Annotated in this window: 44 protein-coding genes and 2 pseudogenes (2 of these 46 only partly in view); 17 read left to right on the top strand and 29 right to left on the bottom strand. The window is 72.1% G+C overall.

Going from position 1 to position 57,671, the window contains the following annotated elements; translation table 11 throughout:
• The 3 genes from ACK8N7_RS36100 to ACK8N7_RS36110 form a co-directional block, all read left to right on the top strand.
• Positions 1–519 carry the final stretch of an IS630 family transposase gene (locus ACK8N7_RS36100; RefSeq protein WP_500445315.1) on the top strand. 576 nt of this gene lie to the left of the window's left edge, so the window shows 519 of its 1,095 coding nt (coding positions 577–1,095); its start codon lies beyond the left edge, outside the window; it ends in the stop codon at positions 517–519.
• A 24-nt stretch (positions 520–543) separates the two neighbouring features.
• Positions 544–876, top strand: coding sequence for a hypothetical protein (locus tag ACK8N7_RS36105; protein WP_403218114.1), 333 nt, complete (start codon positions 544–546; stop codon positions 874–876).
• Between the two features lie 124 nt (positions 877–1,000).
• Positions 1,001–2,260 carry a DUF6357 family protein gene (locus ACK8N7_RS36110; RefSeq protein WP_500445929.1) on the top strand — a complete coding sequence of 420 codons (1,260 nt, stop codon included), beginning with the start codon at positions 1,001–1,003 and terminating at the stop codon, positions 2,258–2,260.
• 107 nt (positions 2,261–2,367) lie between these two features.
• Here the strand turns inward: ACK8N7_RS36110 and ACK8N7_RS36115 are convergent, their stop codons facing one another.
• From ACK8N7_RS36115 to ACK8N7_RS36135, 5 genes are all read right to left on the bottom strand, one after another.
• Positions 2,368–4,377, bottom strand: coding sequence for an ABC transporter ATP-binding protein (locus tag ACK8N7_RS36115; RefSeq protein ID WP_500445317.1), 2,010 nt, complete (start codon positions 4,375–4,377; stop codon positions 2,368–2,370).
• Positions 4,374–4,628, bottom strand: coding sequence for a hypothetical protein (locus tag ACK8N7_RS36120; RefSeq protein ID WP_500445319.1), 255 nt, complete (start codon positions 4,626–4,628; stop codon positions 4,374–4,376). The genes ACK8N7_RS36115 and ACK8N7_RS36120 overlap by 4 nt, the downstream gene beginning before the upstream one ends.
• Before the next feature lie 544 nt (positions 4,629–5,172).
• Entirely contained in the window at positions 5,173–5,607 is a 435-nt protein-coding gene (locus ACK8N7_RS36125; protein WP_500445321.1) for a DUF2267 domain-containing protein, read from the bottom strand.
• Positions 5,608–5,807: 200 nt separating this feature from the next.
• Complete coding sequence (locus ACK8N7_RS36130; RefSeq protein WP_500445322.1) at positions 5,808–6,530, bottom strand: VOC family protein; 723 nt, start codon at positions 6,528–6,530, stop codon at positions 5,808–5,810.
• A 307-nt stretch (positions 6,531–6,837) separates the two neighbouring features.
• The gene (locus ACK8N7_RS36135; RefSeq protein WP_403218110.1) at positions 6,838–7,278 is read right to left on the bottom strand and encodes a hypothetical protein; all 441 of its coding nucleotides are present in this window, start codon (positions 7,276–7,278) and stop codon (positions 6,838–6,840) included.
• A gap of 348 nt (positions 7,279–7,626) precedes the next feature.
• Here ACK8N7_RS36135 and ACK8N7_RS36140 point away from each other — a divergent pair, with 348 nt between their 5' ends.
• On the top strand, positions 7,627–7,845 hold the full coding sequence (locus ACK8N7_RS36140; protein WP_403218109.1) for a hypothetical protein: 219 nt from the start codon (positions 7,627–7,629) through the stop codon (positions 7,843–7,845).
• A 73-nt stretch (positions 7,846–7,918) separates the two neighbouring features.
• Positions 7,919–8,068 (top strand): annotated as a pseudogene (locus ACK8N7_RS36145) (transposase); the annotation flags it as partial.
• On the opposite strand, the gene ACK8N7_RS36150 reads toward ACK8N7_RS36145, so the two are convergent.
• Positions 8,025–8,486: a DUF6896 domain-containing protein gene (locus tag ACK8N7_RS36150; RefSeq protein ID WP_500445324.1), complete on the bottom strand. Its 462-nt coding sequence runs from the start codon at positions 8,484–8,486 to the stop codon at positions 8,025–8,027. The pseudogene ACK8N7_RS36145 and the gene ACK8N7_RS36150 overlap by 44 nt on opposite strands.
• 467 nt (positions 8,487–8,953) lie before the next feature.
• On the opposite strand from ACK8N7_RS36150, the gene ACK8N7_RS36155 reads away from it, so the two are divergent.
• Both ACK8N7_RS36155 and ACK8N7_RS36160 read left to right on the top strand, forming a co-directional pair.
• A complete protein-coding gene (locus ACK8N7_RS36155; protein WP_500445326.1) occupies positions 8,954–9,556 on the top strand; it encodes a S1 RNA-binding domain-containing protein in 603 nt (200 codons plus the stop codon).
• Positions 9,557–9,931: 375 nt separating this feature from the next.
• Entirely contained in the window at positions 9,932–10,156 is a 225-nt protein-coding gene (locus tag ACK8N7_RS36160) for a DinB family protein (RefSeq protein WP_403218106.1), read from the top strand.
• 174 nt (positions 10,157–10,330) lie between these two features.
• On the opposite strand, the gene ACK8N7_RS36165 is transcribed toward ACK8N7_RS36160, so the two are convergent.
• Entirely contained in the window at positions 10,331–10,840 is a 510-nt protein-coding gene (locus ACK8N7_RS36165) for a DinB family protein (protein ID WP_403218105.1), read from the bottom strand.
• Positions 10,841–10,905: 65 nt separating this feature from the next.
• A complete protein-coding gene (locus tag ACK8N7_RS36170) occupies positions 10,906–13,314 on the bottom strand; it encodes a polysaccharide lyase 8 family protein (protein ID WP_500445328.1) in 2,409 nt (802 codons plus the stop codon).
• A 357-nt stretch (positions 13,315–13,671) separates the two neighbouring features.
• On the opposite strand from ACK8N7_RS36170, the gene ACK8N7_RS36175 reads away from it, so the two are divergent.
• From ACK8N7_RS36175 to ACK8N7_RS36200, 6 genes are all read left to right on the top strand, one after another.
• Positions 13,672–14,775: a substrate-binding domain-containing protein gene (locus ACK8N7_RS36175; protein ID WP_500445330.1), complete on the top strand. Its 1,104-nt coding sequence runs from the start codon at positions 13,672–13,674 to the stop codon at positions 14,773–14,775.
• Positions 14,776–14,991: 216 nt separating this feature from the next.
• Positions 14,992–16,299, top strand: a complete 1,308-nt coding sequence (locus tag ACK8N7_RS36180; protein WP_403218102.1) for an ABC transporter substrate-binding protein — start codon at positions 14,992–14,994, stop codon at positions 16,297–16,299.
• Positions 16,300–16,410: 111 nt separating this feature from the next.
• Positions 16,411–17,394 carry a carbohydrate ABC transporter permease gene (locus ACK8N7_RS36185; protein WP_403218101.1) on the top strand — a complete coding sequence of 328 codons (984 nt, stop codon included), beginning with the start codon at positions 16,411–16,413 and terminating at the stop codon, positions 17,392–17,394.
• Positions 17,391–18,323, top strand: coding sequence for a carbohydrate ABC transporter permease (locus ACK8N7_RS36190; protein ID WP_500445333.1), 933 nt, complete (start codon positions 17,391–17,393; stop codon positions 18,321–18,323). The genes ACK8N7_RS36185 and ACK8N7_RS36190 overlap by 4 nt, the downstream gene beginning before the upstream one ends.
• Before the next feature lie 11 nt (positions 18,324–18,334).
• Positions 18,335–19,372 (top strand): hydroxyacid dehydrogenase, encoded by a 1,038-nt coding sequence (locus ACK8N7_RS36195; protein WP_500445931.1) that lies wholly within the window; start codon positions 18,335–18,337, stop codon positions 19,370–19,372.
• Positions 19,373–19,418: 46 nt separating this feature from the next.
• The gene (locus ACK8N7_RS36200; RefSeq protein WP_500445334.1) at positions 19,419–20,906 is read left to right on the top strand and encodes an HAD-IA family hydrolase; all 1,488 of its coding nucleotides are present in this window, start codon (positions 19,419–19,421) and stop codon (positions 20,904–20,906) included.
• Positions 20,907–20,941: 35 nt separating this feature from the next.
• On the opposite strand, the gene ACK8N7_RS36205 is transcribed toward ACK8N7_RS36200, so the two are convergent.
• The 3 genes from ACK8N7_RS36205 to ACK8N7_RS36215 all read right to left on the bottom strand — a co-directional run bounded on the left by ACK8N7_RS36205 (position 20,942) and on the right by ACK8N7_RS36215 (position 25,111).
• Entirely contained in the window at positions 20,942–21,811 is an 870-nt protein-coding gene (locus tag ACK8N7_RS36205; protein WP_403218098.1) for a class II fructose-bisphosphate aldolase, read from the bottom strand.
• Between the two features lie 44 nt (positions 21,812–21,855).
• Positions 21,856–22,740, bottom strand: a complete 885-nt coding sequence (locus ACK8N7_RS36210; protein WP_403218097.1) for an SIS domain-containing protein — start codon at positions 22,738–22,740, stop codon at positions 21,856–21,858.
• A gap of 160 nt (positions 22,741–22,900) precedes the next feature.
• Entirely contained in the window at positions 22,901–25,111 is a 2,211-nt protein-coding gene (locus ACK8N7_RS36215) for a HelD family protein (RefSeq protein WP_500445933.1), read from the bottom strand.
• A gap of 314 nt (positions 25,112–25,425) precedes the next feature.
• On the opposite strand from ACK8N7_RS36215, the gene ACK8N7_RS36220 reads away from it, so the two are divergent.
• A complete protein-coding gene (locus tag ACK8N7_RS36220) occupies positions 25,426–25,680 on the top strand; it encodes a hypothetical protein (RefSeq protein ID WP_403218096.1) in 255 nt (84 codons plus the stop codon).
• 75 nt (positions 25,681–25,755) lie between these two features.
• Here ACK8N7_RS36220 and ACK8N7_RS36225 read toward each other — a convergent pair whose 3' ends face one another.
• The 3 genes from ACK8N7_RS36225 to ACK8N7_RS36235 all read right to left on the bottom strand — a co-directional run bounded on the left by ACK8N7_RS36225 (position 25,756) and on the right by ACK8N7_RS36235 (position 28,079).
• On the bottom strand, positions 25,756–26,184 hold the full coding sequence (locus ACK8N7_RS36225; RefSeq protein ID WP_403218095.1) for a pyridoxamine 5'-phosphate oxidase family protein: 429 nt from the start codon (positions 26,182–26,184) through the stop codon (positions 25,756–25,758).
• A gap of 111 nt (positions 26,185–26,295) precedes the next feature.
• Positions 26,296–27,210 (bottom strand): serine hydrolase, encoded by a 915-nt coding sequence (locus ACK8N7_RS36230; protein WP_500445337.1) that lies wholly within the window; start codon positions 27,208–27,210, stop codon positions 26,296–26,298.
• Entirely contained in the window at positions 27,207–28,079 is an 873-nt protein-coding gene (locus ACK8N7_RS36235) for a LysR family transcriptional regulator (protein WP_500445338.1), read from the bottom strand. The genes ACK8N7_RS36230 and ACK8N7_RS36235 overlap by 4 nt, the downstream gene beginning before the upstream one ends.
• A 188-nt stretch (positions 28,080–28,267) precedes the next feature.
• Between ACK8N7_RS36235 and bla the strand changes: the two genes are divergently transcribed.
• The gene (bla, locus tag ACK8N7_RS36240; RefSeq protein WP_500445340.1) at positions 28,268–29,257 is read left to right on the top strand and encodes a class A beta-lactamase; all 990 of its coding nucleotides are present in this window, start codon (positions 28,268–28,270) and stop codon (positions 29,255–29,257) included.
• Here bla and ACK8N7_RS36245 read toward each other — a convergent pair.
• The 11 genes from ACK8N7_RS36245 to ACK8N7_RS36295 all read right to left on the bottom strand — a co-directional run bounded on the left by ACK8N7_RS36245 (position 29,254) and on the right by ACK8N7_RS36295 (position 54,682).
• Positions 29,254–31,005, bottom strand: coding sequence for a thiopeptide-type bacteriocin biosynthesis protein (locus tag ACK8N7_RS36245; protein ID WP_500445341.1), 1,752 nt, complete (start codon positions 31,003–31,005; stop codon positions 29,254–29,256). The two genes, bla and ACK8N7_RS36245, sit on opposite strands and share 4 nt — an antisense overlap.
• A gap of 61 nt (positions 31,006–31,066) precedes the next feature.
• On the bottom strand, positions 31,067–32,977 hold the full coding sequence (locus ACK8N7_RS36250) for a TOMM precursor leader peptide-binding protein (RefSeq protein WP_500445343.1): 1,911 nt from the start codon (positions 32,975–32,977) through the stop codon (positions 31,067–31,069).
• On the bottom strand, positions 32,974–34,920 hold the full coding sequence (locus ACK8N7_RS36255) for a hypothetical protein (protein ID WP_500445346.1): 1,947 nt from the start codon (positions 34,918–34,920) through the stop codon (positions 32,974–32,976). Before ACK8N7_RS36255 ends, ACK8N7_RS36250 begins: the two co-directional genes overlap by 4 nt.
• Positions 34,917–37,673, bottom strand: coding sequence for a lantibiotic dehydratase (locus tag ACK8N7_RS36260; protein ID WP_500445348.1), 2,757 nt, complete (start codon positions 37,671–37,673; stop codon positions 34,917–34,919). The genes ACK8N7_RS36255 and ACK8N7_RS36260 overlap by 4 nt, the downstream gene beginning before the upstream one ends.
• 165 nt (positions 37,674–37,838) lie before the next feature.
• A complete protein-coding gene (locus ACK8N7_RS36265) occupies positions 37,839–38,015 on the bottom strand; it encodes a thiazolylpeptide-type bacteriocin (protein ID WP_500445350.1) in 177 nt (58 codons plus the stop codon).
• Between the two features lie 349 nt (positions 38,016–38,364).
• Positions 38,365–50,844, bottom strand: coding sequence for an amino acid adenylation domain-containing protein (locus tag ACK8N7_RS36270; protein WP_500445352.1), 12,480 nt, complete (start codon positions 50,842–50,844; stop codon positions 38,365–38,367).
• Between the two features lie 248 nt (positions 50,845–51,092).
• On the bottom strand, positions 51,093–51,584 hold the full coding sequence (locus ACK8N7_RS36275) for a hypothetical protein (protein WP_500445353.1): 492 nt from the start codon (positions 51,582–51,584) through the stop codon (positions 51,093–51,095).
• A 276-nt stretch (positions 51,585–51,860) separates the two neighbouring features.
• Positions 51,861–52,193: an antibiotic biosynthesis monooxygenase family protein gene (locus ACK8N7_RS36280; protein ID WP_403218084.1), complete on the bottom strand. Its 333-nt coding sequence runs from the start codon at positions 52,191–52,193 to the stop codon at positions 51,861–51,863.
• A 170-nt stretch (positions 52,194–52,363) separates the two neighbouring features.
• Positions 52,364–52,756 (bottom strand): hypothetical protein, encoded by a 393-nt coding sequence (locus ACK8N7_RS36285; protein ID WP_500445354.1) that lies wholly within the window; start codon positions 52,754–52,756, stop codon positions 52,364–52,366.
• A 197-nt stretch (positions 52,757–52,953) separates the two neighbouring features.
• The gene (locus tag ACK8N7_RS36290) at positions 52,954–53,604 is read right to left on the bottom strand and encodes a DUF6461 domain-containing protein (protein ID WP_403218082.1); all 651 of its coding nucleotides are present in this window, start codon (positions 53,602–53,604) and stop codon (positions 52,954–52,956) included.
• Between the two features lie 88 nt (positions 53,605–53,692).
• A complete protein-coding gene (locus ACK8N7_RS36295; protein WP_500445355.1) occupies positions 53,693–54,682 on the bottom strand; it encodes a hypothetical protein in 990 nt (329 codons plus the stop codon).
• Positions 54,683–54,914: 232 nt separating this feature from the next.
• On the opposite strand from ACK8N7_RS36295, the pseudogene ACK8N7_RS36300 reads away from it, so the two are divergent.
• Positions 54,915–55,205, top strand: a pseudogene (locus ACK8N7_RS36300) (ABC transporter substrate-binding protein); the annotation flags it as partial.
• Between the two features lie 131 nt (positions 55,206–55,336).
• On the opposite strand, the gene ACK8N7_RS36305 reads toward ACK8N7_RS36300, so the two are convergent.
• Entirely contained in the window at positions 55,337–55,900 is a 564-nt protein-coding gene (locus ACK8N7_RS36305; protein WP_403218080.1) for a TetR/AcrR family transcriptional regulator, read from the bottom strand.
• 116 nt (positions 55,901–56,016) lie between these two features.
• Between ACK8N7_RS36305 and ACK8N7_RS36310 the strand changes: the two genes are divergently transcribed.
• Positions 56,017–56,703: an SDR family oxidoreductase gene (locus ACK8N7_RS36310; RefSeq protein WP_500445356.1), complete on the top strand. Its 687-nt coding sequence runs from the start codon at positions 56,017–56,019 to the stop codon at positions 56,701–56,703.
• Between the two features lie 119 nt (positions 56,704–56,822).
• On the opposite strand, the gene ACK8N7_RS36315 is transcribed toward ACK8N7_RS36310, so the two are convergent.
• The 3 genes from ACK8N7_RS36315 to ACK8N7_RS36325 all read right to left on the bottom strand — a co-directional run.
• Entirely contained in the window at positions 56,823–57,116 is a 294-nt protein-coding gene (locus tag ACK8N7_RS36315) for a hypothetical protein (protein ID WP_500445357.1), read from the bottom strand.
• 24 nt (positions 57,117–57,140) lie between these two features.
• Complete coding sequence (locus ACK8N7_RS36320) at positions 57,141–57,281, bottom strand: hypothetical protein (protein ID WP_403218077.1); 141 nt, start codon at positions 57,279–57,281, stop codon at positions 57,141–57,143.
• Between the two features lie 123 nt (positions 57,282–57,404).
• On the bottom strand, positions 57,405–57,671 hold the 3' end of the coding sequence (locus tag ACK8N7_RS36325; RefSeq protein ID WP_403218076.1) for an aldo/keto reductase. Its footprint extends 561 nt past the window's final position; the window shows 267 of its 828 coding nt (coding positions 562–828); its start codon lies off the right edge, out of view; its stop codon occupies positions 57,405–57,407.

Genomic DNA, 57,671 nt, shown 5'->3' on the forward strand with positions numbered 1-57,671 from the left:
CCGGTCGCCTTCGAGGCGAGCGAGAAACGCACCGCCGACTACGTCCGGCACGGCACCACGAACCTGTTCGCCGCCCTGAACGTGACCACCGGCGAAGTGCTCGGCGAGTGCAGGCCGACCCGGAACGGCCAGGACTTCCTGGCCTTCTTGAAGAAGGCCGTCAGACCACACGCCGGGAAGGACATCCATGTCGTCCTGGACAACCTCTCGACGCACACCACTCCGGAGGTCAAGGAGTGGCTGGCCACGAACCCGCACGTCCACTTCCATTTCACTCCCGTCGGCTCCTCGTGGCTGAACCAGATCGAGATCTGGTTCGGAATCCTGACCCGGCAGTCCATCCGCCGCGGCACCTTCTCCAGCGTCAACGTCCTGATCAAACAGATCCGCGACTACATCAACTCCTGGAACGAAAGCGCGAAACCGTTCACCTGGACCGCGACCGCCGGCGAGGTCCTCGCGAAGGTCAGACTCGTCGCGACCAACGTGAAGAAACTCGTCAATAACAACTCGAACTGACATGAACAGAATCACGAGACACTAGTGCCGCATCAGGCGACGTTCGCGACGTTCGCGCCTGTCGCGCTGCCCCACGAGGTGGTGGTCGAGGTGCTGGAGCGGGCCCTGCGTAACCGCTCGGCAGAGGTCGAGGCGGCGAGCGTCCTGGTCCTCACCAACGGATGCTCCACCACACGCTGCGCACCCCGAGCGACGCAGTTGCACATGGACATGCACATGCACATGGACGACATCGAGACCGCGGCCCCGTACCGCCCGGGCGGCATGGACAACCTCCAGTGGTTCCGCGGCCGCAGGAGTTGTCCGCCCCAGCACCATCTCGCCCGACGCCTACGAGTAGGCCTGCACAACGTCTGACTCGACCATGACGAGCCTGCTCGCTCCGGGCGGCAGGGGTGTACACGAAAGCGGCCGGTCAGATCAGGTGCAGGTCGGTGCAGGCAGGACCCACCGGTGTCGTCCGATGGGGGAGACTGAGTCCATGAGAGACATCGTTTTCACGCGCCAGAGCGGCTGGATCCCCAACGTGATCCGCGAGGACGGTGAGCTGAAACTGACGCTCGGTGCCGGGGCCGACGCCAACCATGATCCTCGCACGTTCACGTTCCCGATCGGGGAAGCCCATCTGGCGGTGATCCGGGAGGATCTGGCGAGGCACCTGCTGCTGTGGAGTGCGGTCCTTCCGCTGTGCGACGCCGCCGGAACCAGGGGCAGCCTCGACGAGACCGCTGCCGTCGCGCTCCTGGACCCGATCCTCCTCTCCGCGCCCGCGGACGTCGACGCGTTCTTCCGAAGCATCCGGTGGGACAGGGGCCGGCTCATCGCCCATGGGGCTGACATCGATCTGCTCGAGCGCGGTGAGGTCTGCGCGGCGATGCGCGCGGCGACAGAGACGTCCAACGGGAAACGAGCTCAGGAGTACCACGCGAACCGCCGTCGCGCCGAGCGCGGAACGGTACTCGGTCCGCTCGACGCCGCGATTCTGAAGTACACAGGCCAGTACCTGCACGGCGCGACGGTTCCGAGGCGGATGCCCGGTGCTGTCGACCCCGCGCTGCTGCCCGAGGTCATGTGTGTGATCGCCGCCGCGGAGCAGGCGTGCGCCGGGATGCGGATCGGCCGCGATCCGCGACGGGGAAAGCGCGCCACTGACAAGCGCGACTGGGATCTGATGGCGACGGCGGTCGACGGGGCCGTGCGCCGTGCACACCCTGGGCTCGTCGATGACGCGGTACGTACCGTGAGCATCCTGATGTGCTCGGAGGCCGCGGACCGCTCCAAGAGCACGCCCATGGAGGACGACGAGGAGGCTGCCGGCGACCACGCCGAATTCGGCGAGAGCGCGAGGAAGACGATTCTGTCGTTCACCGACGACAAGGGCGTCGAGAAGAAGTGGCTCAAGGGCGGTCCCCGCACTGCCACCGTGGAGTTCTGGGAGTTCGTCGGCGATCGCTCTGCCGGGGACAACGAAGTGTTCACCATCGAGGACGAGGAGATGGGTGAGGGGATCCAGCTCCACTTCTACGCGGACTCCATCGCCCGGGTCACGACGGTGCGTGAGGGCCGAGGCGGGTCGGATCCGGAGTACCGGGTCGAGTACAGCCTGGTCGATGGGATCGGCGGGTACCGGAAGCTGGTGAGCGTCTTCGTCCGCGGAGGCTGCGCCGCCCTCGAACAGCACGGCTCCTGGATATCGGACGCCGCTGAGTTCGAGCGCGCGCGTCGGGCTCGAGGACGATGACGACGCTGCGGCCGACGACAGCGGCAGCGGCAGCGAAACAGGTGAAGTCGCGGTGGCCACGCAGTGACACGGCCTTCCCGGCGGATGAGCTTGGCTCGGGGTCTGGCTCAAGAGGCCGCCGTCCCCTCCGCCCGGACGCTGGTGCTGTTGGGGCCGGTCTGTCCCGGCACCGACGGAGTGCGGAACTGGCGGGCCTGCAGCTCGTACGCGTCCCGGAACGCACCGGCCCCGGTCGCCGGGTCCATGAGCTCAGCGAAGGTGCCGTGCTCGACGACCCGGCCCTCGTCCAGGACGTAGATGCAGTCGGCGTCACGGACGCTGTGCAGGCGGTGGGTGATCAGGACGGTGGTCTGCCCGGCTTCGGACAGCCGGTGGATCTGGTCGAAGACCCGCTGCTCAGCGGCCGGGTCAAGGGCGCTGGTCGGCTCGTCGACGATCAGCACCTGACCCTGGCGGTGCCGCGCACGGGCCAGACCCACTTTCTGCCACTGCCCGCCGGAGATCTCCTGCCCGCCCTTGTATCCGCGCGCGAGCAGCGTGTCCAGGCCCCGGGGCAGGCCCTTGACGACCTCGTCGGCACCGGCGTAGACAGCGGCCGGTCCGATGGCCGCGTCGTCCATCGGCGCGGCGGGCCGCCCGGCCCCGATGTTCACCCGGGCGGTGAAGGGCCACCGGTAGAAGTCCTGGGCGACCATCGCCACGCGGTCGAAGACCTGGGCGCGATCGGCCTCGGCCGTGCCCACCCCACCCCACAGAATCTGGCCGCTGTCCGGGAGCCGCAGCCCGCACAACAGCTTGACCAGGGTCGACTTGCCCGAACCGTTGCGACCCACCAGGGCCACCGTCCGGCCGCGCGGGATGACCAGATCCACCTCGTGCAGCGAGGGGACTTCGGCACCCGGATAGGTGAAGGTGACCTTCTCGAAGCGGATCTCCTCCACCGTCTCCGGAAGGTCCCGCCCGCCTGTCGGGATAGCGCGCCGCGCAGCCTCGTCGCACAGCGTCTCCAGGTCGGCGACGAACAAGGCCTCGCCCTGGACGTCGGTGACGCGCACCACGAGATCCGTGATGCTCGCCGAGCCCGTACGGATCGCCAGCACGGCCGTGCCGGCGACGGCGAGCGCCATCTGTCCCTGCCACAGCAGCAGCCCCAGCACCGTGTACGTCGTCAGCGTCGCCAGCCCGGCGGCGGCGTCGGCGCCGAGGGTGATACGTACCCCGATCTTCGCCAGCCGGGTCTGCTCCCGCTCGCTGGTCTGAGCCATACCCCGGAAGTGCTTCAGCAGGAACGGCCCGACGTCGTGGACACGGACCTCACCGGCGGCCTGCTGGTCGATCAGCAGGCGGCTGATCAGCTGCGAGGCGCGCACATGCTGCACGAACCGGTGCCAGCTCACATACCGGTGCCGCGCCATCGACAGCGCGCTCCACGCCCGGGGCGCCGCCATCGCGGCCAGCAGCGGCAGCAACGCCCAGTGCAGCACGGCCAGCACACCACCCGCGGCGACCAGCGAGATCGCGGCGGTGACGACCGCCGCGCAGTACACCAGCATCCGCCGGGCCGAGTCCGCACCGTACTGCGCGGAGTCCATCAGCCGGTGGAAGGCGTCGTCCTCGACCGCCTCCATCTCCACCCGCGCCACCAGGGCCAGGTACCGCTCGGTCGCCACCCTCTGCGTCTTCGGCTCCAGGATCCCGGTGGCTGCGGCCGACACCGAGGCCAGCACCGCCCCGACCACCGCGAGCAGCCCCACCGCGACCATCGAAGGCAGGGCCGAGCGCAGCCGCTCCTCGATGGCCCCAGGGGCGAGAAGCTCTATGAGCAAGGCGTTCACCGTCACCAGGGAAGCCGCCTGCCCGAGACCACGCCCGACCTCGCTGGCCGCGACCGTGTACAGAGCCCGCCGATCGGCCTGGTGCGCGAGCCGGATGGCGACTGCGACCTGCCGGGGCAGGGAAAGGGCCATCGTCTTCAGGCTGAGCTTCAACCAGGAGTCGTGATGCTGGCTCCAGCCCGTGTCGTAGGCCAGCTCGCCGCCGAACAGCAGGGTCTCGGAAGCAGAGACGTGGGAATCGTGGGAATTGGATGGTGTGCCATCGAGAGGGGAGTCGCTCATGAGAGCCCCACCCCCGGGCCGAGCTGCACGGCGGCCGCACCGGCCTCCATTCGCCCATCGGCCCGCCGGCCGGTGGACAGGGCGAGAGCGTCCACGCTCGGCAGGGTGACGGCGAGGAAGGTGGAGCGGAGCAGGGTGCGACGGCCTTCATGGCGCACATGAGCCTGGTCCCGGCTCAGCCCGCCTCCTTGCCGCGTCGGTGTGTCCTTCGTGCTCGGGCAGTTGCTGCGGCGTGAGCCGGTGAGCCTCAACGTCGCTCCTTCCGGACGGTGGAGGATTGCCGTGTTCAACGAGCCCACCGGCTCCGCGACAGCGCGCTTTTCGGCCGAATCTCGAACCCTTGTTCTGTGCGGCTACCGGGTGCTGAGCGATACAACGACCCTTGCCGCACAACACCGTCCGGTGGGCGGGTACTTGGCCGAAACGCCGTCGGTCGTATCCCCGCAGCCGCCCGTCGCCCTCCACGCCAGGGGAGTCTTCGGGCCGTCCGGGCGCGGCGATGCCGTCCCAGGCGAGCAGAGGCTGATTCCTCGCCGGCGAGGTGGGCGGTACCGAGCGTGCCGGGCACTTACGACGCTGACGCGCCGAGGCCGGGTTCAACGATCACTGCGGCTGCGAGTAAACCGGCACCTCAGGGGCAACGGCCGTCCAGTGCGGGGCCGATTGCCTGCGAACCGGGGGAGGGGCATCGTGATGCGTTTATTTCCCGTTCACCGAGCGCGGCGGCGGTCCCATGCACGCCAACGACCCGAGGCCGCGGTGGTCACATGATCCGCCGGGCAGTGCCTGGTGCGCTCAGGCTGCCGCGGTGAGCTGCGCACGGCCGAACAGCAGGGCGTAGCCGGTCGGGAGGCGGTCGACGATGCGGGCTACGAGGGCCGGGTCCATCAGTGAGCCGACCGCGGCCAGCACCGTGCCTGCGTCCCACCGGGCGGTGGCAGCTGTGCCGCCGGTCCGTGCTGCCAGAACGTCCACGAAGCCGGCCGCGGGGACGGGGGCGCCGCCGGGGGCCCCACGGGTGAACGCCTTGGCGGCTTCGCGGGGGAGCGCGGCAGCGAACGCGACCCGCTCTTCGCCGGTGATCAGTGCCCCGAGTCCGCCCAGGACGGCGCTCAGGGCCTCCTCGGCGCGTTCCCGGGTCGGGTAGGCGCCCTCGTACCTGATCTTCTCCAGGAGCCCGATGAACGTCATGGCCTTCGGGGTGGCGATGGTCCGAAGCTCAGGAATCATGGAGGCGGCGGCCCTTCTCGTCGTACTGCGGTGATGGTTTCCGCTTGCTTGTGCTCCAAGAACGCCGCCTTACACCCCCCGGCGGCTATCGGCGGTTCTGGGCGGTGCCGGTCGGATCACCGCGAGGGACAGCTTGACTCCACGGCGCGGAGACGATTCCTGGGACCTCCGCCGCAGGCAACCACCCGACGACAGCGCCGTTATCGGAGAACCTGTACGGCGAACTCGTTGCCGTCGGGGTCGAGCATCATCGCCCGGCTGCCGTTGCCCTCGCCGGTGTCGGTGCGCGTGGCGCCGAGCGAGATGAGACGGTCCACCTCGGCCTTCCAGTCGGCGCCGGTGGGCAGCGCCAGCTCGAAGCACAGCCTGTTCGTGCCAACTTTGGGCGCCACCGGAGGACCACCCCACGTGACCTTCGTGCCGCCGTCCGGTGACTGGATCGCGGTCTCCTGGTCCTGGTCCCAGACCAGCGGCCACCGCAGCACCTCGCTCCAGAAGTAACCGACCTCCTGGGTACCGTCGCAGGCCAGTGCTCCGATGAAGCCGGTCTCGGCGAGGAACTTGTTCCCCGCCTCGATGACGCAGAATTCGTTGCCGTCCGGATCGGCGAGCACCACATGCCCCTCTTCCGGGAGCTGTCCCACGTCGATGTGTTTCCCGCCGAGTTTCAGCGCCCTGGCCACGGTCTGCTGCTGATGCTCCGCGGAGTTGCTCGTCAGGTCGAAGTGGGCCCGGTTCCGACCGATCTTCGGCTCTTGGCTCGGCAGGAAGTGGATGCGGAACCCGGCGGTGCCAGGGGGCATGATCGCGATGCCGTCGCCCGGACCGTCGGCCAACTCCCAGTCCAGGAGCCCGGACCAGAACCGCGCCAGGACCGACGGCCGGGTCGCATTGAAGCAGATCGCGGATAGTTGACTGGTCATACCCCGGTGCATCTCCGATCCGCTGACGGTCCAGGCGGCGCCTGGTCCTCCCCGCGGGCGCAGCCTAGGGCCGCTGTGCGGCACCCGCATCCGAGTTTCCGTCACGGGGGGAGCCCGGGGCCCATCCAGAACAGCGGTGACAGTGCCCTCCGTCCGGGGCGGAGGGTGTCTGGCCACTGCGGAGTTGCGCCGCGCTCTGCCGGGAGCGGGGTCGCCCGTGCACATGGACGACCTCGATGTCCCGTGGGACGAGGACGAAGGCTACGCCTTGCCAGGCATGCGCGCTCTGGGCTTCCAGGCGACCGAGTCAGCGGCGGCCGGTGGCAAGGATGACGAGGAACTGGCCGCCGCCCGGCTCGATGTCGGCGGTCACCGGCAGCCCCGGTACCAGTCGGGAGAACCGGTCCACCAGCCAATTCGCCGCTTCTTGGGCGTCCTGCCTTGTCGGGCAGCGGCCCACCATCTCACGGCCCCCCTTGCGCTCCAGTCGGGCGGCGACAGTGATCAGCGGCGCGGGTTCGACCACGTACGGGCGGTCCGGCCAGGCGATGACCACCTTGACCGCACCCTTGCGGGTGTTGCACCCGCGGTGCGCGAGCCGCTCGGCAACCTTGGCTTTCCGGTCGGCGGTCCGGCTGTCCACACTTGGCCCCTGCGGGTCGTTCACCGACTTGTCGGGGTCGACCGGTTCGTCGCACACCCAGCATCGCCAGCCATCGCGCTCGGCCACATCATCGAGAAGGCTCATCCGAGCAAACTAGCCTCTTCGGCCGCCGCCCCGCGCACCAGGTCCACGGCTGACCGTCCTCCGGTACGCATAGCGGCGTAGAGCACCGGACACAGCCCTTCTTCCGCTGCGACGACCAGAGACTCTCGGCCGGAAGTACGGAAGCCGGGGATCAATCGGTGCACTCGGCCTCGAAGCAGACCGAGGCACAGAGTTTCCCGTTCAATCTCCCGTCCGTGCATCCACGGACGTCTCCTTCTTCTATGCTCTACATGTTTGTAGATTACGCCCTGGCGGGGCAGAAGTCCGCCCTGCCCTGGCGGACATTCGCGCGCTCCGCGGGAGCGCGGCATGAGGAGGGGAACAACCGTGGCTTCGATCGACCTGGACAAGGTGTTGGACAAGGCGTGGGCGGACAAGAGCCTGCCCGAGGTGCTGTCGGCGCCGGTGTCTGCTCTCAAGGGGGTCTCGGACCGGCAGGGCGACCTGCTCAAGGAGGCGTTCGGCATCAAGACCGTCGCCGACCTCGCCGGGCTGAAGTATGTCGGGTGGGCGCAGGCCCTGGCCGCTCTGGACGCGGCTAAGTAACCTTCCCGCCCCGCCCCGCCCGGTCCGCGGTGCCGCAGGCCAAGCTTCTCCGCGGCACCGCGCACCTACGGATCCCACACCCGTCGACCGCGCCCGTCCTGGCTCCAAGCACCACCTGATCGTCGACCGTCACGGAACCTCGCTCGCCGTCACGCTCACCGGCGGGAACCGGCACGAGATCACCCGGCTCCTGCCTCTGACCGACGCGGTCCCGCAGATTCGGGCCCCGACCTGAGCGATTGGGCGGCTACGCTGAACCACCCCGGTCGCACCTCAGTCAGAGGCGGTTGCAGCGACCGCACCGCGGACCGAATGTCCTCATCCGTGACGTCAAGAGGCGTCGGCAGGCTCAGCCCGTACCGGCGCAGCCGCCAGAGGTCGAAGACTTCGCTCCCGTCGGCTGCGAAGTCCACATCGACCTCGGTGCCGTTGTCTCTCTCGAAGAGGCACCCTGCCCCATGAACCTTGTAGGAGTAGGTGCCGACGTGCCCACTCCGGCTGATCCTGCGCGAACGGGCCGGTCCGAGGAAAACTGCCAATCGCTCGAGCGAGGGGATCGCCACCCTCATAGCGTCGTCAATCGCGTTCAGGGCGTGGACGTAACCGAGCACGAGGTCTCGTGCGGCCCCAACCCCTTCCATAGCGCGTCCCCCTGAGTCCGTGGCTGAAGGGATTGTTCCATGGGCCGCCGGCGTTTCCGCAGGACGGCATTCTGAAACGATCAGCAAGTGGGTCCTTGGTGTGCTCGGCACTGCCCTGGGTATCCGGACGCGTATGTTCAAGCATCGGCGGTTCAGGGTGGCGTGTGTACTGCTGGTGGCCTGGGCTGTGCTGGCGGTCGTGGAGTGGTGGCACAGAGGGACGCCGTGGCCGGCGGCTGCGCTGAGTGCCCTGCTATGGGCGTGCGTAGTAGCCGCAACCTGGTGGTTCGTCGAGATGGCGCAGGGGCGGTCAGCGCGGATGGATCGTGGTCGATCCGAACATGACCTTGCCGGCCGTCTGTCCCCGGAGCCCCGTACTGCGCAAGCTCCGGGGGCAATTGAGGGTGGGCATGACCCTGTAGAAGCTCAGGGGCGCTGAGGAGCTTCGTATCGCAGTGGCGCGTCGGGTGCGCAGCTCCATGTGCAAGGCTGGGAGCACGATCGGCGGACCATCCGAGAACCCAGAACTCTGGACGTTCCTGGAATCACTGCACTACGGGGAGACCCTTTCCGGCACCGTCGCCGCGATCGAACGGTTCGGCGTGTTCGTGGCGCTTGACGACGGCCCCGACCACCTGGTCTTCCCTGGCGTCGGATTCATCACGATCCCCGAACTCTCATGGCGGCGCATCGAATCCGCCTTCGACGTTGCGCAGCTCGGACAGCGCGTCTCAGCCGAGTTCCTCCAGTTCGACACATGGAACCTGGAGGCCAGACTGTTCTTGCGGGCGATGCAGCCGGACCCCTTCCAAGCATTCGCCGACCGCACTGCCGTGGGGCAGAAACTGCACGGACGGGTCACCAAGCTGTTCCCGTTCGGCGCCTTCGTCCAGGTCACCGACCGGATCGAGGGACTGGTCCACCTGCGAGAACTCACATCGACGCTCGTGGAAAGGCCGTCAGATGTCGTCCAGGCCGGCGACGAGGTCACGGTCGTCGTCACTGAGACCGACCGGGAGCGACGAAGGCTGGTTCTCTCCCGACGACAAAGATCATCCGATCACCGATAACTCCTCCGGCTCCCGCGACGACTCCCTCGCCTGGTCCTACGACGAGATCGGCGACGAGACCGCCCGAAGCGGTACGCGCGGTGCGTACCTTGCGGGGGATGGCAGACATCGGCCCGGGAGAGGTCGACTTCGAAGCCGTGATCAGGTCGCCCGACGTCTTGGCGCAAGTACGTCACTTACTGCCCGGCCTCGAATGAGACGCGCCGCGGCAAGCTCGTTGCGGGAGTGCCCGTCGGATTGGCCGGCGACCGGGCCGAGATGGTCTTTCCCGCGCTGGGTATCAGTTGCTGAGGTCGAACACGCCCCACGCGGTGAACGGCTCTGCCTGGACGTAGATCCTGCTTCCCCGGCTGACGACCCGCCCCCGGCCGTCGCGTGGTCGAGCAACTCCTTGTCGAACTGCTCGTGCACGGCTGGGACCTCGCGACCGCCCTCGGCCACGACAGCAACCTGGAGCCCGACATCGCGAGAGCAGCCCTGCCGGTCGTCCGGGAGATATACGGCGACCTGCCCCGCACGGCCGACGGACCCAGGCCGCCCCGCCGGAGGTATCTGGCCATCGTGGGGCAGCGCTCATCCTGCCTGTGGCATCTGCGATGACGGTATGTGCGGCATGGCGTCGTCCTTCGTGGTCGCCGACGGAGGCACGAACCACCACATGGCGGCGGTCGGCATCGGCAGTTTCGCCAAGCGGAACTCTCCCGTGCGCCGCCTCCCGGCGTCGACGGGGCTCCGGAACCCTGCCGACCTGGCCCGCAACCGCACTGCGCAGGGTCAGGCGCCCACCGTCCCGTCCACCCCTTCACGCAGCAGGTCCGCGTGCCCGTTGTGCCGGCCGTACTCCAGAAGGACATGCGCCATGACCATCCGCAGCGAGACCTCCTCGCCCCACCGGGGCTGGTAGCCCGCCAGGTCCAGGGAGCCGGCCTCCCGCTCGATGCGCCGCGAGGTCGCGACCTCCGCCTCCCATGCGGTGAACGCCTCCGCCCGGGTCGACGCGCTCGCGTCGTACGCCGCCTGGAAGTCGGCCTTCTCCGACCAGACCATCGGGGCGTCGCCGTCCTCGAAGGTCCGGCGGAACCAGGCCCGTTCCACCTCCGCCATGTGCCGGACCAGGGCGAGCAGCGACAGGGCCGACGGCTCCATCGACTTCTCGCGCAGTTGCTCGTCCGTCAGCCCCTCGCACTTCATGGCCAGGGTCGCCCGGTGGTAGTCGAGGAACGCCCGCAGGGTCTCGCGCTCGCTCCCGAAGGAAGGGGGCCCCACCCGGTGGTCATCTGTCATGGCTGCTTCCCTCGTTCCGTCCGTCCTGTCGGCGGTCAGTATCCCCGGCCTCCCCGGCCCGGCGCTCAGGCCAGGCGCACCTTCACGGTCTGCGTCGCCCCGCGCGTACCGGAGAGATCGCCGAACACCAGGCGCAGGGAGGCCCCCGTGGTCGCCGATGTCACGGTCGACGGCTTCGAGGCGACGGAGGCGACGGCCCTGTTCCAGGTGAGGGTCAGGCTCGTCCGCATCCGCATGGGGTCGCTGACGCAGAGGGTGGCCGTGCCGTCGGCGTGCTCGGTGACCATGACGGAACAGGGGGCGTCCGCGTCGAGCGGCCCGACGCTCCCGCCGAACCAGAAGTTGACGGCGGTCAGCCCGAGCGAGGGGACCGACACCCCTTGCTGGTCATCGGTGTTGGCGAGCACGCGCAGCCAGCCGGTGTCGGCGGCCCGGGCGGCGGTCCGCTGCTCGGAGGCTCCGGGCAGCAGCTGGTAGTCGTACGAGGCATCCGCCGGGTTCTGTCCGTGGTCGACCCAGAGGGTGAGATAGGTGCGCGTCACCGTGTCCGTGGAGCCTCCGGTGTTGATGTCGCGCCACCGCCCGGACCGGTTCTCGCGCAGCGCCTTGACCGTCGCCCCGCCCGGGAAGACATAGCCGCCGTGCCCGCCCAGGTAGGCCCAGGAGGCGTCCGTGAGGGTCGCCGACCACGGGCGGGTGACGGGCTTCACCGAGCCGTCGACGGTGAAGGGCGTGTTGCCGACCGGCCCCAGGTTGCGGTTGTCGACCGTGGTCTCCACCGCCACCCCGTCCTGGCAGCGGATACCGGCGCCCAGACAGACCACGGTGTCGTCGAGGAAGAACCACGACTTCTTCGCCAGCAGCGTGCTGGACAGCCCCTTGAGGTACTGCCCCACGGCTGCCCGCTTCTTGTCCGTGACCCCGCCGACCCAGTTCACATCGGGCAGCGCCGCGCCCCAGTCGCCGCCCGCCCCGTCGGCCAGCGGCTTGCGTGAGGCCGTGGTGCCGGGGAGCCGGTACGGGTCGACGGTGGGCCAGAACGCGTCGCTGTACTGGCCGTTGGCGAAGGTGTCGCCCCACCAGTAGAGCATCCCCGACCCGGTGTGCCAGCCGCGCAGGTTCTCGCCGTTGCCGGTCTCGTAGTACGTGATCCGCCGGTCGGCCATGCTCAGGGCGGCGGCCCAGCCGGGGCGGCGGTGGGTGGCCCGTGCCATGTCGGGGAAGAGGCGGTGGCCCTCCGGTTCGGGGACCGGGGTGAGCGAGGTGTCGTCCAGTACGGACTTGAGGCGGGCCAGGGCCGTGAGGCCGAGGGAGGGGTTGCTCAGCGGCGGGCTGTAGTAGTCGCGCTGGGCCCAGCCCTTCACGAGCGCCCGCCACCGGGCGTTCTCGGCGGCGGACGCGCCCCGGCCGAGCAAGGCGATGGAGGCCAGGATGGGATGGCCACGCCGGTGGTCGTCGACCTCGCCGCGGCTGATGGCGCGGCCCGCGACGGAGTCCATGACGAGCCCGTTGTAGAGGAAGGGCGCCCAGGCGTTCTCCACCGCGTCGAACACCACCTGCCGCTTCGGGTCGGTCACCTCCCACGTGGTGCCCTTGAGCAGCGCGAACAGCAGCCCGAGCCCGCCGAGCATCACCGAGCCGTAGCTGCCGGTGTAGGGCACGGTGGTGTGCTGGATGAACGAGCCGTCGGCGTAGAGGCCGTCGCCCTTGGTGACCAGCGGGAAGACGGGGGAGAGGGCGTCCCGGGCCAGCGCGACCTTGGCTGCCGTCCCTCCGACGACCCCGCGCAGGGCCAGCACCCGGCACAGGTCGACCCGGTTCGCCCCGGTGCTCGTGCCGGTGTACGAGGCGACGGCGGAGTCGGGGACGAAGTGGTCGACGGCGGCGCAGTAGCGCCCGAGCTGTGCCGGGGTCAGGGCGTCGAACATCAGCACGCACACGTCCAGCAGGGCCTGGGGCGCGCCGATCTGCCAGCTGTACCAGTTCCCGTACCGTGTCTGACCGGCCTTGTAGACCTGGCTGTTGAGGTGTTCGAGGCCGGTGACGATCGCGTCGCGCAGTCCGGTGTTCCCGGTCAGCCCGGTGCCCTGCTGCCGGTAGGCCTGGGCCATCGTGTTCAGCCGGATGAAGCTGTCGGCCATCTTCGCGGAGAAGCCGTACGACTCGGTATCGGTGTCCGGGTCGGGGTCCGCGTACACGGCATCCGGCCACAGCGCCCCGTTCGCCGGAGCCATGGTGTCCAGCCACTGCCGGGCCTGGGCCCCGAGCGTCGCCAGCCGGCTCTTGAAGGGTTCGGCGGTCGGACTGAACCCCTCGCCGAGGATCAGGGCGCTCCACGTGGCACGCAGAGCGGCGTACGGATCGTCGTCGGCAGCGGTGGCGCGGGGCGCGGCCAGGACGAGTGCGCTGCCGCCTGCGGCGGTGAGCACGGCGGAGGTGGCGAGGAACGTGCGGCGGGACCAGGCAGATGTCATGGGTGAGCTCCGGGTCGGGTGTCTCGTTTCCGGCGGAACCGGCGGAACCGGCGCGCCGGGCGCTGACCGGAGCCCTGGATCCGACTGTTCTGAGCGGGCAGGCACTTTCTAACAGCCGTCCGGCGACCCGCTCAATAACTTTGGCCGTATTGATCGTATTGATCGGTTCAGCGGGGGTGTATGTCGCTTCCTCGGGCTAATCGGCACGGTTCCCCACGGCAGAGGCAAAGCTGCCGGTGGGATCGTTTCGAGCGGATGTGATCGATATGGTTGAGGGGTGCCGACGGATCCATCACGGGCACCCGCCCCGTGCCGCCCGCCCCACAGCCACAGCCGTCTCCGAGACCAGGGGGATCCATGCGACTCCACGTCGACCAGCGCCACGAGCGGGTGCTCCAGCTCGTCCGCGAGCGAGGCAGCCTCCGCGTCGCCGAACTCGCCGAGGAGCTCGGCATGTCCGCGGTCACCCTGCGCAGGGACGTCGAGACGCTCGCGGCCCAGGGGCTGGTGGAGCGGCTGCACGGGGCGGTCGTCTGGCCCTCCGGCGCCTCCCGCCCGGCGCCCGCCGCCGTACCCTCCGCCGAGGGGCTGGTGGTGGGCATGGTCGTCCCGACCACGGAGTACTACTACGCGGACGTGGTGCGCGGCGCCCGGGAGACGGTCGAGGCCGCCGGTGCGCGCCTGACCATCGGGCTCTCCCGGTACCTCCCCGACGAGGACGCGGCCCAGGCCCGCCGCCTGCTCTCCACCGGCGCCGACGGCCTCCTCCTGACCCCCAGCTGGGAGCGCGGCCACCCGGAGCAGGGCGAGGGGCTGTGGGCGGCCGAGCAGAAGACCCCGGTCGTCCTGGTGGAGCGCTGGGCCCCGCTCGGCCACCCGGCGGCGGGCCTGGACCGGGTCCGCTCCGACCACGCCCACGGCGCCGCGGAGGCGGTCGCGCACCTGGCCGGCCTCGGCCACCGGTCCATCGCGCTCGCCGTGCAGGAGAGCCCCACCGCCCCCCGGCTCAAGGCCGGTTACGCGGCCGCCGTCGCGGCGCTGGGGTTGAGCCCGGTCGCCGCCTCCCCCCTGGAGGGCGCGCCGTCCCGCTCGGAGACCGATCGTTTCGAGCGGACGCTGGAGTACCTCTGCGAGGGGGTGGCGAGCGGCAACGTCACCGCCGCGATCGTGCACAGCGACGCGGACGCGATCGTGCTCATCCCGCGCCTCCAGGCCCGGGGCGTGCGGGTGCCGGAGGACCTCGCGGTGATCGCGTACGACGACGAGGTCGCGAGCCTGGCCGACATGCCGCTCACCGCCGTCGCGCCCGACAAGCACGCGGTCGGCGCGGCGGCCGCGAGGCTGCTGCTCGCCCGGCTGGGCGTGCCCGACGAGGGGCCCGCCGCCCGCCGCCATCTCGACATCCTGCCCGCGTTGCGGGTCCGGGTCTCCTGCGGGGCCGCTGCCGTCGCCGACGCCTGACCTGACGCGCCCCAGCCGTACCCCGGGTCAACAGGCCCTGTGGGTACGGCTTTTCGCATGCCTCGACGCGTCGCGCGGGCGACCCGTCCGCATACCGGTCTTGTGATCGATTCGATTGAATTGGTCATTTGCTCTTGACTGTGATCGGTTCTGCGCAAAATGATGTGTGCCGTTCGCCTCATCTCCCGCAGTTCGAGGTCCCGTAGGAGCCGGCCCATGCCTTGTACGAACCGCACCACCCGCCTCGCCCTCGCAGCCTCCGCCGCCTCACTGGCCCTGCTCACCGCCGCCTGCGGTGGCGGCTCGGGCCCGGAAGCGTCGGGCCCCGGCGACGGCAAGCCCGTCACGCTCACCTTCTGGTCGGCCACCGCGGGCGCCAAGGAGACGGCCGAGGCCTTCAACAGGACCCACCCCGACATCAAGGTGAAGTTCTCGCTCGTCCCGGCGGGCCCCGAAGGCGTCACCAAGCTCTCCAACGCCGTCAAGGGCGGCAACGCCCCCGACGTCGCCACCATGGACTACTCCGCCCTCCCCGAGTACGCCAGCGAGGGCAACCTGGAGGACCTCACCGCCGGCTCCGGCGAGCTGGTGAAGAAGGAGTTCCCCGAGGCCGTGCAGTCCCTGGTCAACCTCGGCGGCTCCACCTGGGCCGTCCCCTTCGACGTGACGCCCATCCAGCTCTACTACCGCAAGGACCTCTTCCAGAAGTACGACGTCGAGGTCCCCAAGACCTGGGCGGATTACCGGAAGGCCGCGGAGAAGATCCACCGGGGCGACCCGGACCTCACCATCACCAACTTCGGCGGCGGCGACCCGGCCCTGCTGTCCGGTCTCGCCTGGCAAGCGGGTGCCCAGTGGTACGGCACGAGGGACGACGCCTGGAAGGTGAACATCGACGAACCGGCGTCGCAGAAGGTCGCCGCGTACTGGGACGGCCTCCTCAAGGACGGCCTCGCCTCCAAGACCCCGCTCTGGGGAGAGGGCGAGACCAAGGAGCGCGCCACCGGCAAGGTCGCCACCATCATCGGCGCCGCCTGGAGCGCGGGAAACTTCCCCGTCAGCTACCCCGACAGCAAGGGCAAGTGGGGCATAGCCCCGCTCCCGACCTGGGACGGCAAGCCGAGCACCGGCATGTACGGCGGCACCTCCTACATCGTCCCCAAGGGCAGCGAGCACACCGGAGCGGCCGCCGAGTTCATCAAGTGGGTCACCACCGACCCCCAGGCCATGAAGGCCCGCCTCAGCTCCCTCAAGACCCCCAGCAGCGCCCTGCCCGCCAACGAGGGAATGCGGGCCGCGGCCGCCAAGGAGTTCGACAGCTCCTACTTCGGCGACCAGGACGTCTACAAGCTCGCCGGTGAGGCGGCCGGCACCATCGTGCCCGGCTGGACCTGGGGCCCGGTCCAGCAGCAGGTCACCTCGGCGCAGATGGCCGCAGGGGGAGACCACACCAAGATGCTGAGCGCCGGACAGACGAAGGGCGAGAGCGCGGTCACGGACCGCGGCCTGAAGCTCGCCCAGTAGTCCGCCGCCCGACCGGCGGGGCGCGCAACGGAGTCCACGAGACGAACGGACCCCACCGCCCCGCCCCGGCGCCCCCTCCCCTCCCGCCCAATCCTGCCGAAGGAGCACCAGGTGGCAGCCCCACTCACCCGGCCGGCCAAGACCCCACCACCCCGGGCCGCATCGCCCTCGGACGGCCCCGCCGCACCGAAGAGCCCCGGCGGCCCGGGCGCGCGGCGCGGACAGCGCCGGGCTGTGACCCTGTTCATGGTGCCGTTCTTCGCCCTCTTCACCGCCGTCACCGTCCTGCCGATGTTCTACGCCGCCTGGATGAGCCTCTTCCGCGAGGAGTCCTCCGGCCTCGGCTTCGGCGGCACCGAGCGCGTCTTCGCCGGATCCGGCAACTTCACCGAGGCCCTCACCAACGAGGCGTTCCTCCGCTCGTTCGGGCACATCGCGTTCTACTGCGTGCTCTACATCCCCGCCATGGTCGGCGGCGCGCTCGTCCTCGCCCTGCTCGTCGACTCGGCCATGGCCCGGGCCCGCCGCTTCTTCCAGATCGCCTACTTCCTGCCGCACGCGGTGCCGGGCCTGATCGCCTCGCTCATCTGGCTCTACCTGTACACACCGGGCCTCAGCCCGATCACCGACGTACTCGACGCGCTAGGCGCGAACTGGAACTTCTTCGGCCAGGACGAGGCGATCTACTCGGTCGTCAACATCTCCGCCTGGCAGTGGACCGGCTACAACATGATCATCTTCTACGCGGGGCTCCAGGCGGTCCCGCGCGAGGTCCTGGAGGCCGCCACCGTCGACGGATCGGGCGCCCTGCGCACCGCCCTCCAGGTCAAGGTCCCCATGATCCGGCCGACCGTCGTCCTGACCCTCCTCTTCACCTGCGTCGGCGCCATCCAGCTCTTCGACGCCCCCAAGCTCGTGCAGCTCCGCGCCAACACCATGGGCGAGGACTGGTCGCCGACCATGTTCATCTACACCGCGGCCTTCAAGGGCCACGACTACGGCCTGGCCGCCGCGAGCTCCCTGCTGCTCGCCCTCGTCGCCGGCCTGCTGTCCTTCGTCGTCACCAAGCTCGGCAACCGGTGGAAGGCCTCATGAGCACCCAGACAGCCACCCCCGACGCACCGCCCGCCCCCGAGCCCCGCACCAGGACCCGACGCCGGCCGTCACCGAGCCCGCGCCCCCGGCGTACCCAGGGGCTCACCTCGAAGGTCGCGGTCAACGCCGTACTCGCCGTCGTCGCCGTCTACACCCTCATGCCGCTGACCTGGCTGCTCATCGCGGCAACCAAGAACTACCGGGACCTGTTCGCCACCAACCCCTTCAGCCTCGGCGACTTCCACCTCCTGTCCAACCTGGACGCCCTGTTCGCGTACAACGACGGGCTGTACGGCCGCTGGCTGCTCAACAGCCTCCTCTACACCCTGGTCGCGGCCGTCCTCTCCACCCTGGTCTCCGTCGCCTGCGGCTACGCCTTCGACAAGTACGCCTTCCGGGGCAAGGAGAAGCTGTTCGGCGTCGTCCTCGTCGGCGTCCTGATCCCCTCCACCGTCGTCCAGCTCCCGCTGTACCTGATGGCCTCGCAGCTCGGCCTCGTCGACACCTACTGGGCCGTGCTGATCCCCAGCCTCGTCAACCCGTTCGGCGTCTACCTGGCCCGCGTCTTCTCCGAGGGGTACGTACCGGGCGAGGTCCTGGAAGCGGCCCGGGTCGACGGGGCGGGGGAGCTCAGGACCTTCACCAAGGTGGCCCTGCCGATGCTCGCCCCCGGCTTCGTGACCATCTTCCTGTTCTCCTTCACCGCCAACTGGAACAACTTCTACGGCGCGCTGATGATGCTCAACGACGAGCGGCTCTACCCCGTCAACCTGGGCCTGTTCATGTGGAACCAGAACGTCTACCAGCAGCCGGAGCTCTACCCCCTGGTCATCATCGGCTCCCTGGTGGCCGTCGTCCCGCTGATCGTCGCCTTCCTCTGCCTGCAGCGCTTCTGGCGCTCGGGCCTCACCGCAGGAGCCGTCAAGTGAGCCGCCCCGCCATGTCGTCCAGCCGGCCCCGCACCCGCACCCGCCCCCGTACCGTCCTGGCGATGAGCGGGGAGACCCGCGACGCGATCCTCCTCCCGGCGGCCCTGGAGCGTCTCGCCCGGGTCGCGGACGTGCAACCCGCCCTGCTCGTCACCGATTTCGGCGCCGACGACCCCGCCCAGCGCGCCGCACTGCGGGACACCGAGGCCCTCTTCACCGGCTGGGGCTGCCCGCCCCTGGACGCGGCCGCCCTGAGCGCCATGCCCCGGCTGCGGACCGTCGTGCACGCGGCGGGCTCCGTCAAGCACCACATCACCCAGGAGGTCTGGGACCGTGGCATCACCGTCTCCACGGCTGCCACGGCAAACGCCCTCCCGGTCGCCGAGTACACGGTCGCGGCGATCCTCTTCGCCAACAAGCACGTCCTGGGGAGCGCCCGCGTCTACCGGGAGACACGGACCCGGGTCAACCTGCTCGCGGAGTTCCCGGGTATCGGCAACTACCACCGCACGGTCGGCCTCGTCGGCGCCTCCCGCATCGGCCGCCGCGTCGCCGAACTGCTGCGCCCCTTCGACCTGCGCGTCCTCGTACACGACCCGTACCTGGACGAGGAGAGCGCACAGGCCCTCGGCGCGGAGCTGACCCCGCTGGACGCGCTCGTCGCGCAGAGCGACGTGGTCTCCATCCATGCCCCCGAACTCCCGCAGACGCGCCACCTGTTCGACGCCGGACGCCTCGCCCTCATGCGGGACGGCGCGACGCTCGTCAACACGGCACGCGGTTCGCTGGTCGACACCGACGCGCTGGTCGAGGAGCTGGTCAGCGGCCGGATCGACGCCGTACTCGACCATACGGAACCCGAAGTGCTGCCCGCCGACTCGCCGTTGTACGACCTGCCGAACGTCCTGCTCACCCCGCACATCGCCGGCTCCCAGGGCGGCGAGCTCCACCGGCTGGCCGACGCCGCGGTCGACGAGCTCGAACGGTACGCCCACGGGCTGCCGTTCGCCCACGCCGTGGACCCCCGCACCCTGCACCAGCAGGCGTGACCCCGTACCCCTGCCACCATCCCCAGCACCGCCCCGGGAGACCACCATGCCCCGCGCCCGCCGCGTGCTCGTCGTCGGCATCGACGGAGTACGCCTCGACACGCTCGCCCGTGTCCCCACCCCGCACCTCGACACGGTCGCCGACGCCGGATTCCTGGCCCCCGTGACGGTCGCGGAGTCCACCCCCACCATGTCCGGCCCGTGCTGGGCGACGATCGTCACCGGTGCGCGCGTCACCAAGCACGCCGTGTGGAGCAACGACTTCAGTGGCCACCGCCTCGGCGTCTTCCCGGACTTCACCACCCGGCTGGCCCGCCAGGACGGCCGCCGCACCTATGTGGCGGCGGCCTGGGAACCCCTGGTCACCGTGGCCGACGGCGGACCGATGTTCCGCCGCCCCACCCGGCTCACCCATCACGCACCGGCCGCCGACACCCCGCAGGCCTGGGAGGACGCCGACGAGGCGACCGTCCGCGACGCCGTCACCGTCCTGACCCACGAGGACCCCGAGGCCTCCTTCGTCTACCTCGGCGCCCCCGACGAGACCGCCCACCACCTCGGCTGCGGCTCCGCGTACGAGCAGTCCATCGCCTCGGCCGACCGCCGCCTGGGCCGCCTCCTCACCGCCCTGCGCACCCGCCCGACGTACGGGAAGGAGGCCTGGACCGTCCTCGTCGTCACGGACCACGGGCACCGGGACGAGGGCGGCCACGGCGGGAACAGCGAGACCGAACGCACGGCGTGGCTGGCCTGCGCGGGCCCGGACATCACGGCGGGCGCCCGGCCGCTGCGCCCGGTCCGGCACGAGGACGTCGCGGCCCAGGTGTACGCCGCGCTCGACCGGACCCCCGACTCGCACTGGACCCTCGACGGCACCGCCGTACCGACCCTGCCGCAGGCCGTCCTGCTCGACATGGACGGCACCCTGGTGGACACCGAACCCCTGTGGCTCGACGCGGCCCGCGAGGTCGCCGCCGCCCACGGCCACACCCTCACCGGTGCGGAAGGCGCCGGAGTCCTCGGCCGCACCTGCGCCGACACGGCCGCCTACCTCGCGACCTTGTGCCCCCGGGCCGCCGGCGACCGGGTCCTGGAATCCGCTCTGGAGGACACGTTCCTGGCGGCGGTCGAGGCGGGTATCGAGCTACGCCCCGGCGCCCGCGACCTGCTCGGCCTGCTGGCGGACGGGAACATACCCGCGGCCCTGGTGTCGGCCTCCCCGCGCCGGGTCGTGGACGCGGTGCTCAAGACGCTGGGCGCCGAGGCGTTCCGTACGACGGTGGCGGACGGCGAGACGGACCGCTCCAAGCCCCACCCCGATCCCTACCTCGAAGCGGCGGCGCGCCTCCGACTCCCACCCGCCGCCTGCCTGGTGGTCGAGGACAGCGCCACCGGCATCGCGGCGGCCGAGGAGGCCGGCTGCCGGGTGGTGGCCGTCCCCTCCGCGACACCGATACCGGCGGCGCCGGGCCGCCGGGTCCTGGAGAGCCTCACATCGCTCGTCGCCGGATGGCGGACACCGGCGCAGGGGTGACAGCGGAGGGGGGCAGGACGCCCCCTCCCTCCGCCTTACGGCGCCTTCGCGGCGGGCGCGGGCAGAACCCCTGTCAGGCGGCTCACCGCCCGGGCCATCGCGTCCCGGCCCTGCGTGAGGTAGGCGCGGGGATCGACGCCCCGCTCGTCCCGCGCGAGGTGCTCCCGTATCGCACCGGTCATCGCGATGTTCAGCGCGGTGCCGATATTGACCTTGGCGATCCCTCCGGCCACGGCCCGTGCCAGCTCCTCGTCGGAGGCGCCGGACGAACCGTGCAGCACCAGGGGCACCGGCACGGCCTTACGGAGCCGGGCCAGCAGGTCGTGGTCGATCCGGGCGTCCCGCGAGGTCATGGCGTGCGAGGTGCCGACGGCCACGGCCAGCGCGTCGACGCCGGTGGCGGCGACGAAGGCGAGGGCCTCCTCCGGGTCCGTACGGGCACCGGGCGCATGGGCGTCCAGCGGTGCCTGACCGTTCTTGCCGCCGACCTGGCCGAGCTCGGCCTCCAGCCAGAGACCGTGTTCGTGCGCCCAGACGACGGCGGCCCGGGTGGCCGCCACGTTTTCCTCGTACGGCAGCCGGGCGGCGTCGAACATCGCCGAGCCGAAGCCGCACTCCGCCGCCTGGTGCAGCAGCTCGGGGGAGTGGACGTGGTCGAGATGGAGGGCGACCGGAACGGCGGCCGCCCGGGCCGTCTCGTGTGCGGCGCGGGCCAGGGGCCGCAGCCGGCCGCCGTGGTACTTGACCGCGTTCTCGCTGATCTGGAGGATCACCGGCGCCTGCGCGGCCTCCGCTCCCTCCACGATCGCTTCCGCGTGCTCCAGGGTGATGACGTTGAACGCGGCGACCGCACCGCGCCGGGCTGCGGCTTCGGCGATCAGCTCGCCGGTGGCGGCGATGGGCATGGCAACTCCGGGATGAGGGGCCGGCGGGTGGTGGTGAGGAGCCGTCAGGCCGTGCTGAGGATGACCGAGCGCGTCAGGTGCCGCGGCCGGTCCGGATCGAGGCCGCGGGCGTCCGCGATCGCCAGGGCGAGACGCTGCACCCGGACGAGCTCCGCCAGCGGGTCGAGGCCTCCGGCCACCCACCGGGCCCCGGTCGCGTGGACCTCGTCGGACAGGCCCGAGGGAGCGTCTCCGAGCATCCAGGTGGCGGTGGAGCGCGTCGAGATGCTGATCGGGCCGTGCCGGTACTCCATCGCCGGATACGCCTCGGTCCAGGCCAGCGCCGCCTCCCGCATCTTCAGCGCCGCCTCGTTGGCGAGCCCCACGCTCCAGCCCTGCCCGAGGAAGGTGAACTGGCCGCACTCGACCAGACCGGCCGGCAACGGCTCGGCGAGAGCCACCTGCGCGTCCTCGACGACCGCGTCGGTGTGCAGGCCCAGGTGCGCGCGGAGCAGGGTCAGCGCCGAGGTCGCGAACCGCGTCTGCACCACGGACTTCTCGTCGGCGAAGTCCAGGACCACCGTGTCGTCGGCCATCGCCGCCATGGGGGTGTCGGGGTCCCCGATGACCACGGTCCGCCGCGTGGTGCCACGGGCCTGGGCGAGCAGGCCGAGCACCTCGGTCGTGGTGCCGGAGCGGCTCAGCGCCACGATCCGGTCGTAGCGGCGCCCGGCGGGGAACTCCGAAGCGGCGAAGGCGTCGGTCTCGCCCTGGCCACTGGCCTCGCGGAGGGCCGCGTAGGCCTGGGCCATGAAGTACGAGGTGCCGCAGCCGACGACGGCGATGCGCTCACCGGCCGCCGGCAGCTGTCCCGCGAGCCCGTCCGCCATCCCCGCTGCCCGCTGCCAGCAGTCGGGCTGACTGGCCAGCTCCCGTGCCACATGCGTCATCTGATCTCCCCTGCTCCGCGCGTGATGCTCGAAGCTGCATATTAGGCCCGCCTTTCGAGCATTATCAAGCAGCAAGGGTGCGGTTCGTTGTCGCAGGGAACGGAAACGCCCCCCGGTGCGGCACCGGGGGGCGTGACGGGCGGGAAAGGGGCTGATGTGGTCAGCGCAGCGCTGAGGGCAGCTCCTCGCGGTGGATGATGCCCAGCCGCTGGGTGGCACGGGTCAGTGCCACATAGAGGTCGCTCGTCCCGTACCGGGCGGGCTCCACGACCAGCACGTGGTCGAACTCCAGCCCCTTGGCCTGCCGCGGGTCGAGCAGCACCACCGACCGCGTGAGGTCGGGCTCGGCCCCCGCCGTGATCCCGTCCAGCGGCGCGGCGATCTCCTCGTGCAGCTCACGCGGCGCGATCACCGCGAGACGCCCCTCCTCCGGCGTCAGCTCCGCGACGGCCTTCGCCACCGCGCCCGCCAGGTCCTCACCCGCGTCCCGCACCCATGGTTCCTCACCGGTGGACCGCACCGAACCGGGCGCCACGAAGGAAGGATTCCGCTCCCGTACGACGCGGGCGGCCAGCTCCATGATCTCGGCAGGCGTACGGTAGTTGACCCCGAGCGTCACATGCTCGAAGCGGTCACCGACGTACGGGTCGAGGATCTTCTCCCACGAACCGACACCGGCCTCCTCGGACGTCTGGGCCGGATCGCCGACCAGGGTCAGCGAACGCGTCGGTGAGCGGCGCATCAGCAGCCGCCACGCCATGGGCGACAGCTCCTGCGCCTCGTCGACGATGATGTGCCCGAACGCCCAGGTGCGGTCGGCGGCGGCCCGCTCGGCCGCGCCGCGGTGGTCGATCTCCTCGTGCCGCTCCGCCATCCGCTCTGCGTCGATGATGTCGTGGGCGGCGAGGATCTCCGACTCCTCGTCCTCGAACTCGAACGTCTCCGAACCCCGCGACAGCTCCAACAGCCCCTGCGCATAGGCGATCCGCTCCTGCCGCTCGGCCTCCGCGGCGGCCCGCGCGGCACTGTCGTCGGCCCCGAGCAGCTCGGCCGCCTCGTCCAGCAGGGGCACGTCGGCAGGGGTCCACTCCCCGCCCCCGGATGCCCGCCGCAGGGCGTCGGCGTCCTCGTCCGCCAGATACACCGGCTCGGCCAGATACCCGGCGAGGAACTCCTGCGGCGTGAGCTCGGGCCACAGCGTCTCGATGGCGTCGTGCACCTCCCCGCTCATCGCGACGGCCTTGCCGAGCTGTGCGATGTCGTCCGGCCCGAGGAAGTTGGGCCCGCCGTACGGGTCGGCGCCGATGCGCTCGGTGAGCTGCGCGGTCAGGGCGTCGATGATCCGGAAGGCGAAGTGCGGGCGGGCGAGGTTGTGCGGCAGCAGGGTGTCCCGGGCCGCCTGCCGGGCCTCGTACGCGATCTCCCAGTCCAGGACGAGATCCCCGTCGTCGTGAGGGATGACCAACGGGGCCCCGGGCTCGGGCAGTTGCTGCCGGTCGCGTACGGCGATGGCGAGCGCCTCGGCCATCGGTGCACCGCCCTTGACCCCGGCGGCACGGGGCGTGTCGGTGCCGGTGGCGTGGACGCCGGGGAAGAGCTCGGCCTGCGTGGCGAGCAGGACGCCGGTCTCGCCCAGAGCGGGCAGCACCTCCGCGATGTACCGCAGGAAGGCCGGGTTGGGGCCGACGATCAGCACGGCGCGCTTGGCCAGCAGCTCGCGGTGCTCGTACAGCAGGAAGGCGGCCCGGTGCAGCGCGACGGCCGTCTTGCCGGTGCCGGGACCGCCCTCGACGACGAGGACACCGCGGTGCGGGGCGCGGATGATGTGGTCCTGCTCCGCCTGGATGGTCCGCACGATGTCACCCATCCGGCCGGTCCGGGCCGAATTCAGCGCGGCCAGCAGCACGGCGTCGCCGTTACGGTCCTCGAAACCGGTGCGGTCGTCGTCCCCGAGGTCCAGGATCTCGTCATGGAGCTCGGTGACCGTACGCCCCTGGGACGTGATGTGCCGACGCCGCCGCAGCCCCATCGGCACATGCCCGGTGGCGAGATAGAAAGGCCGGGCGACCGGCGCACGCCAGTCGATCAGAAGAGGCATGTGCTCGGTGTCGTCCGCACGGATCCCGATGCGGCCGATATGGTGCGCGGCGCCGTCGGAGAGATCGATGCGCCCGAAACACAGCGAACCGTCCACCGCGTTCAGCGCGGCGAGCAGACCCGACCGCTCCGCGACGAGCACATCGCGTTCGAGCCTGGCCTGCAGCCCGGTCCCGACCGGCGTCAGCGCCTCCTCGACGTGCTGGGCCGTGACCCCGCGCAGCTCGTCGACCCGCGTGTGGACACGGTCGATGAATTCCTGCTCTTCCCGCAATTCGACGGCTTCCCGGTTTGACAAAACGGCTCCCTGCCGGATATGGTTCTTCTTATAAGGCCTCCGCGTGGGGCCTTTCTTCATGAACACAGAAGAATCAAATATACGGCGAATAATCCCCGGTACGCAATTGCGGACCGGGGATTTCTTGTGTCACGGCGCCGCAGGAGGCCGCACGGGAGCCGGAGGGCGGGGTGCACCCGTCCAGGTGTATTGCCTCTGGCATGTGCGTGTCCGCCCTGCCCGCGCGGCCCTCCCGCGTAATGGTTAGGGCTCCGCACCATCCGTTACGCAGTTGCTGAGAAGGAGCACCCATGCTTCGTCGTATCGCCATCACTCTTGCGACCGTCGCCGCGGCAGGCCTCATGGCGGCCACCCCCGCCGTCGCCGACGGCGGCTGGGAGGGCGGCAAGGCCGGCGCCGGCTACCAGGCGATCGAAGGGCACCGCGGCCACGCCGAGTACACCAACCTCGGTGGCCCGTACGGGATCACCTACGCCGAGGAGAGCCGCCAGCACTTCGGCGCCGAGCGCGGCCACCTCTACGCCGAGTACCTGCAGGGCCACTGATCCGCCGGCGGTGAACAGGGCCCGTCCCCTCGGGGGCGGGCCCTGTCCGTGCTCTCCGGCCCGGTCCCGGCGGGCTCAGGATCCGCCGAGGTCCGAACTCAGCCAGCGCTGGGGCCGCATATGGATGACCACCTGCTCGCCGTGCTCCTTCCAGGCGAAGTCGACGTAGGCGTCGACCTTCTCCGCGGGCAGGTAGCGGGACGACACCTCGACCAGCTGCTCACGGGTGGCGGGGCGCGTCGCGACGACCGGGCCCTCGACGGACACGTAGCGGACGGTCGGCTCGACCCGGTCGACCATCAGGGAGAACCGGCCCGCCGCGGCGATCAGCCGCCCCTTGCGGGAGTCACGCCCCGTCATGATCCAGATGTCGCCACCGGGTTCGTACTGGTACCAGATCGGCACGGTGAGAGGGGCGCGCCCCTCCTCCGCCGGGTCCACGGCCAGCGCGGCGATATGCGGTTCGGCCAGGAACTGTTCACGCTCGTCACGGGTCAGAGCCACGGGTACTCCTCCATCGACCGGTTGTCCTGCGCCCAGGATGCCGCAGAGCCCGCCGCGTGGCCCGGTCACGCCTCCGGCACCGCGAGCCGGACTTCCCGGGTTCCGGCAGGCTCAGACGTCCTGGCTTCTGCGGAGCTCCTCCACCGCGACCCTGGCCACCGCGCCGATCACGGCGTCCGCACGCGGGAGCTTCTTGTCGGCACGGGCGGCCTGGGTGAAGACCACGGCCGTGTACACGCTGCCGTCCGCGAGCTCCACCACCCCCGCTTCGTGGCGCATGGAGCCGAACGTGCCCGTTTTTCCGTACACGGTCACGTCGTCGTACGGGAATCCGGAGGCGAGACGGTGGGCCCACGCCTGGGTGCCCATCGCCGCCCGCATGAAGGAGCAGCTTGCGGGGGACGCCGCCTCGTCCGTCCAGATCGCCCGCAGCAGCCGGGCGATGTCGGCCGGTGTGGAGGAGGCTTTGTACGCGGGGTCGTAGACGTCCGGCGGTACGACGGTGTCGTTGTCCGCGACCCGGTCCATGGCGGCGTCCAGCGATCCGGCGCCCGTATCGGCGACCAGCCGGTCGAACGTGCCGACGACCCCGCCGTGGATGCGGGTGTGCGACAGACCGAGGCCGGCGCACACCCGGTCGACGACCTCGGGGCCGACCGCACGCAGAACGGCATGGGCCGCGGTGTTGTCGGAGACGCTCATCATCTGCACCACCAGGTCGCGCAGCGACATGGTGACCGGGTCACGGAGGATCGAGAGACCGGTGGGTCCGGGAACCCGGTCGGCGGCTTCCAGCGTGAGCCGGTGGGACGGGTCGATCCTCCCGGCATCGGCCAGCCGGCAGAAGGCGGTCATGAGCGGCACCTTGTAGACGGAGCCCATCGGCACCTGCTCGTCCGGGTCGAGCACCACGTTGGCCGACGGGCGGTCCAGTTCCGCCATGTGCAGCCAGCCCCGGACGCCCGCGTCGTCGAAGAGGGAGCGGATGGTCCGCGCCACCCCGCCACCGCGCCGGGAGCCGTTCACCTCGTCGCCTCACGGGCCAGGACGTCCTCCAGCAGCCGTGCCGTCCCGGCCGGATCCCCGGTGCCCGGACGCCGGGGGTTCCAGACCACCCGCAGCCGCAGGGGGAGCGGCGGGTCGGTCGCCCGCCGCCGCTCGACCCGCGAGGCCGTCAGCCCTTCGTCCGCGGTGACCAGTACGGCCTGGCCCGCCGCCACCAACGCCAGCCCGGCCCGTTCGTCCGCGACCACCACCGTCTCCACGCGGCGGCCCCGGCTCGCCAGCGTGTCGACGAACAGGTCATGGGCGGCGGGCGCCTCGCCCCGGGGGCGCACGGCCACCGGCAACCGCCGTGGCGCCGTACCGACGGCGTCCGCCGGCCGGGCGGGGGCGAGGATCCAGGTCGGCAGGAGGATCACCTGCCCGGCGGCGAGGCCGTGCAGCACGGAGGGGTGCCGGACCACGGCGAGGTCGAGGCGGCCCGACGCGACATCGGAGAGCAGGGCCGCGGTGGGAGCCGTCACCGTGCTGATGCGGGTCCGGTCACCCGCGCGGACCGGGGCCGCGGCCACATCGGCCGCGAGGGGCGCCGGCACCTCGGGGGCCAGCCCCAGCCGCAGGCGGCGACCGTCGGCGTGCTCGCGGGCGCCGGTCTCCCGCAGCTCCGCCAGGGCGGCCAGCGCCCTGCGGGCGTGCGGGAGCAGCAGGGCGCCCTCCTCGGTGAGGAACACCCCCCGCTCCCGCTCGAACAGGCGGACGCCCAGGAGCGCCTCCAGTCGACGCAGCCCCTGGGAGAGAGGCGGCTGGGTGATCCCCACCCGTTGGGCGGCGGCGCCGAAATGCTCCTCCTCCGCCAACGCGACGAAGATTTCCAGGTGCCGTTCCGTCAGCACTCCATCTCCCTGGCATGCGGTGATACGGCCGGTGAATCACTCCGATGCCGAGATCGTATTCGACTTGCGGGCCGACGGCAGGTTTGACTCCGCAGAGGCAGACGACGCGGCCCGCACCCCGCGTCGGAGCCGGGCCGCGACCGGGCCCGTGCGCTCCATCACCACCGTCGAGAGAGAGGTCCGCCGCCGTGCCCACCCGTACCGCCGCGCCCACCCGCACTCCCGCCCATGTCTCCCGCCGATCCGCACTGGCCGCACTGGCCGGTGCCTCCCTGCTCCCGCTCACCGGCTGTTCGACGGCCGGACCGGATGCAGCCACCGACGGGAGGAGCGGTCCGAGCCGTTCCGGCCCGGGGCCCTCGCCGTCGCCCTCGCCGTCGCCCTCGACCCTGCCCCGTACGGACCGCGCCTTCGCCGAACTGGAGCGGAAGTTCGACGCCCGGCTGGGCGTGTACGCGGTCGACACCGGCGACGGACGGATCGTCGCCCACCGCCCCGACGAACGGTTCGCCTACGCCTCCACCTGCAAGGCCCTCCTCGCCGGGGCCGTACTGGCGAAGAGGAGCCTTCCGCAGATGGAGCGCCTCGTCCGCTACGGCAAGGAGGAGATCATCAGCAACTCGCCCATCACGGAGAAGCATGTCGCCACCGGCATGACCCTGCGCGAACTGTGCGACGCCGCCATCCGGTACAGCGACAACGCCGCCGCCAACCTGCTCTTCCGCGAACTGGGCGGCCCCCGCGGCCTCCAGGACGCCCTGCGCGGACTCGGGGACCGCGTCACCCGCTGCGACCGCTACGAAGTGGCCCTCAGCGACGCGACCCCCGGCGACCTCCGCGACACCAGCACACCGCGCGCCCTGGCCATGGATCTGCGTGCGTACGTCCTCGGGTCGGCCCTCCCCGCCGAGAAGCAGGCCGTGCTCGCCGACTGGCTGAGGCGCAACACCACCGGCGACCACACCATCCGCGCGGGCACGCCCCGCGGCTGGGAGGTCGGTGACAAGACCGGTACCGGCGGCTACGGGACCCGTAACGACATCGCCGTCGTCCGGCCGCCGGGCGGCGCCGCCCCGATCGCGCTCGCCGTTCTCTCCCGGCGCGACACCAAGGACGCCGAACCCCGGGACGCCCTGATCGCCGGAGCCGCGAAGGTCGCCCTCGAAGCGTTCGTCTAGCCGCCCGGACGAGGGTCCTCCGCCACCGGCAGCTCCGGGTGCCGGCCGACCGGCAGCACGTACTGGAGCGGCTGGTCCAGGTCGTCGAGACCGAAGATCTCGTGCGCCAGATCGTCCCGGAACCCGCCGAGCGTCGTGGTGCCCAGCCGCAGCGCGGTGGCCGTCAGGAGCAGCGACTGCGCCAGGTGGCCCGCCTCCAGGAGCCCCAGCCGCAGCGCTCGCAGACCGTAACGCTCCCTGAGCCGCCCCAGGTCGACGTAGAGGCCGAGGACCACCGGGAGCGAGTCCGGCACGATTCCGTCGGGGTCGTCGTCGGAGCGCGAGAGGTACGAGGACAGCGACCTGATGTCCTCCAGGGCGGGTGCCGGGCCGACGTACCGCAGCGAGCGCCGGTCCGGCACACACTGGTAGGTGCCCGGCGCCAGCCCATGGACGTCCAGCGCGATCAGCCGGAGACCGGCAGTGTAGAGGGCGCCCGCGCTCGGGTACGGCCGGTGGCGCATGAGCCGTTCACCGCCGTCGGCGAACCGGTGGACCGACTCGTGCCCGGACGCGTGCGAGCCCCACAGCAGCGTGCCGAGCGACGCCGCGTCCAGCGGACCCGTCAGCGCGCCCCGCCGGGAGACACGGCTGTTCATCACCGTCCGCAGATCCGTGTCCGGGAACGGGCCTGCGGGAAGCGGCAGTTCGGAGCCGCCCCGCAGAGGATGCTCTCCCGCCTGACGGGCCGGTACGTCGAGCGGCGCCGAGTCCTGCTCCCGCCCGAGGTGGAACTTGCTCCGCTCCAGATACTGCCGGTCGGGGGAGGTGTGGTCGTCCGGGAAGTACGAGGCCGCGTCGCCCCGGTCCAGGAGCGTGCGCGCGGCCAGCCGGCAAACCGCCCGCTCCTCGTCGGGCGCCAGGCCCAGCCGGTTGAAGAGCATGTGCAGCTGGGACGCCCAGATCTGCGGGCGCCCCACAGCCGAGGAAGCCGCGCGCAGGGCCCGGTCGGCGTCGCGGACGCCGTCGCACCAGTCGGTCAGCGTGCCGGGGGCCGTGCCGTCCTCCAGCGCCTCCCGCACTGCCCGCGCACGGCTCGCGAGGGCTTCGCGCTGGAGTGCGTAGACGCTGTTGACCCGCGCGTGGACGTGCTGGGGACCGAGCAGGGGCACGTCCTCGGCCCACCGCCAGCTCGCGGCGTGCCGACGCAACCACTGCGCCGCCGACAGCCGGTCCATGCCGCAGGCGAGAGCGGTGGCGTGCGCCAGATCGATGCCCAGGGACAGCCGGGCGCTCCCTCGCGGGGCGTCACCGACGGCCCGCACGGCCACCCGGCTGGAGAGAACGAACACCTCTTCCGCCACCGGCATGGCCGTGGGACCTCCGTAGCGCCCGGTCTCCGGAACGTACGGCTCGACGCGGACCTCGGCGTGGAGCCCCCGGCCGTCCTCGTCGTGCCCGGGTACGGGGCCGGCGACCGGCAGCCGCTCGGCCCGCCGCGCGAGAGCGGTCGGCAGGGACGTGGCCCGCGCCTGCGACACCCCGCGTATCCGGAGGCGCAGATGGTGCCCGCCCTCGTCGTAGCGGATGAAGAACCAGCCGGTGGCCTCGCCCTCGGCGACGAGCCCGTCGAGGAGCGGGGCCACGTCCCCGGTGAGGAAGGCGTCGACGTCCTCGGGGGCGGACCGCAGGAAGCAGTGGAGGCTGAGCCAGGTGTCCGGCCCGGTCCGGCCCGTACCGGCAGGCGGCTCCTGGAGTCGGTTCGTCACGTGATGAGTTCCTGTCCTGGTGTCCTGATTGCTGGGCATGTGGGGGGAGAAGGGCCCCGTCTCAGGGGAACGGATGCGGGTGTAGGGCGAGTTCGTCGTGGCGCGCTCTCCGTTGCGTACGCCCCAGCCGGAACGGCACCTCCAGGAGCCGGTCGAGCCCGATCGTGCGCCGGTTGACATGCCCGAACGTCATCGGCAGCGAGCCCGGGACCACGACCTTCGCCGTGTGCAGCCCGAGCCGGTCGCGTACGGCGGACTCGCTCAGCGGTACGGCGACGACCTCCAGGCCGAGACCTGCCAGCCGGTTCACGGTCTCCTCCAACAGGCTGGTCACATCCGGCACGGGGGCCGGCTCCGACGCCTCGGGCCAGATGTCCTGCCACTCCGTCTCCGGGCCGTCCGGGTCGAGGAAGTCCAGCCGGGAGCGGGCCTCGGGCAGCGTGTTGACGGCCACATGGTCCGCGAGCGTCGTGACCAGCTCCGGCCGCTCCAGCATCGGGAGCAGGCGCCGCCGGTCGAACATCTCCGGTTCGGCCCGGTGCCGGTGCACGGCGTTCACCACATTGGTCACCACCTCGGCGACGGCGGAGCGGATCGCGGCACGCGGATGGTGATGGCTCCCGGCGGCGACGAACGCGCCCGGAGCCGTGGTGGGTTCGCCCCGGTGCAGGGCGACGGCGATGACGGCGGGCACCTGGAAGTCGTTCGTCGCGTCGAACAGCGCCACCCGGTACCCGGCGAGCGCCGCACGGTCCACCAGGTGCGCCACCTCCAGGTCCCCGGCCGGAACGGCGACCCGGCGCAACGGGGTGCGCGCGTACCACGCCATCAGGAACGAGTCCCGCTCGGCGACCTCGAACAGCCCGTACAACGCGGCCTCCGCCGCGCTGTTGCCCAGCCCGCAGCCGCTGGAGCACTCGTACACCACCCGGGGCCGGCCCGGGCTCGCGTCCCAGTAGGCCACGTGCTCGGGCACCGCCGTCGTACGGTCACGGGTCAGGGACCAGCCGTGCACCCAGCCCAGTTCGAGATCCGGCGTGTACGGCACGGTCGCGGAGGCGGGGTGACCGTGGTGGACGGGATCGGGCAGCCCGAGCCGCACCGGGTCCACCGCGCGTTCGGGGCCGAGTTCCGAGTACGGGGCGCGCAGCATGGTTCGGTGACCGGTGGGGCTCATCGACGCCAGGCGCTCCGCCGCCTCGAAGAGGGCGACACGTTCGCTGCTCTCGAAGTCGATGCTCCGCCCGTAGCCGCCGTCGCGCGTATGACGGCCGTACGTCACGTACGCGCTCGTCAGGCTGTGCACGGACTCCTCGGTGCGCAGGATCTGGTGGACCGGCCCGAACCGCTCGTCGAACAGAACCTCCCGCAGACCCGCCACGCCGGTACGCGGGTTGGGCTCGCGCAGCGACTCCGGGTCACCGGCCGGCCTCGGGGCGTGGCGCGCGTCCGGGCCGAAGGCAGCCTCGGCGACCTCGGTACCGTCCGGCGGCAGCGGCAGGCAGACCGCGCATCCGCCCACGGGCTCGAAGCGATGGGTCGACCAGGTGCCCCGGCCGTTGTGGACGACATGGACGACCGCCTCACGGCTCTCCTGGAGAGAGGCGGCCAGCACAGCGACGGCGTCGACGAAGGCGGGCGAGGGCCGTCCCTCCAGCCGCAGTCCGGGGCTGTGCCACGGCACCCGGCCACCGATCGTCGCCAGCCGCCGGTACTCGCTGCACGACAGACACCCCCGCGCGCCGGGGCGCAGCACGGGCCCCACCACCGTCAGCGCACCGTCGCCCCGGACGGGGACGAGCGTCACCGGATGGAGCAGCGCGTGCCGGGACAGCTCCTCCGCCACCCCCAGGGTCCAGGTGTCCAGGACCACGACGGCGCTGCCCTCGGTGAGGCGCAGGGCGCCCGCCACGTCGAGGACGGTGGGGATCTCCTCGGCCAAAGCCTGGCGGAGCGGGGCTGCTGCGGTCACCGGAGTCCTTCCATGGGAGTGTACGTGGGGTGCGCGCCGCTCTCGGGGCGGGTGGACAGAACCGAGAAGCCGCACTGACGCAGCGCCGACCACAGCGCGTGTACGTCGCCGTGCGCACCGACCGGCGGCTCCCACGGCTGCGGGGACCACCCGGTCAGGCCGGACAGGGCCTCCTGGAGGTCCGGTTCCCGGCCGGCGACCTCCGCCAGCCACTCCGTCGTCCACCCCGCGTCCTCCCAGGGCGCCGGATCCCCGGACCGGGCGAGCGCGGCCGACGCGCCGCTGGGTGTCACCAGGTGCCGGGCGCCCGGGGCATCGGCTGCCATCTGGAACCCGACCACGGCGCAGAGCGCGGCGAAGGCGACAGCGTCGTCCGCCGACGCCTCCACGGCCGTGCCGAGCAGGGCGGGTGCGTCACCCGCCCTCGTACGTCCCCGGACCCGGGCACGGAACACGCCTCCGCCGCCCATCTCCAGGCGCGCCACCGCCACGTCCGCGTCGACGCCGAGCCGCCGGACCAGGACGGACCACCAGTGGAGCGCCTGCGGATGGCGTGCGGTCTCCGGGGACCAGGGCACGGTCGTGATGTGGCGCGCGTATCCGATGTCCGGCCCTGCGGTCTCCCCGGCGCGTCCGCCCGCCGTCGCATCCTCGCGGTCGGCCGTCATGGCGTCCTGCCCGATCGCCGCCCGCCGCAGCGCCCGACCGCGCGCGTGCTCCGCGCCCGCCCCGACCGACAGGCCCATCTCGCCCTTTCCCAGGTGGAGTTCGGCTGCACGGCACACCGCCTCCAGCCGCGCCAGGTCCGCCCGGGCGGCACCGGACACCAGATCGCCGTCGTCCATCGAGCAGCGGACCAGCGCCGCGGGCAGCTGGGGGAGCGCCCCGGGTTCCGGTTCGTCCAGCAACCCGGCCCTGCTGTCGGTGAGCACCGGAATGCGGGCCAGCGCCTCGGCCAGCGTACGTACGGCAGCAGGGGGACGCACCCGGTCGGCGTCCACGAGCACGGGCCCCGGCCAGCTCCGGTACTCGCCCCGCAACGGCTCCTGCTCCGCGACGAGTGCCGTCGGCAGCCCGGGAAGCAGCCGGGCGTCACCCGCCTCGGCCGACGGGTCCCGGAGCCCGGCCACCGCGCACACCAGCCGCTGCGCCGCCGAGGAGGCCAGGAGCGCCGGCAGCCCCGGGTGCTCGGCCCCGCCCGGAACCTCCCACCGGCGCAACCTGCCCGCCAGCCCGTCGGCGTCGCCGCGCGCCTGCGCCACGCTGCCCACGGGGGTGACGAACCCGACGCCCGCCCGCACGCCGACCGCCACTGCCAGCTCCTCCGCCCCTCGTTCCCGCGCGCTGCCCGAGGGCTCGCTGCCCCTGTCGGCGACGAGCAGGATCTGCCCGTCCGGCAGACCCGCCGCCTTCACGGCCTCCGACCGGATACCCGCACGGTCCAGCGCCCGAACGGCGGTGCGGGCGAGCGGGCCGTCGGGACGCGCGCCGAGGACCCGCGCCCGGCTGCGGGTGAGCGCGGCCGCAGCTGCTGCGGGCCGGTCGGCCACCGCCCCGAGCCACTGCCCGGCCCTGCCCTCCGGCTCCTCGCCGGAACGCTCGACCAGCAGGTCGTGGTCGTGCAACTGGCCGATCACCGTGAGCAGGGCCGCCCGGAGCGGCGAACCCGCCGGAGCCGCCCGCACCAACTCGGCGTATCCGTCCCGGTCCCCGTCCGCCGAGAGGACCTGGGCCAGACGGGCCCAGAGCACCGGCATTCCGGGGCCGCCCTCCAGCGTGACGCTGGTGATCCAGCCCCGGAGGTGTACGCCGTTGTGGAGCACGGTCACCGAGACCCCCGGACGTAAAGTCCACCGCCCCAGAGAATCCAGGGAGTCGAGCGGGCCGAGCGAGTCCACAGAGCTCAGAGAGCCCGGAGAATCCTGCGCCTGGTCGACGGTCATCGGCCTTCCTCTCGGTTCGCCCGCCCGGCGCGGTAGGTCTCCAGCACCAGCTCCACCGCTGCGTACGTCTCGTCCCGGACGGGGGCGGGCAGCGCCTCCTCCAGGACCACACCGTCCGGGTGGCGGGCCAGCCACTTGCCCAGGCAGCGCAGATGGAGCGCGTCGCCGAGGTCGACGTACTGCGGCTTGGGACGGTCGAGAGCGCGCAGGAGGTCCTCGTCCACCCGCCCGCCCCGGGCCGGTGGCGCTCCGTGCAGATAGAGCTGATCGGGCACGCCGAGCAGGGCCCGCCAGCGCGCCACCGTCCCCACCGGCACCTCGCCCTCGGCCGCCAGCTCCGCGAGGAGCGCCGCCACCGTGGAGCCCGCCAGCTCCCACCGGCGGCGGCGCAGCACGAGATGGCGGTGGCGCAGGCGGGGAGTGCGCACCAGGTCTCCGCCCGGTACGGCGGTGATGTGACGGGGCACCAGGGCACCGAAGTCGGTGATGCCGTGCGGGTGGTCCATCAGCAGGGGCGCGAGCCTGGGCTGCAGCAGGAGCGGGGCGAACACCCCCGCGTAGAGCACATCGGCCCACTCGCCGGTGGCCTTCACCCGGACGCGTACCTCATCGCCGCTCAGGTCATGGACGAGTTCGACGTCGTCCGCGCCGAGGGAGGCGTACGAGTGGTCCGCACCGATCTCGTCCGGCACGAACAGCGGATGCAGGTTGGCGTTGAAGCCGCTCACCGGGCGCACCTGGGCCACTTGGGTGCCGGGGCCGAGCGCGTCGAGCACCGCAGCGGTCGTCTCCCGCGCGGCCCCCGGGTCCAGGGAATCCAGGAACCTGCTGCTGAAGCGCCCCCACCCCCCGTACATGTGGTTCACACAGAGCGCTCCGCCGGGCGCCCGCTGGAGGAACCCGGTGTACGAGACCGGGCGCCGGGTCGCCCACGACGGGAGCCGGGACCCGAGTCCGGCCACCGCACCTGCCGGCAGGACGACGTCGTCATCAGGTCCGCCGCCGCTGTCGGCGTGTGCCCGGTGCACGGCGTCCACCAGCTCGGCCCGGAGCGCAGTGAGCTGCCGGAGACCGCCGGCGGCGGTGGAACCGTCACCGTCCGCGTCAGGAGCACGGCCGACGGCCCGCGCGGCCCGCTGCCACGCCTCGTTGGCGTCCGCGCCGAAGTCCCACACGTGCGGGCAGACCCCGCCGGGCCCGTACCGTGCTACGAAGCTGTCCCGTACCTGCCGGCGCACCTCGGGGCCGAGGTCGAACACCTCCGCCAGGGAGGAGAGTTCGCCGAGCGCACGGTGGTCCGCGTCGCCGAGGAAGCCGTCCAGCCGCACCGGCTGTCGCACGATGATGTCCTCGCTGAGGACGGTGAGGCGGGCGGAGGCGGGGCCCACCGGGTGGCCCACCTCATCGAGGAGCGTCACCCAGCGGTCCCTGAGGGTGGCGAGTACGGCGGCGCGGCGGGTCGGTTCGGCCGTGCCGAACTCGCCGGTGAGCACGGAGAGATCCTCGATTCGGAGGGCCAGTTCGGGGTCGCGCGGTAAGCCGGTCTCCCGCAGCCAACGGGCCAGCCGGGGCAAGGGGTTCGGGTCCTGCGGGTCGAAGGGCTCGACCGGGACGAGGAGCCCGGCGTCGCAGACCTGCCGGATGAAGGCGAAGGCCGCTGCCACCTGTTCCGGTTCCGGCTCGGGTCCTGCCTCCGTTCCCGTTTCCGGCCCTGCTCCTGCTCCTGCGAGCATTCCGGCCAGGGTGTCGAGGGTGGCAGGGGGGTCGCACAGTGCGGCGAGCCGCCGCAGTGGTTCCGCCGCGCCGAGGGTGACCACGTCGTCCTCCACCGCGAGGAAGCGGGCGGCGGTGAAGGCCGTACGGGAGCGGGCGAAGGCGGCACGCCCGTCGGAGGCCCGCAGGCTGCTGCACATGCGGTGCGGGAGGGTGGCGCGACGGTCCGGGTCCGCTGCCAGTGCCACGAACAGGGTGTCCACCAGCGTCCGGTTGGGGCGGACGACGGACCAGGACGAACCGAGCGGCAGGTCCGCCGCGTTCCAGGAACGGGCTCCGAGGTCCGCGCCGTTCAAGGAACCCGCTCCCGGCTCCGGGCCGCTACCCGCCTTCGCGGCCCTCGGCAGCACCCCCCAGCCGACGGCCGCGAAGGCGGACAGCGGCGTCGTGCGGGCCACCGCCCGCGTCACGTGCCGCAGCACACCCGCCTCCTCCTTCCGGGCCCTGCGGTCCTCAAGCCCTTCCCCGGCCCGCATCACCGCCCGCAACAGATCGGCGCTGGTGAACGACGCGGCCCGCAGGAACGAGGGCTCCCGGCACAAGTCGGCGAGCACCGACCGCCCGGCGGCGAGAGCGGGAGCCGTCCCGGCCCGGAGAGCGGTGAGCAACTCCTCCCTGCGGCTCCGTGCGCCGAGCCAGTCGCGGAGTTCGGGCAGCCGGTCGGGAAGGCTGTCCAGCCGGCGCAGAAGCGCGGGCCGGGGGTCGCGCCCGTTGTGCACGGCCCGGCGGAGCGGAAGTACCACGTCGCGGTGGAAGTCCTCCGTGTGGTCCGCCCGGCTCGCATACAGCGCGTCACCGAGCGCGGGGGTCAGAGCCGTGAGCCGGCCCTCCAGCACCACCAGTTCGGCCAGCGCGGCGCGGAACAGGGCGGCGGGGCCGGGCTCGGCGGGCAGGCTCAGCACGGTTGTGCGGATCAGTGCGCCGGGGGCGGTCCGGGGGAGCGGGACGGTGGCCCCGCCGTGAGCTGGGGCAGCGGGCATCTGGAGTTCCGGTACGGGCGGATTCACATCGATCCAGTCGGCTGAGCGGTGGACAGGGCCCCGGCACAGGGTTCGGACGCGCCGGGTTCGCACACGAACGGGCCTCCGCGGCACCGTGCCCCTGAACGGGCCGGCGGTGCCGCGGAAGCCCTTACGGTGCCTGTGTCACACGGTGTCGAGCGGCAGCGGGGGCTGGACGCTGCATCCGCTGCATCCCTGACAGGACGTCGAGGAGGAAGAGGATAGCGAATAGGTGGACTCGCCTATCCCCGCCGTGTCACGCATCGCGGTGACGGTGATCTCTCCGAGATTCAGCGCGCTGAGGTCGAACGAAGTGGCCATCTCTGGAAGTGACATGTCTTCTCCAGGAGTCGTGAGAGCAGTAACGGTGCCCTTGTGCACCGGTTCGGCAGCGTAGGTCGGCGCGCGGCGCCCGGAGCAGCGCACTATTGAGCCAACGGGACGGTGCAGGAATGTCTCAAAGGCGTGATTACCGGCTGATTACCCTGCAGAGGCCGCAGTGCATGTGATGTCGCGTATTTGCTTCCGGGAAATGTCGGTGGTGGAGGTGTGCGACTCTGTCGCCTTTTCTCCGGAGGGAGTGGTGTCGAAAAGTGAATCGGCTTTCCGGAGGGGTTTCATCCGGATGTTTCCCGTCGTGCGGAAGGTGGGGAGAGACAATTCTTACGTTTCATTCACGGAATTCCCGGAATGCCCGGTGCGGGATCTGTCGGGCCGTATCCATGTCGATGGCGTGGGTGAGCAGATGGAGTGGTGCGGCGCGCGTTCCGGTGGCTTCCGCCGCAGCCCAGTAGGCCAGGCCGGTGTTCGCACCGACCGGACCGCGAACGAGCGGTACGTCCGTTCCGGCGGCATGGAGGAGGGACTCCAGCCGACAGGACGCGATGGTGTCCGGCAGCGAGGGCTGCGCGAGATAACCGGCCACAGCGGCCGCCGGAAGCCCGTCCGCCACCTGCCGTTCGACGGTCCCGATGCTCAGCAGCCCGCCGCCGACCACCAGGACATCCTTCGCCCGGCGCATCCGGCTGAGGGCGCGCCCGGTGTCGAAGCAGTGCGGGAACGAGTCGTCGACCACCGTCGTACCGGGTGCGAGGCGGTCGACGTCGACGAGAGTGCCGCCACCGCTGACGGCCGCGACGATCAGGCGGGCCCCGTACACCGCGTCGGGAAGCCCCCGGTCCGACTCGTATACGTCGACGGCATCGGCGAGACGGCGTTCCCGGAGGCGGTCGGCGAGCTCCTTGAGCCGTGGGCCGCTGCCCGGTGCGTCGCAGAGCAGAAGCCGGGCGGGCGGACTCTGGGCCTGGCCGAGCAGCAGCTCCAGGGAGGAGGAGCCGATGGAGCCGAGCCCCACGAACGCGACGGTGAGAGCGCCCAGTTCCTGCCCGGTGGCATCGAGCGCGGCGTGGACGGTCTTGACGACGGAGACGACGGTCGCCGCGTGGCCGGTGGTCACGGCCGTGGTGGTTCCGGCGGTTCCGGTGCTGCCGATCGCGCGCAGGACGTCGAATCCGTAACCGGTGTGCGAGGGGATCATCCCGGCGAGCGAGACGGACCGGGCACCGAGGGACGAGGCGAGGTCCACGCCGCGTGCGGTGTGCCCGAGCAGGGTGTCTCCGGGAGCCAGTTCGTCCGCGAAGAGCGGGACACACACGAAGCCCGAACGCCCCAATGGGGTGCTCAGCGTTTCCAGGAGCCGTGGCCGCCCGTCCGGGAAGAGCAGGGTACGCAACTCCTCGCGCGGCAGCGCCGCCTCCGGCAGCCGCGCCAGCCGGGCGAGGTGGGCCGGGGACGGCAGGTAGCCGATGAGCGCGGCATCCATGCGCTGCTCCTGCCCGGCCCCGCTGGGGCTCGGCGCGGTCAGGCTCCCGGCGCGCCGCCGGCCCGGTACCGGCGCGGCCACCGCGTGCGTCAGCCCGTCCCGTACCCCGTCCGCGAGCACGGCCAGGGCCTTGGGGGTGAAGGCCGCCGCCGACGCGCGCACGGTGAGCCGTAGCCGCCCGGCGTCCAGGGCGGCCGCCAGGAACACATCCGTACCGACCGGAGGCGGCGCGTACTCGCTCCCGCCGTCCTGCCGGCCGACCGTCAGCGTCCGCCCGCTCTCCGGCCCCAGGGCCGAGAAGTCCAGGTAGGTGAAGAAGAACTGGGAGGCCAGGGGCAGCCCGTTGGGCAGCGCCGGCACGGGGCCGTCGTGGACCTGCGCCGCGGTGGCCTCGGCGACGACCCGGCGCAGATCATCCTCGAAGTCCGCGTCGGAGGACCGCCCGGAGCCCGGGCCGGCGGGCCGCAGGGGCACGGCCGTGGCGAAGGGGCCGAACACCCGGTGCGCGTCCGGCAAGGAGTGGTCCCTGCCGCTCACGGCGAGACCGAGCACCAGATCCGCCTGGCCGGTCGCCGCCACGAGCGCCCGGTAGTAGGCGGTCAGCACGGGGGCGTAGAGGGTGGCTCCGGTGCGGGAGGCCAGGGCGCGCAATTCCTCCACCCGGTCGGCCTCGATCGTGAACCCGTGGGTGCGGAAGGGTATGTGGGGGCTCGCCGTGCCCTGACCGCCGCCGCCGAGTTCCGGTAGTCGGTAGGGGGCGCTCAGCCGCGCCCACCTGTCCTCGTCCGGCGCCCACCGGCTGCCGCCCCGCGCGGGCGCCGACGTGACGGCGGGTGTGCCGGGGCCGATTGCGGCGTCCGCGTCCGCCCGTACGGCGAGCTGGGCGGCGTGGTCGCGGAAAGTGCTGCGCAGCGGGGCCAGGGCCGGATCCTCGCCGTGGGGCAGCGCGTCGTACACGGTCGTCAGCTCCCGGACCAGGAGCGCCGCGCTGTAGCCGTCGCCGATGATGTGGTGGGCGTGCACCACGAGGACATGATCGTCGGGGGCGAGGGCGAGCACCCGCAGACGGAGCAGGGGCCAGGCCCAGGGTTCGAAGCGGCGCGCCCGTTCGGCGGCGACCCTCTCCTCCAGCTGATCCGGGCCGGTGAGGGCTTCGAAGTCGACCGGCAGGCGCAGTGACGGCGGCAGCTCCTGCTGCACGGCCGGGCGTGCCCCGGCGGGGAAGACGGTGCGCAGCATGGGGTGCCGTGCGACGAGGGTGTCCACCGCGGTCTGGAACCGCGCGGTGTCGAGCGCGCCGTGCAGGCGCAGTCGCGTGAGCCAGGACGACGCCGAACCCGGCGCGATGGCCTCGGCCAGCAGGAAGCCCCGCTGGGAGGGGGTGAGGGGGAAGGGCGCGGGCCCCGCGCTCTCCGCAACGCTCACGGCCGGCTCCGGGACCGACGTGTCCGCCGCGTCCGGTGCCTCAGCCGCGTCCACGGCGGTGGCGAGGGCGGCCAGGGTGCGGTGACGGTAGATCACGGTCGGCCGGGGGAGCGGCCCGCCCTGCTTCTCCAGCCGGGCGAACACTTCCAGCACGAGCAGGGAGTCGCCGCCCAGGGCGAAGAAGTCGTCCTCACGGCACACGTCGTCGGCCTGGAGCAGCACGGACCAGATACGGGCAAGCCGGACCTCGGTCGGTGTGACGGGCGCCGTACGCGGGACCGCGCCCGCTTCCACCGGCTCGTCTCCGCCCTCGGTCCGCTTACCCGTCCGGAGGGCGAGCAGCTGACGTCGGTCGATCTTGCCCGTGCCGGTGAGCGGCATCCCGCCGACGGCAGTGATGCGGGACGGAAGCATGTACGGCGGCAGCGTCTCCGCGAGATGCAGCCGAAGCGCCACGGGGTCCGCGCCGGACGCTCCGCGTCTCGGGGTCACGAACGCGGCGAGGCGGCCGTCCTGGAGGAGGACGACGGCCTGGGTGATGTCCGGATGGGCCTGGAGCACGGCCTCGATCTCGCCCGGCTCGACCCGATTGCCACGGACCTTCACCTGGTCGTCCAGGCGGCCGAGGAATTCCAGGGTGCCGTCCTCGGCGGCCCGTACGCGGTCGCCGCTGCGGTACCAGCGTCGACCCCGCCGGAACGTGAACGCGGCCTCGGTCAGGGCCGGTTCGCCGAGGTATCCGGGCGTCAGCCCGATCCCGGCGATGAGGAGCTCACCGGCTTCGCCGGGCTGCCGCAGCTCACCGCCGGGGCCGACGACCTCGACCTCCGTCCCGGCCACCGGACGGCCGATAGGCAGAGTCCGTACGTCGTCACCGGGCCGGGCGCGGATGATGTGGCAGGTCGTGTTGATGGTCGCTTCGGTCGGGCCGTACAGGTTGGCGATGTGCTGGCCGCTGCCGAACAGATCGAACCAGCGGCGCACATGGGCGGGCGACAGGGCCTCGCCGCCGACATGGATCCACCGGAGCGAGGACAGGCCGGGCCGGGGCGCGCCGCGCCGTACCCGTTCCTCGGAGGCGCTGAGGAGCTGTTCCCAGAGGGTGGGTACGGAGCTCCACACGGTGATCCGGGTGCGTTCGACGTGGGTCAGCAGGAGATCGGGGTCGCGCAGCAGGTCCCGGCCCACGGTCACCACGGTCGCGCCGACGAGCAGAGGCGCGAGGAGCTGGCGGACGGAGGCGTCGAAGCAGAGCGACGCCGTCTGCGCGAGGCGGTCGTGCTCGTCGTACCCGAAGGTGCTGATGGCCCAGGAGAGGTAGTTCTCCATCGAACGGTAGGTGATGGGCACGGCCTTGGGCCGCCCGGTGGACCCGGAGGTGAAGATCACATAGGCGGTCGAATCCGCGTCGACGGGAACGACCGGGTCGTCGGAAGACCCCTGCGGTGCGGGCATCGACGCGTCGACGGACACCAGGGTGACGTCACCGAGGGCTTCGCCCGCCGCACGGGTGGGGGCGTGACAGAGCACCGTACGGGCGCCCGAGCGGGCGAGCTGGTCCGCCAGGCGCGCGGTCGGGTGGCCGGAGTCCAGTGGCACCCAGCCCGCGCCGGTGCGCAGGACGGCGACGACCGAGACGACGGCGTCGGCGCCGGGCTCGGTGAGGAGCCCGACCAGGCTTCCCGGAGTGACACCGTGGGCCACGAGCCGGGCCGCGAGCGCGTGGGAGGCACGGTCGAGTTCGGCGTACGTCAGGGTGCCGGTGCCTGAGTCTGTGCCTGTGTCGATGGCGACCGCGTCCGGGGTGGCACGGAACTGCGCGAGCAGCCGCCCCGCGATCGTGGCGGAGCCTGCTTCCGCGCGTACGGTCCGGGCCCCGGCAAGGGCGGTCAGCTCGGCGTGGAAGTCGCGGTCCAGCCGGGCCACCGTCGCCGCGTCGAAGAGGTGGACGGGGTAGTTCCACGAGAAGCGCAGGACCGTACCGTCCTGCCAGCACAGCAGGCTGAGGCGGGTCGCCGGGGTGCCGGTCCCGGCCGCCGTCGGCCGCACGGTCACCGGGCACCGCGCGTCCAGAGCCGCCGGGAAGCGGGCGAAGCTGAAGCCGGCCGGGCTCACCGTCCGCGGCCCGGCCCCGACCGGGCTCTCCGGCAGCAGCCGGGCCAGATCGAGGCTGGTGGGCGCCGCATGCCGCTCGCTCTCCGGCCAGACCTGCCCCAGCCGCTCGGCCAGATCCACCACCGACTCGTCCGGATCGGTCGCGCACAGCAGCGGAAGGGTGTCGGCGAGCGGCCCCACGAGCCGGTCCAGACCCGGCAGCCGGGCATCCCGCCGGGCGCGGGCCACGTTCACCGCGACCTCGCGCTGCCCGCTCCACCGGCCCAGACAGCGCACATGGGCGGCGAGCAGCAGGTGGAACAGACTGACGCCACGCGCTGCGGCCCGCTCTTCCAGCGCGGCGGTCAGCGGTGCGTCGAGGGCGCTCTGACGGGAGGCCAGGGGAGCGGACGCGAGGGCGGCGGGGTCACCGTCGTACGGCAGTCGCAGCACCTCGCCCCGGGTGGCCAGCCGGTCCGACCAGTAGCGCAGGTCGGCGGCGAGGACCGCGGCACCGGCCGTGGAGGAACGCTCCTCGGCGGTAGCGGCGGCGTACCGCGCGAAGTCGGTGCCGAGAGCGGGCAGCGACGGCTCGTGCGGGTCTTCCTGCCCTTGAGCGAGGGCGGTGTAGAGCGACCAGAGTTCCTCGGCGAGGACGTTGAGGCTGTAGCCGTCGCCGGCCACATGGTGGATCACCAGCACCAGATGGGCCAGGTCAGGGCTCTCCCGGGCGAGGACCGCGCGTATGGGAGGCTCGGCGGTGAGGTCGAACGGCCGGTTGCGCAGGGCGGTTTCGAGGTCCTCGACAGGGCCGGGGCGCTCCCGCACCTCGTACCAGGCGGACAGGACGGTGGGCGGCGCGATGTACTGCCGAGGCACCGCCCGGCCGCTCCCGCCCGTGCTGCCTTCGTCCGTGCCGTTCTCGATACGGACCCGCAGCATGGCGTGCCGGTCGGCGAGCGCGGTGAGCGCGCGGCCGAGGAGTTCGCTGTCGAGGGGCCCCTGGACGGTCTGGCGGACAAAGCCGTGGGCCGGGATGTCCGGGTGGAGCCGGCCGCTGGTGTGCAGGGCCAGCTGCACGGGGGTGAGCGGGAACGGCACGCCGTCCGCGACGGGGGAGGGGACCACCCGGTGGGCCGGAGGCGGACCGGCCGGGGCGTCGAGGTGCGCGGCCAGCTCGCGGACGGTCCGGTACTCGAAGAAGAGAGTGGCGGGCAGGGCTGCGCCCAGCTCCCGTTCGAGCTGCCGTACGAGGTCGACGGCGGCGAGCGAGTCGAGGCCGAGGGAGAGGAACGGTGCGTCGTCGGGGATCTCGGCGGCAGGCAGCCGCAACGCCGAGGCCAGGAGCCGGCGCAACAACGCGGCGGTACCTGTGCCCGGTTGCGTACAGGTGTCCGCGCCCGCCCTCAGTGCCGGATCGTCGGCCATCGGCAGGGACTCCGGCCGACGATCCGCTACGGACCAGGGCACCGCACCCGACATCGGCAGAGGCAGCATCGGCAGCGACGCCGCGCCTGATCCCCTCCCGGCCGCCGGCAGCTCCGGGCTCGCGGACGACGGCGTCAGATCGGCGAGCAGCACCTGCGCCGCATCGACCGCGCATGCCGTGCGGAGCGCCGCCAGCGCGGGAGAGGTGGCCACCGGCCGGCTTCCGGGCCGCTGCACGGGGGCGGAGCCCGGCAACCCACCCGTGCCGAGGGCGGCGGCCATGCCCGTACCGGCGAACGCGGCGAGGTTCACGGACTGCCACGGCCTGCCCGCCCGCCGCTCGGACGCGGCGAACGCGTCGAGGAAGGCGTTGGCCCCCGCGTAGTCGCCCAGCGCACCCGCCAGTCCGGGCAGGAGAGCGGAGACCGAGGAGAACACCACACAGACAGCCGGGTCGAGCCCGTGCCGCCGCAGGGCCAGCGAGAGCAGCAGCGTTCCCCGGGTCTTCGCGGCCAGGACGTCGGCCGTCCCGTCCGCGCTTCTGTTCCGCAGCGTGCCGGGACGGACCACCCCCGCCGCGTGGAAGAGGGCGTCCAGGCGCGGCAGTCCCGCGAGGAGCGAGTCCACGTCCCGCTCCACCGTCACATCGGCCACCCGGTAGTGGACGGTGGCTCCCAGCGCCCGGAGCTCCTCGACGAGTCCGGCGGGGGGACGGGGGGAGCGCCCGGCGAGTACGAGCGTGGGGCGGCTCCTTCCGGCCAGGTCCCGGGCGAGCGCGCCCCCGATCCCGCCACCGCCGCCGGTGATGAGGAAGGTGCCGTCGGGCGGCAACGGGGACGCCACCGTGTCCCTGGACGCCAGGGGCGAGATGTTCCGGGTGAGCCTGCGGCCCGCGCGCCAGGCGACCGTGGTGGCCCGGCCCGGCGTGCCGTCCGCACGGAGTTCGGCGAGCACGGCCGCCAGCCGCTGGGCGGGGGTGTCCAGCGAACAGAGATCGACGCCGGTGGCCGAACAGCCCGGTGTCTCCTGCGGCAGCGCCAGCAGCGGCCCGCCCAGCACCGCATGGGCGGGCCGCGGCCGCTCGGGCGCGGCCCCCGTGGTGTGCACGTCCTCCGTCAGTACCAGCAGCCGGCTCGCCCGTGTCTCGTCGAGCCGGGCGAGAGCCACACCGAAGGCGGCCAGCGCGGTCTCCTGAGCCCGCCCCAGTGCGTCGGCGTCCTCCTGGCCGGGCGCGGGACCGGCCACCAGGACCACGGCGTCCGGCGGCTCCTCGCCCCCGGTGTGCACCTGGATTCCCTCGGCGGCGAGCTGCCCGGCGAGCCGGCCGACGGACGAGGCGTCAGGACCCGTCAACAGGACGGAACACATGGTCGCCGTCGCCGACGCCGACTTTGCGGGCAGGACGGAGTCCTCCCACAGCACCCGGTGAAGCAGCGGGCTCACCGGCGGATCAGCCCAGTACCGCCTGCGCTGGAAGGGGTAGGCGGGCAACGGAACCCGGTGGTGGCCGGCGTCGAGCGCGGCACGATCCAGCGGCACACCACGCGACCACAGCCGCCCGATGGTCTCCAGGAGCGCCCCGCGCCCGTCACCGCGCTGCGTGCTGTCGCCGGAACCGCCAGGCTCACGGTCGTGGGAATTGCCGGGCAGAGCCGGGAGCGCCAGCACGTCACCGGAGACCGCTCCCTCCGATGCGGCCGCACACGGCCCACCAGCAGAGCTGTCGTCCGGATCGGCCCCGTGACGTACCCCCGTGGCCGCTGCCGCGCGCGCCGCACCCGACAGGGTCGCGCCGTGCCCGACCTCAACGAACGTGTCGTACCCCTCCCCGGCCAGGCGCTCCACGGCGGCCCCGAACAGCACCGGCCGCAGGGCGTGGTCGCGCAGGTACTCCGGCCCGAGGACCGGCTGCCACTCGCCGGTGACGGTGCTCATCAGCGGGACGGACGGCTCATGGAGGGTCAGCGCACGCGCCGCGTCGGCGAGTTGCTCCGCGATGGGCCGCATGAGCGGTGAGTGAAACGCACGGGTGACCCGCAGCCGACGTACGGGAACGCCCTGGGCATCGAGATCGCCGGCGGCGCGCTCGACCGCGGAAACGGAACCGGAGAGGACCTGGAGGCCCGGACCGTTGTACGCGGCCACGGCGAGGTCACCGTCCGCCCCGGCCACCGCCGCCGCGACGGCCTCCTCGCCCCCGCGGACGGCGATCATGGCGCCGGGCTCGGTGAACGAGCCCATGAGACGGCCGCGTTCGGCCGCGAACCGTACGGCGTCCCGGAGGGTCAGTACCCCGCTGACACAGGCGGCGGTGATCTCCCCGACACTGTGCCCGGCGACCGCGTCGGGCTGCATGCCCCAGTCCCGCAGCTGGCGGGCGAGCGCGACCCCGGAGGCGACGAGCAGCGGCTGCGCCACCTCCGTCAGGGCCTGGGTGCCGCAGTCCGCGTCCGGATCAAGCCCCCAGTCAGTCAAAGGCCGCCCACGCACCGGCCCGAGGAGGGCGGACGCCTCGTCCAGGGTGTCCCGGAACATCGGCGCCGTACGGTACAGGGCCCGGTCGCGGCCGGGGAACTGCACGCCCTGCCCCGGGAACAGGAAGACGAGACGAGGTCGCGAACGAGCCACACCCTCTCCTCCCGGGACTGACGCGGTGAGCCGGGCGGACAGGTCACCGTCCGCGACGACGGCGAGCCGGTGGGGACCGTCGTCCCGGGACGTGCTCGCGGTCAGGCAGACATCGCCCTCGTCCAGCTCCGGGTGGCCGTCCAGATGGGCGGCGAGCCGCGCTGCCGTCTCCCGCAGCCCGGCCGCGCTGCGGGCCGACAGGGTCAGCAGATGCGGCCCGGCTTCCCCACCCTCGTACGAGGGTGGGGGCGGAACCTGTGTGGCGCGGGACGGAGCATGAGTAGCGCGGGGCGGAGCCTGCTCAAGAACGGCATGGGCGTTGGTACCGCCGAAACCGAAGGCGTTGACGCCCGCCACGAGGGGCCCGGAAGCGGTCCACTCCCGCGCCTCGGTCACCACGGAGAAACCGGCGGGCGCGAGACCCGGCGAGGGAGAGGTGTGGTGCAACGACGGGGGAAGCCTGCGGTGGTTCAGCGCCAGCACGACCTTCACCAGGGAAGGCAGAGCGGCCGCGTTGAGCAGATGCCCGATGTTCGACTTCACCGAACCGAGCAGTCGCGGTACGCCGTCGGGCCGTACGGGGAACGCGTGGGCGAGCGAGCGCAGCTCGATCGGGTCCCCGACGGCCGTGCCCGTTCCGTGGGCCTCCACATAGGTCACCGAGGCGGGGTCGACACCGGCCGCCTCGTACGCCCGGGTGATGACCTCGCGCTGCCGCAGCGGGTTGGGCGCCATGAGGCTCATCGAACGGCCGTCGTTGTTGACGGCTGTGCCCCGGACCACCGCGAGCACGGCGTCGTCGGCTGCAAGGGCGGCGTCCAGCCGCGTCAGGACGATCGCGGCACCACCCTCACCGGGCACGAAGCCGTCGGCGTCGGCGCTGAAGGCGCGGCTGCGGCCGGTGGGGGAGAGGGCCTGTGCCTCCTCCAGCAGACGGTGACCGGTCGACGTCAGGTGGAGGTTGACCCCGCCGACGACGGCGAGGTCGCACTCGCCCTCCAGGAGGCTGCGCCGCGCCAGGTGCAGGGCCACCAGCCCCGATGAGCAGGCCGTGTCCACGGCGAGCGCGGGCCCGTCGAGGTCGAGGCACTGGGAGACGCGGGCGGCCACGAGGCTGGGCAGGTTCCCGGTGAGCGCGGCGGGCAGCGAGGACCCCTCGGCGGAGGCCCGGTCCAGGACCTCCCGGTAGCCGCTCTCCCCTACGGCGGCGAAGACCCCGATCCTGCGGCCGCGCCGACGGGGACCCGCGTAACCGGCGCGTTCGAGGGCCTCATGGGCGAGTTCGAGGAAGAGCCGCGCCTGCGGATCGAGCGCCCGGGCCTCCTCCTCCCCGATGCCGAAGTACTCGGCGTCGAAACCGGCGGGGTCGTCGATCAGAGCACCCCAGCGCTTCCGGGGAGCCGTCGGCGGGGCCCCGGCGTCGTCCCATCGCCCGTCCGGTACGGGGACGACGGCGTCGTCCCATCGCCCGTCCGGTACGGGGACGACGGCGTCGTGCCTGTCGATGAGCAGGTCCCAGAAGGCGTCGGGTGTGTCGGCCCCCGGGAACCGGCACGCCATCCCGATGACTGCCGCAGCCGTGGTACCGGCCCCGGCAGCTTCTCCGGGCTGCTCGCCCTGCGAGGTGGCTGACGGGCGCGCCGGGACAGTGGCCACCAGATGGCCGGCGAGTGCGGCGACGGTGCCGTGGTCACGGATAACCGCCGGTGGCAGCGTCACGCCGAAGGCGTCCTCCAGCGTCACGAGAACCTCCATGGCCTTGAGCGACGTCCCTCCGAGGCTCCCGAAGGGCTCGTGCCGCCCGATCGAGGTGGCGGGCAGCCCCAGCACACGCGCCCACACGTCCCGTACGACCTGCTCGGCCTCGCCCCGCGACCGAGGCGCCTCCGCCGGTACCGGCGAGGCGGACCCGGCACCGCCCGGGGAATCGGACCCGGCACCATCCGGCGAGGCGGGCCCGGCACCATCCGGAAACGCGGCCCCGGCACCGTGCGGCGAGGCGGACCCCGCACCGTCCGGAGAAGGGGCTCCGGCACCGGCCGAAGCCGCGCCCCCGCCAGCCTCCGTAGACGCACCCCCGCCACCGGCCGAGGAGGCACCGACGTCCCCCGTCCCCCAGTCACCCGCCTCGAACCGCTCCCGCAGCCGCTGCCGTTGCAGCTTCCCGCTCGTCGTACGGGGAAGTGCCCCCGGAGGCAGGGCCAGCACCCGTACATCGTCGTGGAGCAGCGCCTCGCGCACCCGGGCGGCGACCCGTTCGAGCACCTCCGCCGCCCCGCCCGGCGGCCGGGCCCACGGGAGGAACACCACGACGCGTTCCCCACCGGTCACGGGATCGGTCGAGCCGATCACCGCAGGAGCACCGGGAGGCAACCCAGGGGTGGCCGCTGCGACCCCCTCCATGTCCGGGGCGTGGAAGGTGCGACCGTTGAGGAACAGCACGTCCTTGTGGCGCCCCGTCACGCACAGCCGCCCGTCCCGCAGGAAACCGAGATCGCCGGTGCGCAGCCACCCGTCGGCGAACGTCTCGGCGCTCACGCCGGGAAGACCGTGGTAGCCACGGGCCAGCTGCGGGCCGCGCACCATGATGTGCCCGACCCTCCGGTCGCCGAGCTCCGCGCCCCCGTCGTCGACGATCCGCACGGCGCAGCCCGCCACCGGAGGCCCGACGTCCATCAGCTCGACGGCGCTCCCGCCCGCCGCGGCCCCCTCGCCGACCACGGCGTCCACCGCCACACCCCGGCTCAGCGAGGCACGGTCCAGGACCAGTGGCTCGGCCACTTCCCCCGGCGGCGGGAACGTCACCGCGAGCGTCGCCTCCGCCAGCCCGTAGACCGGCTGGGCGGCCGACGGATCCAGCCCCGCCGGGCGTGTCTTGCGGGCGAACTCGCGCCACACGGCGGGCGCGATCGGCTCCGCACCCACCAGCATCAGCCGCACGGCAGACAGATCCAGCCGGGCGACGACCTCGTCGGGAACCCGCCGTACGGCCAGTGCCAGGGCGAAGTTGGCCGCGGAGAGCACGGTGGCCCGGTGCCGGTCCGCCACCTCGAACCACACCCGGGGCCGCTTGGCGAACGACAGCGGACCGATCTTCACCTGCTTGGCCCCGGCGGCCAGCGGGGCGAGATGGGTACCGATGAGCCCCATGTCGTGGAAGTACGGCATCCAGCTGACCACGACGTCGTCCGCGCCGAGCGCCGAGGCCTTCCGGATCTGCTCCAGATTGGCCAGCACCGCACGATGGGTCACTTCCACACCCTTGGGCGCGCCGGTGCTCCCCGAGGAGAACTGCACGAACGCGACCTCGTCCGGCCCGGCGACGACGGGCTCCCGCAGCGCCGGCCCCCGCCGCAGCACATCGAGCGTCAGGGAGCGTGCGTCGCGCGGGAGTTCAGCCACCACGGAAGCGGTCGCCGCGTCCACGACGACGGGCGGCCGGCCCAGGTGCTCCCACACAGGCAGGGCGCGCCGGGCATCGGGAGCCAGCGGTACGGGGACGAGACCCGCGGCGAGCGCGCCCCAGAACATCGGCTGGAAGTCCTCGCTGCGATCGGCCAGCAACGGCACACAGGTCCCCGGCGCGACACCGGCCTCCCGTAGGCCGCCGGCCACGCGCAGCGCATCGTCCAGGAGTTCGCGCAGAGCGACGGTCAACTCGCTGCCGTCGCCGCGCACATGGACGACCACCTGCCCCGGAGCCTCACGGACCGCGCCCAGCAGTACATCCAGCAGTGTCATGTTGTCGTCCACCGGTCCCCGTCGGTCCGTTCTTCTCACGCGCCGCAAGGCGCGCCCTGATCATTCGTGGTTCTGCCGAGGGCTTCGCCCCCGCCCGCCGGTCAGCGGTCCCCGTGATGATCCTAAGAACGCCCTGGCCACCGGGGATCAGCCGCCGGGACGAGACCGCGTGCGCCCTGAGGCTGACACCGCCTGAAGGCGTCGCCGGAGAGGGCCCGGGTAACTCTGGCCACCGCGACGCGCCCGCGCTGGCAGCGCCCCTACCGCCCGGACTCACCATCGGCAGCAGGGGTTGCCGCGGCCGGCGCCTTCTGTGCGGCGACCTTCCTCAGCACGTACGTGCTTCCGTTGTCGGGATCACCGATGAAGAAGAACAGCGCCAACGCGTCGCGGTCGTCACGGTCGACGTACATGCTCCACCTGTACGTCGCGGGAGCGGAGGCCGAGGCATCCACGGCGGCGGCATCGCTCCGCGTCCCGGTTCCGGTCCGGGCGGTCATGGTGAGGCGGATGTCCTGCCCGTCGGCGTCGTCGGTCAGTTTCCACGTCCCGGTGCCGGAGACCCGCCAGCCGTCGTCGTAGTCGAAGTCCCGGTCGTCGAGGTGCTGGAAGGACGCGGTGCCGTCGCGGCGGAGCGTCTGCCGCGTGTTCTCGACGTTCTCCCAGGTCCCCGCGGTCTCACCCACCGTGGCGTCGTGCACACCGGTCCCGGCGTAGTACTGGGCCGGACCGGCGCAAGCGCTCAACACCATCAACGCCGCCCCCACACCCCCGAGGACGCCCCGTCGTCACCGCAGCCCGCTAGCTCTCACCGTCAAGTCCCCCGACCGCATCCCGAAACGGACGCCCCGAGACGGCAGCGCCTTGACGAGTACACCTTGACATGGTCTTTGAACGCGTTCAGCTCGGGGGTGGTCTCGCCGGCCGGTAGCGCCGCCCGCTCGCCCGGTGAGGACGGCGCTGCCCTGCCCGGAGGCGCCGGAGAACCGGTCGGCCTGCCCGGCAGGGCAGTTCACACGACGTACCGCCTACGCGCCGACGGCGGGTCCGGCCTGCTGCACGACCTCGAAGGACCACACGGTGGACCCGCTGGCCGCCGGCTTCGGATGCTCGCCGCCGTCCGCGCCGCCGCCCTGGTGGGCCGCCTTCATCGGACCCTCCATCCAGGCCTGGAAGGACTCCTCGTCACGCCAGCGCGTGTAGACGAGGTAGCTGTCCGTCCCTTCGACGGGCCGGAGAAGCTCGAACCACTCGAACCCGTCCGAGCCCTCGACGGCATGGGCCCGGGAGGCGAAGCGCTTCTCCAGCGTCTCGCGTTGTTCCTGGGGGACGGTCAGCACATTGATCTTGACTACGCTCATGGCCTCATCCTGCCGTACGGGGCTCGACCGGAGGAGCGCCACCCCCCGGGCCGATCCCCGCGCCGATGCGCCGAGCCCGACGCGGCACCGTCACCCCGGCAACGTACGAAATCGAGTCGGGCCTGCCGGTCCACGCCCTCCGCGCCGACCCGCCCGCGCCAGGGAACCCTCTACTCGGGCTGCGTCACGGTCAAAGCCCACCGGATGTCGTCCTGCGAGGCGTCGACCCCCACGGAGAACGAACCCCACTGCACCACCCCCGGGTCCATCGCCACCGAGCCCACACCCGCACTGCCCACGGGACAGTCCACCGTGAACGCGGCCACCTGCACCCCCTGCGACTTCATCGTCACCCGCACATCGCCCCCGCCCTCACACGCCACCGTGAGCACGGTCGGCAACGTGTTCGATGCACCCGCCGACACGACACCGCCGTCCCCCGTACGCTCCTCCACCCACACCAGCCCGTCCGGGCCGGGATGAGGAAGAAGGCCCCCTACCGTCGCCGCGACGGCAGGTACGACACCTGCCCCCGCGAGCCCGAACACTGTCAGCAGCGCCACCGTCGCGATTTTCCGAACACCCGTCACGTTCACTCCTCAGCCACTCGGCGGAAAGCCACAGCATGGTGGCGCGCTGGACCGGCCGCACGAGTACACGTACTCATGACACCCACTCACGAATATGAAGCGAGCCCCCGGCCGAGCCCCCGCCGGCACCCCTGCGACCGCGCACCACAGGGGGGCGGAACCCGGCGCCGCTATCCGTCGGCAGTGTGAGGGAACGCTGCCGACAGCAGCTCGGCCTCCGTCTCCTCGAAGGAGAGGCAGATGCCGAGCTCGTCCTCCAGGAACCGCAGGAACGCCACGTCACCCGCCCCCGTACCGTCGTGGACGAAGCCGAGCGCCTCCTCCGCCGGGACACCGTTCGTCAGATGCGGCAGGCCCGGTTCGAGCGACGTCACCCCCTCGCCGCGGAAGCCGTAGTCGACCCGACTGAAGCCCTTCGCGTTGCGATGCACGGCGAACGCCCGTCCCCGCTCCGACAGTGCGCCGACGTAGGTGCCCGTACGGCAGCCGAACTCCTCCAGCGCGTACGCCCAGCCCGCCACCGAGCCCGCTCGGACGATGGTCTCCGGCGGGGCGGGCAGAAAGCCCCCGCTCGTCAGCCGGGCCACCACCGCCGTATCTTCCCAGTCCAGCAAGTCCAGGTCACTGATGTGGTCCCCTTCGTCCCTGAGCAGCAGGTCGTACGCCGCGGAGCGGGTCAGCGGGACGATATGACGTTCCTCCGCGCCTACGCTGCGCAGCAGTTCGTTCGGTGAGAGCCCCTCGCTGAGCGTAAGAGTGAAGCCCATGTCGTAGGCGTCCGCTATCCAGCGCAGCCCGTTCTCCCCTGGCCCCCGGCTCACGATGCCCCCCGCAGTGGTCAGCCACGATGACGTCCTCGCGACCAGAACCTATCGCCCGGCCCCGCCGAGCAGAACGCTCGGCCGCCACCTATTGAGGAGACGGCGGAGCGGCGTCCGCGAGGATCGCACGGCGGGTACTGGGAGCGGCGGCCAGAAGGCCTTCGTCCAGTCTCATCTCGGCGTCGCGCGTGGAGTCGTTGACGGGGACGCGGGTACGCCTGTCGATCGGCTCCGTCACGGTCCGCAGTGCGGGGCGCGCGTGGCTGCCCATCCGGGCGAGACCCGCCAGGTAGTACTCGCCGACCGTGTAGTCGGCCAGGTGCGGTGTCATGAGGTCCAGCAGCCGGCACAGTGCGGAAGGACCGGCGTGGAGCAGCCACAGCGGGGCGCACTCCGCCTGGGAGCGGCCGGGGCGACGGAAGGTCAGGTTGTACAGCTGGGCCGCCTGACAGAATGTCAGTGGGCCTGTATCCATAAGGGAGTTGAAGATCTCGGAGGCGTGAGCGAGGCGGGCGATGCCCACCGGCTTGGCGGCGAGTAGCGCGGCCGCGGAAGCTCTGTCGTACGTCGGCACGGTGGACGGGATGCGGCGGGCCCCCGGGGGCGGCGTGAAGGGGACTTCGGCGAGGAGTGCTCTGTGCGTGCGTATCGCCGCCTCCGAGACCGAGGCTGTCGTGAGGGCCGCGCCAGGAGCCGGGGTAGCCCTCCGGCCGTGGTGCCGGACGAGCAGCGGCAGCAGTCTGACCGGGGCCATCCGCCAGTCGTGGCATGCCTCGCGGGCCAGGTCGGCGCCGATGTCCCGGGTGGCGGGTTCGGCGAGCAGGCGGGCCACGAGGGCGTACGTCTCGTCCTCGCGCCTCAGTCCGAACAGGGCCCGGCCCCAGATGTGCACGATGTCCTCCAGATGGTGCGCGGCCTCCCGGACGTCGTCGAGGAGTGCGGCGTCCAGGGAACCCCGTCGCGTGGGTGCCGCTGCCCGAAGCTTCTCCAGGTGGGCGAGGAAGCGGACCGACGCGAGCTCGTCATCGGTCAGGCGGGCGGCAGCCGGGCCCAGCGCCCTGGCCAGGGTGGTGCGCACGACGGGATCGGCGAGTTCGCCGAGGGCGGCGAGGACCAGGCGGGGCTGCCCGCGGTGACCGACGAGACACGCGGCTCGGCGCCGTACCTCCTCGTCGGAGACGCCGCGAACACGAAATCCGGAGGCGCTTCATTTGAGACCCCGGCAGGCTGCCCCGTCGTACAGGAAGACACGCGGGCGGTCGCTCCCCGTCGGGGCCTTCGCCCTGGCAACGGCGACCTGCTTCCGGAACACCAAGGCCGGCGGCGACCACATCATGAAGGACCTCAAGGACAGCTGGACGACTGTGGGGTGGGGGACGGTGGTCGACCGCGATCCCGAGGTCATCGTGATCAACGACTACGGGGACACGAGCGCCGAGCAGAAGCGGGCGTTCCTGAAGTCCTACAAGCCGCTCGCCGACGTCTCCGCGATCAGGAACGACCGGATCGTCGTCCTCGACTACGTGGACCTGGTCGAGGGCCCGCGCAACCCCGCGGCCATCAGCTCGCTGGCGGCGGACCTGCGGAAGTTCGCTTCGTAGCCCGGCGTACCCCACACCACCCTTGCCTGCCCGCGAACACCGCCCGCTCCGCGCACCGCCCCGCCTGCCGGAGGCTCCCGCCTGCCGCCCGCGCGATCACGACCGCTGCGCGCGGGCGGTGACGGTGGCGCTCATCGACCGCCGGTCGTCAGCGCTTCGCGCGCGGCGGTGAGGATCTCCTCGGAGATCGGGAAGCCCTTGGTGCCCCGGGCCAGGACGAGCGCGCCGACCATGGTGCAGAGCCGGGCGATACCGTCCTCGTCCTCGGCCGCGAGCCACTCGGCGAAGTCGCCGACGCCCTCGGCGTAGACGCGGCGGGCCTCGTCGTTCCCGGATTCGCGTGCCATGTCGGAGGCGAGGGCGGCGGCGGGGCATCCGTCCGCGGCGCTGTCGCGGTGCTCCACCGAGAGATAGGTGGCGATCAGTGCCCGCTGGGCGGCGTAGCGCTGCCCGGCGTGCTGTTCGAGCCCGTCGTCGCGCCGCCGGGTGAGTCCGTCGAAGGCGTGGGCGGTCGCCTCGTCGACGAGTGCCTCCTTGGAGGCGAACTGCTTGTAGAACCCGCCGTGGGTCAGCCCGGACGCCTTCATGAGGTCGGCGACGCTGACGTGGGTGCCCTGCTCCCGGAAGAGCCGCGACGCCGTCTCCACCACCCGTCGGCGGTTCTCCTCCGCCTGCGCCTGCGATACGCGGCCCATGAGCCACCTCCCATGTGGATGTCGGTTGACATCTATTCTAGCCCGGTGTTTAGATTATGGACATAATCTAAAGTGCGCGGGTCGCCAGGCGTCCGCGCCACCCCCGAGGAGCGGACATGGAACTCAAGGACGCGGTCGTCGTGGTCACCGGTGCCAACCGAGGGCTCGGACGGCATCTGGCCGCCCAGCTCCTGGAGCGCGGGGCGAAGGTGTACGCGGCGGCCCGCCGGCCCGAGACGGTGGACCTGTCGGGCGCTGTCCCGCTGCGGCTGGACGTGACGGACGAGGAGTCGATCCGGGCCGCCGCCCGCACCGCCTCCGACACCACGCTGCTGGTGAACAACGCGGGCGTCTCCACCGCCACATCGCTCCTCACGGGCGACCTGGACGCGGTGCGCCTGGAGATGGAGACGAACTTCTACGGTCCCCTCGCCGTCACGCGGGCCTTCACCCCTGTCATCGAGGGCAACGGCGGGGGAGCCGTGCTCAACGTCCTGTCGGTCCTGTCCTGGCTGCACCCGGCCGGCCTCGGCTCCTACGCCGCGGCCAAGGCCGCCGCCTGGGCGCTGACCGACGCGGCCCGGGAGGAGCTGGCACCCCGCGGCATCGCCGTATCGGCGCTGCACGTCGGATACATGGACACCGACATGGCCGCGACCGTCCCCGCCGACCAGAAGGCCGACCCCGCCGATGTCGCCGCGCAGGCCCTGCGCGGCATCGAGAAGGGCCTGCCGGAAATCCTCGCCGACGAGACGACCCGGTACGTCAAGCAGGGCCTGGCCGCCCTGCCGGACGCGGCCTGAAACGCACACTGCCGCACCCGGGCCTCTCCTCGGATCCCTCCCGCTGGGGTGACCGAGGGGAGGCCCGACGCGTTGCGCCGGGATCTGCTGCTACTTGAGGAAATCCCGCAGGACAGTGATCATTTCCTCCGGGACTTCGAACGGCCAGAAGTGGCCCGAGTCGGAGAGGTGCACGCCGCTCCCCTGTGGAAGTTCAGTTCCCCCAGGGCCCGCTCGGCCTCCGACACCGCCGCCGCCACGTCGGGCAGGGGCAGGCTCGCCAGCAGGCCGAACCGTCCCGGGTGCTCGGCGACCAGCGCCGCCCCCTCGTCGTTGACCGACCGGGCCAGGCGGACCGCGGCGCCGTCGTCCCCGAAGTGCACACCGGGCGACGAGACGGAGAGCAGGGCCGCCCGGTCACCCGTCCCGTCCATGAGCCGCAGCGCGCTCTGCGGACTTCACTCGGGGATGGCCGGCATGCCGTCGGGATGCTCCACCCCGGCGTCCCGCATGGCGGCGCGCAGCGTGCCGGTGACGAAGTGGCCGTGTACGTCGATCGCACCGCCGAGCGCCCCCGATGCAGCGTCGGTTGTGTGCATGGTTCCTGCCTCCGCCTGGGCCACCGAGTGACCACTGGATGATGAAAGCCCTCGCGGACAGACGTCGGCCCGGCCACGGAGCCGTACTCCGTGGCCGGGCCGACGAGAATCCCGACGCCGTGGTCAGCCGTTGAACGTGTCCGGGTCGGGCCCGGTCCGCTCGTTACGGTCCAGGGCGGAGATCTCACCGATGTCACCTTCGGTGAGCTCGAAGTCGAAGAGCTCGAAGTTCTCCTCGATCCGCTTCTGCGTCACCGACTTGGGGAAGATGATGTCCCCTCGCTGCAGGTGCCAGCGCAGCGTCACCTGTGCGGTCGACTTGCCCACCCGCTCGGCGATGCGGGTGATCGCCGGGTCGGAGAGCACCTTGCCCTGGGCGATGGGCGACCA

This window comes from Streptomyces griseobrunneus, from assembly GCF_046713465.1.
Taxonomy (GTDB): Bacteria; Actinomycetota; Actinomycetes; order Streptomycetales; family Streptomycetaceae; genus Streptomyces; species Streptomyces microflavus.

Bases quoted from the DNA above. Each gene is read 5' to 3' on its own strand.
- ACK8N7_RS36110 (WP_500445929.1), top strand. From the start codon at position 1,001: ATGAGAGACATCGTTTTCACGCGCCAGAGCGGCTGGATCCCCAACGTG.
- ACK8N7_RS36115 (WP_500445317.1), bottom strand. From the start codon at position 4,377: ATGAGCGACTCCCCTCTCGATGGCACACCATCCAATTCCCACGATTCC.
- ACK8N7_RS36125 (WP_500445321.1), bottom strand. From the start codon at position 5,607: ATGATTCCTGAGCTTCGGACCATCGCCACCCCGAAGGCCATGACGTTC.
- ACK8N7_RS36130 (WP_500445322.1), bottom strand. From the start codon at position 6,530: ATGACCAGTCAACTATCCGCGATCTGCTTCAATGCGACCCGGCCGTCG.
- ACK8N7_RS36135 (WP_403218110.1), bottom strand. From the start codon at position 7,278: ATGAGCCTTCTCGATGATGTGGCCGAGCGCGATGGCTGGCGATGCTGG.
- ACK8N7_RS36150 (WP_500445324.1), bottom strand. From the start codon at position 8,486: ATGGAAGGGGTTGGGGCCGCACGAGACCTCGTGCTCGGTTACGTCCAC.
- ACK8N7_RS36165 (WP_403218105.1), bottom strand. From the start codon at position 10,840: ATGACAGATGACCACCGGGTGGGGCCCCCTTCCTTCGGGAGCGAGCGC.
- ACK8N7_RS36170 (WP_500445328.1), bottom strand. From the start codon at position 13,314: ATGACATCTGCCTGGTCCCGCCGCACGTTCCTCGCCACCTCCGCCGTG.
- ACK8N7_RS36175 (WP_500445330.1), top strand. From the start codon at position 13,672: ATGCGACTCCACGTCGACCAGCGCCACGAGCGGGTGCTCCAGCTCGTC.
- ACK8N7_RS36180 (WP_403218102.1), top strand. From the start codon at position 14,992: ATGCCTTGTACGAACCGCACCACCCGCCTCGCCCTCGCAGCCTCCGCC.
- ACK8N7_RS36190 (WP_500445333.1), top strand. From the start codon at position 17,391: ATGAGCACCCAGACAGCCACCCCCGACGCACCGCCCGCCCCCGAGCCC.
- ACK8N7_RS36195 (WP_500445931.1), top strand. From the start codon at position 18,335: ATGTCGTCCAGCCGGCCCCGCACCCGCACCCGCCCCCGTACCGTCCTG.
- ACK8N7_RS36200 (WP_500445334.1), top strand. From the start codon at position 19,419: ATGCCCCGCGCCCGCCGCGTGCTCGTCGTCGGCATCGACGGAGTACGC.
- ACK8N7_RS36205 (WP_403218098.1), bottom strand. From the start codon at position 21,811: ATGCCCATCGCCGCCACCGGCGAGCTGATCGCCGAAGCCGCAGCCCGG.
- ACK8N7_RS36210 (WP_403218097.1), bottom strand. From the start codon at position 22,740: ATGACGCATGTGGCACGGGAGCTGGCCAGTCAGCCCGACTGCTGGCAG.
- ACK8N7_RS36220 (WP_403218096.1), top strand. From the start codon at position 25,426: ATGCTTCGTCGTATCGCCATCACTCTTGCGACCGTCGCCGCGGCAGGC.
- ACK8N7_RS36255 (WP_500445346.1), bottom strand. From the start codon at position 34,920: ATGACCGTCGACCAGGCGCAGGATTCTCCGGGCTCTCTGAGCTCTGTG.
- ACK8N7_RS36260 (WP_500445348.1), bottom strand. From the start codon at position 37,673: ATGCCCGCTGCCCCAGCTCACGGCGGGGCCACCGTCCCGCTCCCCCGG.
- ACK8N7_RS36265 (WP_500445350.1), bottom strand. From the start codon at position 38,015: ATGGCCACTTCGTTCGACCTCAGCGCGCTGAATCTCGGAGAGATCACC.
- ACK8N7_RS36275 (WP_500445353.1), bottom strand. From the start codon at position 51,584: ATGGTGTTGAGCGCTTGCGCCGGTCCGGCCCAGTACTACGCCGGGACC.
- ACK8N7_RS36280 (WP_403218084.1), bottom strand. From the start codon at position 52,193: ATGAGCGTAGTCAAGATCAATGTGCTGACCGTCCCCCAGGAACAACGC.
- ACK8N7_RS36305 (WP_403218080.1), bottom strand. From the start codon at position 55,900: ATGGGCCGCGTATCGCAGGCGCAGGCGGAGGAGAACCGCCGACGGGTG.
- ACK8N7_RS36310 (WP_500445356.1), top strand. From the start codon at position 56,017: ATGGAACTCAAGGACGCGGTCGTCGTGGTCACCGGTGCCAACCGAGGG.
- ACK8N7_RS36315 (WP_500445357.1), bottom strand. From the start codon at position 57,116: ATGGACGGGACGGGTGACCGGGCGGCCCTGCTCTCCGTCTCGTCGCCC.
- ACK8N7_RS36320 (WP_403218077.1), bottom strand. From the start codon at position 57,281: ATGCACACAACCGACGCTGCATCGGGGGCGCTCGGCGGTGCGATCGAC.